Source organism: Caproicibacterium sp. XB2 (genome assembly GCF_044880635.1).
GTDB lineage: Bacteria > Bacillota > Clostridia > Oscillospirales > Acutalibacteraceae > Caproicibacterium > Caproicibacterium lactatifermentans.
The window spans coordinates 1,844,670-1,901,265 of sequence record NZ_CP173227.1 but is presented as its reverse complement, the minus strand read 5'-3'; the positions used below and the strand labels follow the sequence as shown (position 1 = coordinate 1,901,265).

At 49.6% G+C, this 56,596-nt stretch carries 57 protein-coding genes, 1 tRNA gene, 3 pseudogenes and 1 riboswitch (2 of these 62 only partly in view); of the genes and pseudogenes, 29 read left to right on the top strand and 32 right to left on the bottom strand.

Annotated elements, in window-relative coordinates:
- Nucleotides 1-454 carry the final stretch of a DUF4340 domain-containing protein gene (locus tag ACIHKT_RS09490; RefSeq protein WP_404352426.1) on the top strand. It extends 1,019 nt beyond the left edge of the window, so only the last 454 of its 1,473 coding nucleotides appear in the window; the start codon falls outside the window, past its left edge; its stop codon occupies nt 452-454.
- An 84-nt stretch (nt 455-538) separates the two neighbouring features.
- Here ACIHKT_RS09490 and ACIHKT_RS09485 read toward each other — a convergent pair whose 3' ends face one another.
- Nucleotides 539-2,551, bottom strand: a complete 2,013-nt coding sequence (locus ACIHKT_RS09485) for a fructose-specific PTS transporter subunit EIIC (protein ID WP_086036686.1) — start codon at nt 2,549-2,551, stop codon at nt 539-541.
- 212 nt (nt 2,552-2,763) lie between these two features.
- Between ACIHKT_RS09485 and argH the strand changes: the two genes are divergently transcribed.
- Nucleotides 2,764-4,143, top strand: a complete 1,380-nt coding sequence (gene argH, locus ACIHKT_RS09480) for an argininosuccinate lyase (RefSeq protein WP_086036685.1) — start codon at nt 2,764-2,766, stop codon at nt 4,141-4,143.
- 71 nt (nt 4,144-4,214) lie between these two features.
- On the opposite strand, the gene hydF is transcribed toward argH, so the two are convergent.
- The 3 genes from hydF to ACIHKT_RS09465 all read right to left on the bottom strand — a co-directional run bounded on the left by hydF (nt 4,215) and on the right by ACIHKT_RS09465 (nt 6,496).
- Nucleotides 4,215-5,453, bottom strand: a complete 1,239-nt coding sequence (gene hydF, locus ACIHKT_RS09475; RefSeq protein WP_086036684.1) for a [FeFe] hydrogenase H-cluster maturation GTPase HydF — start codon at nt 5,451-5,453, stop codon at nt 4,215-4,217.
- A 92-nt stretch (nt 5,454-5,545) separates the two neighbouring features.
- A tRNA-Thr gene (locus ACIHKT_RS09470) sits at nt 5,546-5,621 on the bottom strand.
- A gap of 104 nt (nt 5,622-5,725) precedes the next feature.
- Nucleotides 5,726-6,496 (bottom strand): M15 family metallopeptidase, encoded by a 771-nt coding sequence (locus ACIHKT_RS09465; protein WP_086036683.1) that lies wholly within the window; start codon nt 6,494-6,496, stop codon nt 5,726-5,728.
- Nucleotides 6,497-6,623: 127 nt separating this feature from the next.
- Here ACIHKT_RS09465 and ACIHKT_RS09460 point away from each other — a divergent pair, with 127 nt between their 5' ends.
- From ACIHKT_RS09460 to ACIHKT_RS09425, 8 genes are all read left to right on the top strand, one after another.
- Nucleotides 6,624-7,067, top strand: coding sequence for a DUF4830 domain-containing protein (locus ACIHKT_RS09460; RefSeq protein WP_174193566.1), 444 nt, complete (start codon nt 6,624-6,626; stop codon nt 7,065-7,067).
- A gap of 49 nt (nt 7,068-7,116) precedes the next feature.
- Complete coding sequence (locus ACIHKT_RS09455; RefSeq protein WP_086036681.1) at nt 7,117-7,857, top strand: pseudouridine synthase; 741 nt, start codon at nt 7,117-7,119, stop codon at nt 7,855-7,857.
- Nucleotides 7,858-8,046: 189 nt separating this feature from the next.
- On the top strand, nt 8,047-9,159 hold the full coding sequence (locus ACIHKT_RS09450) for an ABC transporter ATP-binding protein (protein ID WP_086036680.1): 1,113 nt from the start codon (nt 8,047-8,049) through the stop codon (nt 9,157-9,159).
- Nucleotides 9,160-9,430: 271 nt separating this feature from the next.
- Nucleotides 9,431-10,516 (top strand): CdaR family transcriptional regulator, encoded by a 1,086-nt coding sequence (locus ACIHKT_RS09445; RefSeq protein ID WP_174193565.1) that lies wholly within the window; start codon nt 9,431-9,433, stop codon nt 10,514-10,516.
- A 258-nt stretch (nt 10,517-10,774) separates the two neighbouring features.
- On the top strand, nt 10,775-11,458 hold the full coding sequence (ftsE, locus tag ACIHKT_RS09440; protein WP_086036678.1) for a cell division ATP-binding protein FtsE: 684 nt from the start codon (nt 10,775-10,777) through the stop codon (nt 11,456-11,458).
- On the top strand, nt 11,455-12,363 hold the full coding sequence (ftsX, locus tag ACIHKT_RS09435; protein WP_086036677.1) for a permease-like cell division protein FtsX: 909 nt from the start codon (nt 11,455-11,457) through the stop codon (nt 12,361-12,363). The genes ftsE and ftsX overlap by 4 nt, the downstream gene beginning before the upstream one ends.
- The gene (locus ACIHKT_RS09430) at nt 12,353-13,708 is read left to right on the top strand and encodes a murein hydrolase activator EnvC (protein ID WP_086036676.1); all 1,356 of its coding nucleotides are present in this window, start codon (nt 12,353-12,355) and stop codon (nt 13,706-13,708) included. The genes ftsX and ACIHKT_RS09430 overlap by 11 nt, the downstream gene beginning before the upstream one ends.
- Before the next feature lie 108 nt (nt 13,709-13,816).
- Complete coding sequence (locus ACIHKT_RS09425) at nt 13,817-14,578, top strand: arginase family protein (RefSeq protein WP_086036675.1); 762 nt, start codon at nt 13,817-13,819, stop codon at nt 14,576-14,578.
- A gap of 45 nt (nt 14,579-14,623) precedes the next feature.
- Here ACIHKT_RS09425 and ACIHKT_RS09420 read toward each other — a convergent pair whose 3' ends face one another.
- Both ACIHKT_RS09420 and ACIHKT_RS09415 read right to left on the bottom strand, forming a co-directional pair.
- Nucleotides 14,624-15,061: a divergent PAP2 family protein gene (locus ACIHKT_RS09420; RefSeq protein ID WP_086036674.1), complete on the bottom strand. Its 438-nt coding sequence runs from the start codon at nt 15,059-15,061 to the stop codon at nt 14,624-14,626.
- A 557-nt stretch (nt 15,062-15,618) separates the two neighbouring features.
- Nucleotides 15,619-16,392: an SDR family NAD(P)-dependent oxidoreductase gene (locus ACIHKT_RS09415; RefSeq protein ID WP_404352420.1), complete on the bottom strand. Its 774-nt coding sequence runs from the start codon at nt 16,390-16,392 to the stop codon at nt 15,619-15,621.
- A gap of 201 nt (nt 16,393-16,593) precedes the next feature.
- Here ACIHKT_RS09415 and rlmD point away from each other — a divergent pair, with 201 nt between their 5' ends.
- From rlmD to ACIHKT_RS09400, 3 genes and pseudogenes are all read left to right on the top strand, one after another.
- On the top strand, nt 16,594-17,742 hold the full coding sequence (gene rlmD, locus ACIHKT_RS09410; protein WP_404352418.1) for a 23S rRNA (uracil(1939)-C(5))-methyltransferase RlmD: 1,149 nt from the start codon (nt 16,594-16,596) through the stop codon (nt 17,740-17,742).
- A gap of 602 nt (nt 17,743-18,344) precedes the next feature.
- On the top strand, nt 18,345-18,893 hold the full coding sequence (locus ACIHKT_RS09405) for an HNH endonuclease (protein WP_404352416.1): 549 nt from the start codon (nt 18,345-18,347) through the stop codon (nt 18,891-18,893).
- 72 nt (nt 18,894-18,965) lie between these two features.
- Nucleotides 18,966-19,880 (top strand): annotated as a pseudogene (locus ACIHKT_RS09400) (IS6 family transposase); the annotation flags it as partial.
- Between the two features lie 400 nt (nt 19,881-20,280).
- Here ACIHKT_RS09400 and ACIHKT_RS09395 read toward each other — a convergent pair.
- From ACIHKT_RS09395 to ACIHKT_RS09325, 15 genes and pseudogenes are all read right to left on the bottom strand, one after another.
- Complete coding sequence (locus tag ACIHKT_RS09395) at nt 20,281-20,718, bottom strand: very short patch repair endonuclease (protein WP_404352414.1); 438 nt, start codon at nt 20,716-20,718, stop codon at nt 20,281-20,283.
- Nucleotides 20,711-21,676: a DUF6339 family protein gene (locus tag ACIHKT_RS09390; protein ID WP_404352412.1), complete on the bottom strand. Its 966-nt coding sequence runs from the start codon at nt 21,674-21,676 to the stop codon at nt 20,711-20,713. The genes ACIHKT_RS09395 and ACIHKT_RS09390 overlap by 8 nt, the downstream gene beginning before the upstream one ends.
- Before the next feature lie 15 nt (nt 21,677-21,691).
- Nucleotides 21,692-22,543: a hypothetical protein gene (locus tag ACIHKT_RS09385; protein WP_404352410.1), complete on the bottom strand. Its 852-nt coding sequence runs from the start codon at nt 22,541-22,543 to the stop codon at nt 21,692-21,694.
- Complete coding sequence (locus ACIHKT_RS09380) at nt 22,530-24,497, bottom strand: hypothetical protein (protein WP_404352408.1); 1,968 nt, start codon at nt 24,495-24,497, stop codon at nt 22,530-22,532. Before ACIHKT_RS09380 ends, ACIHKT_RS09385 begins: the two co-directional genes overlap by 14 nt.
- Nucleotides 24,498-24,512: 15 nt before the next feature.
- Complete coding sequence (locus ACIHKT_RS09375) at nt 24,513-24,746, bottom strand: hypothetical protein (protein ID WP_404352406.1); 234 nt, start codon at nt 24,744-24,746, stop codon at nt 24,513-24,515.
- 214 nt (nt 24,747-24,960) lie between these two features.
- Nucleotides 24,961-26,532: a DNA cytosine methyltransferase gene (locus ACIHKT_RS09370; protein WP_404352404.1), complete on the bottom strand. Its 1,572-nt coding sequence runs from the start codon at nt 26,530-26,532 to the stop codon at nt 24,961-24,963.
- Nucleotides 26,516-26,887, bottom strand: a complete 372-nt coding sequence (locus ACIHKT_RS09365) for a helix-turn-helix domain-containing protein (RefSeq protein WP_404352402.1) — start codon at nt 26,885-26,887, stop codon at nt 26,516-26,518. The genes ACIHKT_RS09370 and ACIHKT_RS09365 overlap by 17 nt, the downstream gene beginning before the upstream one ends.
- A 439-nt stretch (nt 26,888-27,326) precedes the next feature.
- A complete protein-coding gene (locus ACIHKT_RS09360; RefSeq protein WP_404352400.1) occupies nt 27,327-28,154 on the bottom strand; it encodes a recombinase zinc beta ribbon domain-containing protein in 828 nt (275 codons plus the stop codon).
- Nucleotides 28,155-28,323: 169 nt separating this feature from the next.
- Nucleotides 28,324-29,889, bottom strand: coding sequence for a recombinase family protein (locus tag ACIHKT_RS09355; RefSeq protein ID WP_086035062.1), 1,566 nt, complete (start codon nt 29,887-29,889; stop codon nt 28,324-28,326).
- Nucleotides 29,877-31,097, bottom strand: coding sequence for a recombinase family protein (locus tag ACIHKT_RS09350; RefSeq protein ID WP_404352397.1), 1,221 nt, complete (start codon nt 31,095-31,097; stop codon nt 29,877-29,879). Before ACIHKT_RS09350 ends, ACIHKT_RS09355 begins: the two co-directional genes overlap by 13 nt.
- A 36-nt stretch (nt 31,098-31,133) precedes the next feature.
- The gene (locus tag ACIHKT_RS09345) at nt 31,134-31,319 is read right to left on the bottom strand and encodes an SHOCT domain-containing protein (RefSeq protein WP_086035060.1); all 186 of its coding nucleotides are present in this window, start codon (nt 31,317-31,319) and stop codon (nt 31,134-31,136) included.
- Nucleotides 31,316-31,723 carry a helix-turn-helix domain-containing protein gene (locus ACIHKT_RS09340; protein WP_086035059.1) on the bottom strand — a complete coding sequence of 136 codons (408 nt, stop codon included), beginning with the start codon at nt 31,721-31,723 and terminating at the stop codon, nt 31,316-31,318. The genes ACIHKT_RS09345 and ACIHKT_RS09340 overlap by 4 nt, the downstream gene beginning before the upstream one ends.
- A 144-nt stretch (nt 31,724-31,867) precedes the next feature.
- Entirely contained in the window at nt 31,868-32,827 is a 960-nt protein-coding gene (locus ACIHKT_RS09335; RefSeq protein WP_086035058.1) for a GH25 family lysozyme, read from the bottom strand.
- Nucleotides 32,827-33,033, bottom strand: a pseudogene (locus tag ACIHKT_RS09330) (holin family protein); the annotation flags it as partial. The pseudogene ACIHKT_RS09330 and the gene ACIHKT_RS09335, both read right to left, overlap by 1 nt.
- A pseudogene (locus tag ACIHKT_RS09325) lies at nt 33,034-33,507 on the bottom strand (chloride channel protein); the annotation flags it as partial. It lies immediately after the preceding pseudogene.
- A gap of 422 nt (nt 33,508-33,929) precedes the next feature.
- On the opposite strand from ACIHKT_RS09325, the gene ACIHKT_RS09320 reads away from it, so the two are divergent.
- Together ACIHKT_RS09320 and ACIHKT_RS09315 are read left to right on the top strand one after the other, a co-directional pair.
- Nucleotides 33,930-34,133, top strand: a complete 204-nt coding sequence (locus ACIHKT_RS09320) for a hypothetical protein (RefSeq protein WP_404352394.1) — start codon at nt 33,930-33,932, stop codon at nt 34,131-34,133.
- Nucleotides 34,130-34,429: a sigma factor-like helix-turn-helix DNA-binding protein gene (locus tag ACIHKT_RS09315; RefSeq protein ID WP_404352392.1), complete on the top strand. Its 300-nt coding sequence runs from the start codon at nt 34,130-34,132 to the stop codon at nt 34,427-34,429. Before ACIHKT_RS09320 ends, ACIHKT_RS09315 begins: the two co-directional genes overlap by 4 nt.
- Nucleotides 34,430-34,573: 144 nt before the next feature.
- Here the strand turns inward: ACIHKT_RS09315 and mnmA are convergent, their stop codons facing one another.
- Both mnmA and ACIHKT_RS09305 read right to left on the bottom strand, forming a co-directional pair.
- Complete coding sequence (mnmA, locus tag ACIHKT_RS09310; RefSeq protein WP_404352390.1) at nt 34,574-35,656, bottom strand: tRNA 2-thiouridine(34) synthase MnmA; 1,083 nt, start codon at nt 35,654-35,656, stop codon at nt 34,574-34,576.
- Entirely contained in the window at nt 35,538-36,173 is a 636-nt protein-coding gene (locus ACIHKT_RS09305; protein ID WP_404352388.1) for a hypothetical protein, read from the bottom strand. The genes mnmA and ACIHKT_RS09305 overlap by 119 nt, the downstream gene beginning before the upstream one ends.
- A gap of 232 nt (nt 36,174-36,405) precedes the next feature.
- Here ACIHKT_RS09305 and ACIHKT_RS09300 point away from each other — a divergent pair, with 232 nt between their 5' ends.
- The 11 genes from ACIHKT_RS09300 to pflB all read left to right on the top strand — a co-directional run bounded on the left by ACIHKT_RS09300 (nt 36,406) and on the right by pflB (nt 48,478).
- Complete coding sequence (locus ACIHKT_RS09300; RefSeq protein ID WP_174193389.1) at nt 36,406-37,059, top strand: CpXC domain-containing protein; 654 nt, start codon at nt 36,406-36,408, stop codon at nt 37,057-37,059.
- A gap of 414 nt (nt 37,060-37,473) precedes the next feature.
- On the top strand, nt 37,474-38,964 hold the full coding sequence (gene trpE / locus ACIHKT_RS09295; protein ID WP_404352386.1) for an anthranilate synthase component I: 1,491 nt from the start codon (nt 37,474-37,476) through the stop codon (nt 38,962-38,964).
- Nucleotides 38,948-39,529, top strand: a complete 582-nt coding sequence (locus ACIHKT_RS09290) for an anthranilate synthase component II (protein ID WP_404352384.1) — start codon at nt 38,948-38,950, stop codon at nt 39,527-39,529. Before trpE ends, ACIHKT_RS09290 begins: the two co-directional genes overlap by 17 nt.
- Nucleotides 39,530-39,586: 57 nt before the next feature.
- Nucleotides 39,587-40,603: an anthranilate phosphoribosyltransferase gene (trpD, locus tag ACIHKT_RS09285; protein ID WP_174193383.1), complete on the top strand. Its 1,017-nt coding sequence runs from the start codon at nt 39,587-39,589 to the stop codon at nt 40,601-40,603.
- Nucleotides 40,600-41,403: an indole-3-glycerol phosphate synthase TrpC gene (gene trpC / locus ACIHKT_RS09280; protein ID WP_174193381.1), complete on the top strand. Its 804-nt coding sequence runs from the start codon at nt 40,600-40,602 to the stop codon at nt 41,401-41,403. The genes trpD and trpC overlap by 4 nt, the downstream gene beginning before the upstream one ends.
- Nucleotides 41,390-41,983, top strand: coding sequence for a phosphoribosylanthranilate isomerase (locus tag ACIHKT_RS09275; protein WP_404352382.1), 594 nt, complete (start codon nt 41,390-41,392; stop codon nt 41,981-41,983). Before trpC ends, ACIHKT_RS09275 begins: the two co-directional genes overlap by 14 nt.
- Complete coding sequence (gene trpB / locus ACIHKT_RS09270; protein ID WP_174193377.1) at nt 41,976-43,160, top strand: tryptophan synthase subunit beta; 1,185 nt, start codon at nt 41,976-41,978, stop codon at nt 43,158-43,160. Before ACIHKT_RS09275 ends, trpB begins: the two co-directional genes overlap by 8 nt.
- Entirely contained in the window at nt 43,157-43,933 is a 777-nt protein-coding gene (trpA, locus tag ACIHKT_RS09265) for a tryptophan synthase subunit alpha (protein WP_404352379.1), read from the top strand. The genes trpB and trpA overlap by 4 nt, the downstream gene beginning before the upstream one ends.
- A gap of 142 nt (nt 43,934-44,075) precedes the next feature.
- Nucleotides 44,076-45,245 (top strand): aminotransferase class I/II-fold pyridoxal phosphate-dependent enzyme, encoded by a 1,170-nt coding sequence (locus tag ACIHKT_RS09260; RefSeq protein WP_404352377.1) that lies wholly within the window; start codon nt 44,076-44,078, stop codon nt 45,243-45,245.
- 64 nt (nt 45,246-45,309) lie between these two features.
- Nucleotides 45,310-45,388, top strand: a riboswitch (ZMP/ZTP riboswitch).
- A gap of 56 nt (nt 45,389-45,444) precedes the next feature.
- Complete coding sequence (gene pflA / locus ACIHKT_RS09255) at nt 45,445-46,158, top strand: pyruvate formate-lyase-activating protein (RefSeq protein ID WP_404352375.1); 714 nt, start codon at nt 45,445-45,447, stop codon at nt 46,156-46,158.
- Nucleotides 46,159-46,246: 88 nt separating this feature from the next.
- Nucleotides 46,247-48,478, top strand: a complete 2,232-nt coding sequence (pflB, locus tag ACIHKT_RS09250; protein WP_404352373.1) for a formate C-acetyltransferase — start codon at nt 46,247-46,249, stop codon at nt 48,476-48,478.
- A gap of 158 nt (nt 48,479-48,636) precedes the next feature.
- On the opposite strand, the gene ACIHKT_RS09245 is transcribed toward pflB, so the two are convergent.
- The 9 genes from ACIHKT_RS09245 to ACIHKT_RS09205 all read right to left on the bottom strand — a co-directional run bounded on the left by ACIHKT_RS09245 (nt 48,637) and on the right by ACIHKT_RS09205 (nt 55,650).
- Complete coding sequence (locus ACIHKT_RS09245; RefSeq protein WP_086035035.1) at nt 48,637-49,188, bottom strand: P27 family phage terminase small subunit; 552 nt, start codon at nt 49,186-49,188, stop codon at nt 48,637-48,639.
- Nucleotides 49,189-49,324: 136 nt separating this feature from the next.
- Nucleotides 49,325-49,678, bottom strand: coding sequence for an HNH endonuclease (locus tag ACIHKT_RS09240; protein WP_086035034.1), 354 nt, complete (start codon nt 49,676-49,678; stop codon nt 49,325-49,327).
- Nucleotides 49,679-49,845: 167 nt separating this feature from the next.
- On the bottom strand, nt 49,846-50,274 hold the full coding sequence (locus tag ACIHKT_RS09235) for a sigma factor-like helix-turn-helix DNA-binding protein (protein WP_086035033.1): 429 nt from the start codon (nt 50,272-50,274) through the stop codon (nt 49,846-49,848).
- Nucleotides 50,271-50,495: a hypothetical protein gene (locus ACIHKT_RS09230; protein ID WP_086035032.1), complete on the bottom strand. Its 225-nt coding sequence runs from the start codon at nt 50,493-50,495 to the stop codon at nt 50,271-50,273. The genes ACIHKT_RS09235 and ACIHKT_RS09230 overlap by 4 nt, the downstream gene beginning before the upstream one ends.
- Complete coding sequence (locus ACIHKT_RS09225; protein WP_404352370.1) at nt 50,495-51,853, bottom strand: SNF2-related protein; 1,359 nt, start codon at nt 51,851-51,853, stop codon at nt 50,495-50,497. Before ACIHKT_RS09225 ends, ACIHKT_RS09230 begins: the two co-directional genes overlap by 1 nt.
- Complete coding sequence (locus ACIHKT_RS09220) at nt 51,834-52,115, bottom strand: VRR-NUC domain-containing protein (RefSeq protein WP_086035030.1); 282 nt, start codon at nt 52,113-52,115, stop codon at nt 51,834-51,836. The genes ACIHKT_RS09225 and ACIHKT_RS09220 overlap by 20 nt, the downstream gene beginning before the upstream one ends.
- A 133-nt stretch (nt 52,116-52,248) precedes the next feature.
- Nucleotides 52,249-54,540 (bottom strand): phage/plasmid primase, P4 family, encoded by a 2,292-nt coding sequence (locus ACIHKT_RS09215; protein ID WP_086035029.1) that lies wholly within the window; start codon nt 54,538-54,540, stop codon nt 52,249-52,251.
- Between the two features lie 4 nt (nt 54,541-54,544).
- Nucleotides 54,545-55,303: a hypothetical protein gene (locus ACIHKT_RS09210; RefSeq protein ID WP_086035028.1), complete on the bottom strand. Its 759-nt coding sequence runs from the start codon at nt 55,301-55,303 to the stop codon at nt 54,545-54,547.
- Entirely contained in the window at nt 55,300-55,650 is a 351-nt protein-coding gene (locus ACIHKT_RS09205) for a DUF4406 domain-containing protein (protein ID WP_086035027.1), read from the bottom strand. Before ACIHKT_RS09205 ends, ACIHKT_RS09210 begins: the two co-directional genes overlap by 4 nt.
- A 234-nt stretch (nt 55,651-55,884) precedes the next feature.
- Between ACIHKT_RS09205 and ACIHKT_RS09200 the strand changes: the two genes are divergently transcribed.
- The 3 genes in view from ACIHKT_RS09200 to ACIHKT_RS09190 are tightly spaced (each overlapping or abutting the next) and all read left to right on the top strand, a layout consistent with a single transcriptional unit that may run on beyond the window.
- A complete protein-coding gene (locus ACIHKT_RS09200; protein WP_157658882.1) occupies nt 55,885-56,049 on the top strand; it encodes a hypothetical protein in 165 nt (54 codons plus the stop codon).
- On the top strand, nt 56,015-56,377 hold the full coding sequence (locus ACIHKT_RS09195; RefSeq protein ID WP_157658881.1) for a hypothetical protein: 363 nt from the start codon (nt 56,015-56,017) through the stop codon (nt 56,375-56,377). Before ACIHKT_RS09200 ends, ACIHKT_RS09195 begins: the two co-directional genes overlap by 35 nt.
- Nucleotides 56,374-56,596: the beginning of a DUF2800 domain-containing protein gene (locus ACIHKT_RS09190; protein ID WP_086035025.1), read on the top strand. The gene runs 893 nt beyond the window's last position; the window shows 223 of its 1,116 coding nt (coding positions 1-223); it begins with the start codon at nt 56,374-56,376; its stop codon lies beyond the right edge, outside the window. Before ACIHKT_RS09195 ends, ACIHKT_RS09190 begins: the two co-directional genes overlap by 4 nt.

Sequence of the window (56,596 nt, the reverse complement as noted above, 5' to 3'; positions counted from 1 at the left end):
GTGGCTGACACAAAAGGCTTTTGACCTGCAGCGTACTACGGTTTTGGAAAACGAGCGGAACGATTTGGCCGGCGTTACGCTGAAAGGCGGCAGCGCGGTTTACAGTATGGTTATTTCCCGCACGAAGAACGAAAGCTCCTCCACGGAGGACGTTCCTTCCTATACCTATTCTACCGTGTGCAACGGCAAAAAGGTGAAAACGGAAAGCACTTACAGCAGCTTCTTTGATAAAGCGGCCGCGCTGAAAGTGCTGGAGGCCAGCAGTGCGAAGCCTTCCGGTACACCGGCGTGGATGCTGACGGTCAGCGGCTTTGACACGAAGGTACACCATACCTATGCGTTCTACGCTTCCGGCAGCCGGCGGTATCTGGTTACAGCGGATGGTGTGACGCTGGGACTGGCAAACAGCACGGATGTAGATGCGGTGGTTACGGCCGCAAAGGCAGTCCAGTAAAATATCCAAACAAAAAAAATACCGCGGAACCTTTTCCAGTGAGGAAAGGCTCTGCGGTATTTTCGTATAGGGACAAAAATGTATTTAAGATTTTGCTTCCGCAGAAGAACAGGAAACGGCGAGTGCTGCATCCTTTCGTTTTGCGAAGTGAGCACTTTTGAGAAAAGCCAGCAAGAACATACCGGCAGCGCTGCCAATGCCCAGCGCCAGCAAGAACTGTGGTGCCCCCTGCATCAGTGGCACCACAAAGATGCCGCCGTATGGCGCAGAAAGGCGGCAGCGGAACAGCATACACAGTGCGCCTGCCAGTGCCGAGCCCGCCATACAAGAGGGCAGTACCCGCAGCGGGTCCGCCGCCGCGAAGGGAATAGCCCCTTCTGTAAGGAAACAGGCACCGGTCAAATAGGAAGAAAGGCGTAGCTGCTGCTCTTTTTTCGTAAAGAGACGGGGGAAGAAAGTGGTGCACAGCCCCATCATCAGCGGCGGTACCATGCCGCCGGCCATAACGGCTGCCATAATACTGCTGGGGGCGGCACTTCCGTTGGAGATAAGTGCCGCCGTGCCAAATAAATAAGCGGCTTTGTTGATAGGACCGCCTAAGTCTGCCGCCATCATGCAGGCCAGCAGAGCGCCTACCCATATATCCACCGAGGGGTTTGTGCTGAGGTTCAGTTCTGCTAAAAATCCACTGGCCCACAGATTCAGCTGCGAACACATCGGGTCCAGTACCAGCAGACAAACAAGCCCAATCCCCAGCGTACCGAGCAGCGGGTAAAGAAGCATCGGCCATACGACCGTACTGACGGTATCGGAAAGATGAGAACTTAGTTTTTTTAGCCCCAGTACCATCAGCCCGCCGACGAACCCGGCGGCGATGACACCGACAAATCCAGAACTGGTAATGGCAAGGCCGCTGGTTTGGCTGCTGACCAGCCGGCCGTCCTGCCAGCAGTATCCGAAGGCGGCCAGATACCCGCCAACCAGCCCCGGCATCAGCCCCGGCCGGTCGGCAATGCCGATTGCGGTAAAGGCCGAAAGGACGGGCAGCATCAGGGAAAGCGAAATCTGTCCCAAAAGCCGGAACAGGGGACCTACGGCGGAATGGCTGCCAATGCCGCTGTATCCGGCGGCGCCGGGTGTAAAAACGCTGTCCAGCAGGAAAGAGAGTGCCATTAAAACACCGCCGCAGAAAACAAAGGGCAGCATATGCGACACACCGCTCATCAGGGCACTATAAAGCCAGTGCCCAATGTGATGGTGGGGCGAGGGCAGTGAAGCGGATGCGGCATCGTCCGGGTGGTAAACCGGAGCCTTGCCTTTGGAGGCCAGTGCCAACAGCTGTTTTGGCCGGTGAATACCATCCGAAACCGGAACCCGCAGCAGAGGCTTTCCAGCGAAGCGGGTGAGATTTAGGGCGCGGTCGGCGGCAACAATGACACCGCGGCAGCCGGCGATTTCCGCTTCCGTCAGTTTACTTTCCACACCGCACGCACCGTGCGTTTCCACTTTTAGGGAAATACCCATCTTATCCGCAGTGGCACAAAGTTTGCGCTTGGCCATATAGGTATGGGCTACGCCCAGTGGACAGGCGGTTACAGCGACAACCGTATAACTGCCGCTATGCTTTGTTTCGGCGGACCGCTGCTCATCGGCCGTTTCCGCAAGGTCCAGTGTATGGCAGAATGCGGCATAGTCCGGTGCGGCCAGCAGGCTCTGTACAAGGGACTTGTCCATCAAAAGCTGCGCCAAACGGCTTAAAAGCTGCATATGCGCACTGCCGTCCGGTGCGGCAATCAGGAAAAAAAGGTATACGGGTTTTTGGTCCAGTGCATCAAAAGGACAGCCTTCTTTTACACGCATGACCGCCAGAGCGGGATGCAGAACTGCCGCACAGCGGCCGTGCGGAATGGCCAGCCCCTCACAGCCGGTGGAAACCGAAGATTCCCGCTCCAATACATTTTCACGAAAAGCTTTTTCATCAGCAATGCAGCCGGTATGCTCCATCAGCCGCAGCAGGTGTTCCAGCGCAGCCCGCTTTGTGCTTACATGGGCTTCCAGGTCACAGGCAGCCGGGCTCAGCAGGTCTTGTATGCGCATGGTATAACTCCTCCTTTTTCTGCTGTTTCTTTAGCAGAATAGAATTAAATTCAGCATAACATGATTTTTCATGAAGGTCAAATTTTTGCGAAATTGCATTTTTAATGAGAACATGGTAAACTCAAAGCATAAATATACAAAATGGGAAGAGTCGATTTCCAGCCGATAAGGGGAAACTGTTTCTTTCCTGAAAAAAGCAGGGGGCAGGCAGTATGGCACAGTTATGGGGCGGCAGATTTACCCGCCAAACAGACAAGCTCGCTTATGCGTTCAACGCATCTTTTTCTTTTGACCGGCGGCTGCTGCCGCAGGACATTCAAGGAAGCTGCGCACACGCCAAAATGCTGGAGAAGCAGGGCATCCTGACACAGCAGGAGTGCACCGACATCCTGCGGGGACTGCAAAGCATTCTGGCCGATGCGGAAAACAGCACGCTACCTATGACCGACGAGTATGAGGACGTGCACAGCTTTGTGGAGGCGAACCTCATTGCGCGTATCGGTGACACCGGCAAAAAACTGCACACCGGCCGCAGCCGCAACGACCAGGTTGCACTGGATATGAAGCTGTATGTGCGCGACGAAATCGGCAATATTGACAGCGAACTAAAAGAATTGCTGGAAACGCTTTTAAAGCTGATGAAAGAAAATGCCGATACCTTTATGCCTGGCTTTACGCATCTGCAAAAGGCACAGCCGACCACGCTGGCCCACCACATGGGCGCCTACTTCGAGATGTTCCGCCGCGACCGCGGCCGTCTGTCGGATGTGAAAAAGCGGCTGAACCTGTGCCCGCTGGGTGCCGGTGCGCTGGCAGGGACTACCTACCCGCTGGACCGTGCCTACACGGCCGAACTGCTGGCCTTTGACGGCCCAACCCGCAACAGCATGGATTCCGTTTCAGACCGGGATTATCTGCTGGAATTTCTTTCGGCGCTGTCCATGGTCATGATGCACCTGAGCCGCTTTTGCGAGGAAGTCATTTTGTGGAACTCCAACGAGTACCGCTTCGTCGAGATTGACGACCGTTACAGTACCGGCAGCAGCATCATGCCGCAGAAGAAAAATCCGGATATTGCGGAACTGGTACGAGGCAAGACAGGGCGGGTGTACGGGGCCTTATCCGCACTGATGACGACCATGAAGGGCATTCCGCTGGCATACGACAAAGATATGCAGGAAGACAAGGAACTGACGTTTGACGCGGCTGATACCGTAAAGGGATGCGTGCGTCTGTTTGCGGATATGCTGCGCACCATGCATTTTAACAAGGAACGCATGGCGGACAGCGCCCGTCACGGCTTTACCAACGCAACCGACGCGGCGGACTATCTGGTCAAGCATGGTGTGCCGTTTCGTGACGCGCACAGCATGGTGGGCAAACTGGTCCTATACGGCATTCAGCACCAAAAGGCGCTGGACGACTTTACACTAGAGGAGTTTCAAGCCGTCAGCCCCGTTTTTCAGGATGACATTTACGATGCAATCAGCCTGACAACCTGTGTGGAGAAACGCAACACCGCAGGTGCCCCCGGGCAGAAAGCAATGGCAGAAGAAATCGCCGAAGCGGAAAGCTACCTACAGGCAAATTGATTTTCTATATTGTATTTACGGATAAAAGAAACCGCTGGCCCATGTGAAATGCGTGGGCGGCGGCTTTTTGTCTATGAAAGCGATTCAATACTTTTGGGGGATTCGGCCGTATCCAGAAGAGTTAGAATATCCGGAAACAGACCGAGGCTGCGCCGCAGGATTCCATTCATGTAGGCAATGGCAACGCCGTAATTTGTAATAGGAACGCCTTGGTCAGCGGCGCATTTCATACGGTATCTTACTTCCCGCGCATTCAGCATACAGCCGCCGCAGTGCAGCACCAACGCGTAGGGGGAAAGGTCCTCCGGAAAAGTGGTGCCGGAACTGGTAACAATTTTTATCTCTTTGCCAGTGAATTTTTCCAACCAGCGCGGCAGCTTCACCGTGCCGATATCATTGCACTGACGGTGATGTGTGCAGCCCTCTGAGATAAGCACGGTATCGCCGTCCTGCAGGCGGCTGATGGCGGAAGCACCCTGTACGGCAATTTTCAAGAAGCCTTTGTACCGTGCCATTAGAATGGAAAAAGAGGTCAGCGGAATGTCCTGCGGCACAGCCGCTGCGACCGCGTGGAAAGCCTGGCTGTCCGTGATGACCACAGCCGGTTTTTGGGAAAGCGACTGCAGTGCCTGTGACAGGGAATTCTCTTTAACGACAACATTGATGGCGTCCGATTCCAGCACATCACGAATCATCTGCTGCTGGGGCAGAATCATGCGGCCTTTGGGTGCGGCAGAGTCAATGGGCGTTACCAGCACCGCAATATCGCCGGGGTGCAGCAGGTCGCCGATCAGCCGGTGCGTCAGGTCTTCGGTATGTGTCAGGTGACCGATGCGCTCTTTTAGGCTGTAAATGCCCTCTTTGGTTACGGCGCTGACATACATGGCGTTCGCTGAAAGCGACGGGCGGTGTGTCAGCAGGTCACATTTATTGTAAGCAATGATATACGGAATTTCTTTTTTACGGAAAATCTGAATCAGCTGTTTTTCGCAGTCCGCCATGCCCGCCGCAGCATCTGTTACCAGTACGGCAACGTCCGATTTGTTCAGTACCTGCTTGGTTTTGCGCACACGCTGTTTCCCCAGCAGGCCTTCATCGTCAAAACCGGGGGTGTCAATAATCATAACTGGACCGAGCGGCAGCAGTTCCATGGATTTGTAAACCGGGTCCGTTGTCGTGCCTTTTGTGTCCGAAACGACCGCGAGGTCCTGGTCCGTCACCGCGTTTACCAGACTGGATTTTCCGGCGTTGCGCCGTCCGAAAAAGCCGATATGTACGCGTTCCCCGGACGGGGTGCCATTCAGCCCCATAACTGTCACTCCTTATTTTTGCAAAATAAAACTGTACACAAAAATACCCGCAGGCAAAACCAAAAGGCAGCTTTGCCAAGCGGGTCCTTGTTTGGAGCTACTGGGCGGACTCGAACCGCCGACCTGCTGATTACGAATCAGCTGCTCTACCAACTGAGCCACAGTAGCGGATAAAATCCTGTTCCGAACTTTCTTATTATATCGTAGAAATAAAGTTTCGTCAAGCATTTCCCGTATGTGCAGCGCTGTGCTTTTTTCGTGCGGATGGGTGCTTAAGCGAGATATTCTTCCAAACAGAGATTTTTCCGCTGTATTTCTTCCGCGGTGGGAACACCCACATAGCGGTAGTGCCACGGTTCAAAGATAATACCTGTTATCTGTTCCTTTCCTTTGGGGTAGCGCAGAATAAAGCCGTATGATGCAGCATTCTTTACGAGCCAGCGGCTTTCCGGTGTGCCGGCGAATGTTTCATCCAGCAGCTGATTGGAAATGCTGCCGAGGTCCACCGCCAGCCCGAGGTTGTGTTCACTGGTGCCGGGAGGTGCCACCACCGCTGCCGCGGCGGCAACAGCGGCACCGCTCTGCAGGCCGTTGCTCTGTTTGCTGCGGATTTCGTCATGATACAGCGTTGTCTGTAGGCTGATGCTGCGCCAGCCGGAACAGGCCATCAGGTGATTTCCCTCGGTGTTGCAGGCGGAAATCATTTTTTGCAGTGCACCGGACGCGCGTGCGTCAAAACGGACATTTCCCACAGCGGATGTTTTCACGGAGAAATTTGCCGGCAAGGGGTGCGAAGCATTGACCAGCCGCAGCTGCCACGACTGCCGGTCAACTGTGGGTGCGGATGACGCGGCCGAGGAGACCGGCGCGGGCGAAACGGGTGACACCGCCGCTGCGGCAGCGGAAACCGAAGAGGAAGCTGCCTGCAGGCGGGGGTGCGTGATTCCCCAGGTACATAGGGCGGCCGCGCACAGGACTGCGACACTAATCAAAAAAACAGCCTCCCGACGGCCTTTGTGCGGTGTGGGTGCATAACGATACATATCCTTCCTCCTTAATATGCCTGTCCATATTTTTGGGCGAATCTTTATTTCTGCGGCAAAGTTCTATCTTTCTCACTGCTGTCATACCGTATAATAAATGATTATGAACGGACGGGAGGGCATGACAGTGACTATTTCATTTCACGGGAAAAAGCGAAAACTGATGTTCCTGGCGGCTGTCGTGCTGGCAGCGGTCGTCGTCTTTTTTGTCTGCACAGCGCACGCGTCTGGCGGCATTCCCGGTGCGGAGAACGAGGACCGCATTCGTTTTCTGCATCAGTGCGGCTGGCAGGTGGAGGAGGAACCGTTGTCGGTACGGGAAGTCACGATTCCGAAGACCTTTTCCAAGGTATATCAACAGTACAATGCACTGAACCAGCAGGCGGGCTTTGACCTGACAAAGTCAGCAGGAAAGGTCTGCCAACAGTATGTGTATCATGTGACCAATTATGCAGGAAATCCAGATGTGCGGGCAACGCTGCTGGTCTGCCAGAAAAGAATTATCGGGGGGGACCTGTCTACCGCCGCACTGGATGGTTTTATGAAGCCGCTGCGCAAAACGGGCAGTTGAGTTCTGCAGTGATTTTCGGTATAATGCAGGGTAGGAGGGGAAATATCCAATGGCACAAATGCGTTTGGACAAACTGCTGTCCCTGCAGCTGAAAATCAGCCGAAAACAGGCCGCTGCGCTGGTACGCGGCGGCACTGTGCGGGCAGGAGAACGGATTCTGCGGGACCCGGCGGAGCATATGGAGCCGGCAGAAGTTACGGTCAGCGGCAGGGCGCTGAGGTATCAGCCGTTTTATTACCTGCTGATGAATAAGCCGACCGGTGTGCTGACCGCTGCGCGGGACCGCCGGCAGCCCGTAGTAATGGACTTGGTGCCGAAGGACCTATACCGGCGCGGCCTGCAGCCGGTCGGCCGGCTGGACAAGGACACCAGCGGTTTGCTGCTGCTGACCGATGACGGCGCACTGGCACACCGGCTGCTGTCCCCGCAGCATCATGTTTGGAAGACCTATCAGGCACGGCTCAGCTGTCCACCGCGTTCCGGCGCAGCAGAGCGTTTTGCCGAAGGGGTGGTCCTGCCGGAATTCACCTGTCTGCCGGCGGAACTTCGCCTGCTGGAAGGCGGCAGCTGCCCGCTGTATGAGGTCCGCGTACGGGAAGGAAAGTTCCACCAGGTACGGCGAATGTTTGCGGCACAGGGCAGTACTGTGACGGCGCTGTGCCGGACAGGCTTCGGCCCGCTTGTGCTGCCGGACGAGCTGCGGCCGAGTGACTGCCGCGCACTGACACCGGCGGAGGAAACTGCCCTGCGACAGGATAAGATGGACAATTTGCCCAAAAATGATGGCTAGAATTTGATAAACAGCATTGACAATATGGATGAAATTAAGGCCTCATTTTTGGCTTTTAGAAGAATTCCATAAACTGAGCAGAAGAACTTTGGATAAAACAGGGCTGTACACATTTTGCGTTATTTGCTATGATTAAAACAACCGATTTGTGCAAAAGAAAATTGAACCAAATTACAGGAGGCACATAATATGGCAAGCGTATCCCTGAAACATGTTTACAAAATTTATGACGGCGGCGTACAGGCCGTCAGCGACTTCAACCTTGAAATCGCGGATAAAGAATTTATTATTCTGGTCGGTCCTTCCGGCTGCGGCAAATCCACCACACTGCGGATGATTGCCGGTTTGGAAGACATTTCAAAGGGTGAGCTGTATATCGGCGATACCCTGGCAAACGATGTTGCGCCGAAAGACCGCGATATCGCCATGGTGTTCCAGAACTACGCCCTGTATCCGCATATGACCGTGTTTGATAATATGGCATTTGGCCTGAAGCTGCGCAAGGTCCCGAAGGACGAAATTAAGGCCCGCGTGGAAGAGGCCGCCCGTATTTTGGACATTGCCCATCTGCTGGACCGCAAGCCAAAGGCGCTGTCCGGCGGCCAGCGCCAGCGTGTTGCGCTGGGACGTGCCATTGTGCGTAACCCGAAGGTCTTCCTGCTGGACGAACCGCTGTCCAACTTGGACGCAAAGCTGCGTGCACAGATGCGTACAGAAATTAGCAAGCTGCACAAGCGCTTGGGTACAACCTTCATTTATGTTACGCATGACCAGACCGAAGCTATGACCATGGGCGACCGCATTGTTGTTATGAAGGACGGCATCATTCAGCAGGTAGATACCCCGCAGAACCTGTATGACTTCCCGGTCAATGGATTTGTGGCAGGCTTCATGGGCAGTCCGCAGATGAACTTTATCGATGCAAAAGTCAGCAAGGGTGCAAAGGGCTATGCGGTCAATTTTGGGCAGTACACACTGGCGCTGCCGGCGGACAAGGCAAAGCCGGAAATGATGGACCCTTATGTCGGCAAGGATATTGTTTTTGGTATTCGCCCCGAGCATATGCATGATGAACCGGAGTTCCTGCAGGAACACCCGCAGTACATTGCGGATGCACAGGTGGAAGTAACCGAAATGATGGGCGCAGAAACTTACCTGTACCTTGTCTGTGACGGCAACGACATGACCGCCCGTGTAGAGCCAACCTCTACGGCACAGTCCGGCGACCATATCAAGATTGCCTTTGATATGACGAAGTGCCACCTGTTTGATAAGGATTCTGAGATTACGATTCTGAACTAAAAACGCAGTGATACAGCGTAAAAAGGAACCACACTGTGTGCGGTTCCTTTTTTCTTTGCCAATTATCTGTAGGAAATAAATAAAAGTTGTGAACTTTTTTATGAAATAGTTGAAAAGCATTTAAAAAGTATGTAAAATAAATAAAGGCGCTTTTATATGAAGAGCCAGCTTTTGTGAAATCATCTATTGCATTTTTTCAGCAGCTTGTTCTTTTGCTGAACAGTGCGCTTATATATTGCTTATATATTTAGAAAAAGCGAGGGGTTCTTTTATGTCAAACAGATTATTTCAGGGCGTTATTCATCAGATGAGAGATGCGATAGACCGCACGATTGGCGTGATAGACGAAACATCGGTCATTATTGCTTGCAGTGAACTGGGACGCATCGGGGAAGTGAACGAAAGCGTTACACCGGAACTGATGATGTCACAGGAACCTTTTGTAGTCAACGGGTATACCTATAAATCTTTCGGCTGCCTGCCGCGTCCGGAGTACGCCGTGTTTGTGCTGGGCACAGACCCGGAAGCCGCCCGCTATGCTTCCCTGCTGGCGGTTTCACTTTCCAGCATTAAACAGTTTTATGATGAAAAGTATGACCGCAGCAACTTTGTGAAAAATGTCATTTTGGACAATATTCTGCCCGGTGATATTTACCTGAAGGCACGGGAACTGCACTTCGACAATGATGTCAGCCGGGTATGTATGCTGATTAAGGTTACCAATAAGACCGATATTGCTGCCTACGATGTCATTCAGAACTTGTTCCCAGACAAAAATAAGGACTTTGTTATCAATATCAATGAAACCGATATTGCACTGGTCAAGGAAATTAAGCCGGGCATCGACAGCAAGGACCTTGAAAAGCTGGCGAGCTCCATTGTGGATACCCTTTCCAGTGAATTCTACACGCACTGTGTTGTGGGCATCGGCACACCGGTGGAGGGTATTAAGGACTTGGCACGCTCCTTTAAGGAAGCACAGGTTGCACTGGAAGTCGGCAAGGTCTTTGATACCGAACGCAGCATTGTCCGGTATGACAATTTGGGAATAGCCCGTTTGATTTATCAGCTGCCGACCACACTGTGCGAAATGTTCCTGAAAGAAGTGTTCAAAAAAGGCAGCATCGACAGCCTGGACCACGAAACACTGTTTACAATCCAGCGCTTCTTTGAAAACAACCTGAATGTTTCCGAAACCAGCCGCAAGCTCTTTGTGCACCGCAACACGTTGGTGTACCGTCTGGAAAAGATTAAGAAAATCACAGGACTGGACCTGCGCCAGTTTGAGGACGCCATTGTCTTTAAGGTAGCACTCATGGTGAAAAAGTATCTGGATTCCAACCCTGTAAAGTTCTGAAAGTGAAAAATAAAAACAGGCAGCGGTTCCTGCACAGGCGGGGCGGTTGCCTGTTTTTGTCTGATTGCCTGTATCCTTTTTCCAGGTGAGGAAGGCAGGAAAGAGTGAAGCGTTTTTCCTGTACATCTGTTTACAATTTGATTACAGTATTTTTCCGTATAGGAATTATAAGAGTAAGAAGTGTGTTAGTATGATTACATACGCGGTAAATAAAAACTGTGCGTATAAATCAAATGTTTTATGATTGGAGCGATCTGCTTGATCGAGTTGAGTCATGTCAATAAGACCTACCCGAACGGCACCCGCGCCCTGTATGACGTGAGCCTGAACGTGGACAAAGGCGAGTTCGTCTTTATCGTGGGGGCCTCCGGTGCGGGGAAAAGTACGTTGCTCAAACTGATTACCTGTGAAGAAAGGCCAGACTGCGGCAATCTTACTGTAAACGGCCATGACCTGATGCATATAAAGCGCAAAGAGGTTCCTTATCTGCGGCGCACACTGGGAATGGTGTTTCAGGACTTCCGTCTGATTTCTAAGATGACAGTTTTTGAGAACGTGGCGTTTGCCATGCATATTGTCGGCGCCAGCCGGCGGGAAATAAAAAAACGTGTACCGTACATATTGGGCCTAGTGGATCTGCAGGGGAAGGCAAAATGCTATCCGGCGGAGCTATCCGGCGGTGAACAGCAGCGTGTTGGTTTGGCGCGTGCACTGGTCAATAATCCAGATATGATTATTGCGGACGAACCTACCGGCAATATTGACCCTGCTCTGTCGTTTGAGATTGTGGATCTTTTAAGTGAGATTAACCTGCGCGGGACCACTGTGCTGATGGTTACACATGAGCACAGCCTAGTGAAACAGTTTCACAGGCGCATTGTCGAGATTCAGGAAGGCCGCATAGTGGCAGATAGCAAAGAACTGGAGGCCGCTGCGCAATGAAAAATTTTAGGTATCTTTTTAAAGAGGGCATTAAAAATATCTGGACTAACCGCACCATGTCACTGGCAAGTATCGCTGTGCTGATGAGTTGCCTTTTGATGACTGGTGCAGCTGTCCTTTTCAGCTGGAACATCAAAAGTGCCATGGGTATGGTGGAAGGAAACAATTCCATTAAAGTATACATCAAACAGGAGGTCCCTTCGCTGAAGGCACTGCAGATAGGTGACCAAATTCGCAAGATGGACAACATTTCCTCCTGTGACTTCATCTCCAAAGATGACGGCATGAAAGATATGCGCAAAATGGTTGGTGAGCAGAACGCTGGTCTGTTGGATGGCCTGGAGGGTGACAACAACTGGCTGCCGAACTCCTTCCGTATTTCTATGAAGGACCTTTCTAAATATAAGGACACGGCGGCAAAAATAACAGCAATCGACGGTGTTGACAAGATTTACGATTATCAGCAGTTGGCGGATAAACTGACACACATTGACCGAATTGTTGCCAATGTCGGTGCGATTATTGTCATTGCACTTAGTTTGGTTTCGCTGTTCATCATTGCCAATACCATTCATGTAGCCATGTATTCCCACAGGCTGGAAATCAGCATTATGAAATCGGTGGGTGCCACCAACGGGTTTATCCGAGTGCCATACCTAGTGGAAGGCATGGTCACTGGTTTGGCGGCGGGCGCCATTGCTGCCGGTCTGCTGAACCTTTTGTACTATAAAATCATCAGTTCCATTGGTATCCGCGCCGTTTTCAATGTTATCAATCTGAACAGTGTTATGGTGCCGGTACTGATTGTGTTTATGCTGGCGGGCGCTGTATTCGGCGCGGCCGGCGGCATTATTTCCATAGAGCGCTATCTCAAGAAAGAAGGAGGTTCTATCGTTGGCTGGTAAGAATAAGAGAACGAAAAGAATCCTGGGCGGCATTGTTTCCCTATGCTTGTCCGCTGCACTGGTGCTTTCTCCGGCAGTGGTAACCGTGTATGCTGCGGATGATATCGATACTCTGAAGCAGAAACAGGCGGCATACGCACAACAGAAGCAGGCTAATGATACTAAGCTGAGTCAGCTGCGTCAGGATAAGAGCAAAAAAGAAGAGTACAAACAGACGCTGCAGGTCCAGATAACAACACTGCAGAACCAAATTGATACATATAATACACAAATTTCCGAACTGGATAACAATATTCTGCAGGCACAGAATGAAATTGCAGACAAGCAAACCAGCATTACAGCAGACACCAAAAAGCTGAAAAATCGGCTGTGTGCCCTGTATATGTCCGGCGGCGCGAGCAACCTGGAGATTCTGCTTTCTGCCAGCAGTGTCGCGGACCTTTCCGATAAGGCAGAGGCCCTGCAGATGGTCACGTCGCATGATACGGCACTCATTGATACGCTGAAGTCCGAAATGGCCGCAGTGAGCAAGCAGAAGAAACAGATTGAAAAGAACCGTGAGGAAGTTGCCAATGCCAAGACAGCCCTTGATGAAAAACAGAGCGAACTTTCCAGTTTGGTAAGTGAGGCACAGAGCGTTATTAACGGGATGTCTTCACAGGAAAGCAGCCTGCAGGCCGCCAGTGATGCACTGGCCAAAGAAGAGGGCGCTGCCAGTGCGGCGGTGGATCAGTGGTATGCGGCTTATCAGGCAAGCCAGAAGAAAAAGCAGATAGAAGCAGCACAGGAAAAAGCTGCTCAGCAGAAGGCCGTGGTCCAGAAGTCCAGCGAAAGCAATGCTTCTTCCACAAAGAAGAGCCGTTCTGAAAAGAGCAGCGATAATAGCAGTGATGACACAAATTCCTATTCTTCACATTCACAGGACAGTGGCGCCAGCGCTTCCGGCAGTGGCTCCATGACATGGCCAGTGCCTAGCTGCACATCGATTACGTCTCCGTTCGGTCACCGCAGCAGCCCGGGTGGTATCGGCAGCACCTACCACAAAGGCGTAGACATCAGCGGCGGCGGCATTTACGGCGCACCGATTGTTGCGGCCGACAGCGGCACGATTGTACAGGCAGGCGACAACGGCTGGGGCTATGGCAATTTGGTTATCATTGACCATGGCAACGGCATTATGACCTACTATGGCCATATGAGCAGCGTAGCTGTCGGTTCCGGTCAGACAGTGGCTAAAGGGCAGGTTATCGGCTATGTTGGCAGCACCGGCCACAGCACCGGACCGCACTGTCACTTTGAGGTGCGTGTAAACGGCACAGCTGTTGACCCGATGGGATATGTGTAAATAGAAAAAGGGCTGAAAAAGTCCGTACAGAAGCAGTCAGTCAGCGGAAAAATCCGCGGCTGGCTGCTTTTTGAATGACCGGAAAACAAGAGGAAGGAAGAACAACAGATGCAGCCGAAGATTGTCATTCTCAATTTTACCGATATTTACAGGCAGGAAACATTTTACAAAGATGTCCGTTTTGCGTTAGTGGATTGTCACGACATTCCGGGTACCAACTGTTACTGTACCCCACAGGCTGCCGATGAGATTCGCCGAAGGATACGGGATTTTCCCGCCGCAGGCATTCATTTTTTGGATTCCGGAGACTACCATTATGTTACGGGCTTCTGGCTGGAAAAAATCCAGCAGCCTTTTCATTTGCTGCTGTTCGACTACCACAGCGATATGCAGCCGCCGAAATTTCCCGGTCTGCTTTCCTGTGGCGGTTGGGTACGGGACGTGATGGACCGCAGTCCCTTTCTGCAGAAGATTTGCATTGTGGGTCCGGACCAGTCCGCTTTCGCGTCTGTTGAGGAACCGTACCGCAGCCGCTTGCTGGCAGTAAGCCTGCAGGCACTGCAGGAAAAAGAAACATGGGCGCAGCTGGAACAGCTAAAGGGTGGTATACCAATCTATATTTCCATTGATAAAGATGTACTGAATACCTATTTTGCCTGCACAGACTGGAGTCAGGGGAAGATGTCCTTGGCAGTGCTGGAACGTCTGCTGCGGCTGTTTGAGCGCGGCAGTCCAGTGCTGGGAATCGACATCTGCGGGGAATGCAAAAAGGATATGCTACCCTTCCTGCTGCAGCAGGGGGAACAGGTTAACAGCCGCACCAATTTAGAACTGCTGCGCTTTTTGCTGCGCGGCAGTCAGAGAAAATAAAAAGGGTCTCTGCAAAACAAATGCTTTGCAGAGACCTTCGTTTGTTTAATTAGGAAGCGGCAGGAATACTTTGAATATCAATAGAGAAATCAAAATACCTAAAAGACCGCCGCACGTTACTTCCAGTGGGCGGTGGCCCAGCCGTGTTTCCAGCGGCGGAGTGTTTTTTTCCGGTTCCACTCTGGCTTCCAATCGGTTCAGTGTGGCTGCGTGCAGCCCGGACTGCCAGCGGATACCCAGTGCATCGTAAATAACAACAGCGGCTAGTGCTACGCCCAGCGCAAACGCAACAGAGTCAAAGCCACAGACCATGCCACAGCCAAAGGCAGTGGAACAGACAAAGGCGGAGTGGGAGCTGGGCATACCGCCTGTTCCAATCCAGTCGTGCAGGGTTAGTTCCTGGTGGCGAACCAGACAGACTGCCACCTTAATCAGCTGCGCTGCCAGCCATGCCAGCACTGCAGATACAATAATCCAGTTCATAAATCCTCCTGATAAAGCAGCTGCCTTTTCGGAATGCCGCGGCAAGCGCTGCCTTGTGGGTAAACATACCTCTCTTTTTACATTTCCAACAGGTGTAACTCTTTTATTATACCTTTCTGTACCAGCAAAGTAAAGAATAGAAGTTCATAAAAACGGCCAGTTTTGGTCAGCTGTTTTTGCCGCCGCGCAGCGGAGCAGAAAAGGATAAAAATGAAACAATCATTTACACGTGTTTCATAAATTGTCTATATTACAGGAAATAACGCGAAAAATGTACAAAAAAGAAATTCTATAAAAAAATATTTCAAAAGGGCTTGATTTTTTAAAAAGGGGTGTTAAGATATAGCCAACAAAGAAAGACAGGGGTGAGTCCAATGGCACAGGAAAGCGCAGAAGCGCAGAATCCAGTTTGCGAAAGGACCGATGCCTATTTGAGTGGTTTGTTTTCTTCCGATTTTGAATAGATGATTTTCATTTTTCTGTTTTAACGGAATATATTTCTCCTGTTAAAAGCGTCTGCGGGCCTTATGGTCTGCGGACGCTTTTGTGTTCTGCGTCTAGATACGGCGAAGCAGTTCCCAAATGGCAATCATGACACAATGCGGAATGAATTTTGCGGTAAGGCGGTGAACAAAGCTGACTGGGCTTGGGGTAGATACTGCAAGGTCCAGCTGACTGTCCCACAGGGCCAGCTTCACCACACTGTGGGCATGACTTGCCAGCGGAAAATGACGCACGGCCTTTGCGTCTTTGGTTTTCCGGGCAGTGGGAATGAATTCAGTATCCTTTACCCAGTACGGACATACCGCAGTTGTATGAATGCCGCGGGGAAACAGCTCCCAGCGCAGGGCGCGACTGTAGCGCAGAAGAAAAGCTTTGCTGGCCGCATAAACACCCAGCCCGGGCAGCGGCTGAAAACCGGCGGTCGAGCAGATTTCCAGAATGCGTGCTCCCTTCCGCATATAGGGAAGGGCAAGCATGGTCATGTCTACTGCCGCACGGCAGTTCAAGTCAATCATGCCGTCACAGTCACAGCGGGAAATGTCCGCATAACTGCCCATTTTTCCGAACCCAGCTGCATTGACCAGAATGCGGATGTCCGGTTTTTCCCGTTGTAAAAGCGCTTGCAGCTGCTGAAGGCTTTTCTGATGGGTAAGGTCCAGTGCGACGGGCCGCACCTGTACAGATGAAATTTCCGCTGCCAACTGCTGCAGGCGGGTTTCCCGGCGGGCAATCACCCAGATTTCATCTAATGGTTCAGTTTCGCTGATTTGGCGGACAAATTCGCGCCCCAGACCGCTGGAGGCACCGGTCACAATGGCAATCTGCATAGGACCTCCTTGCTGGCAAAGCTGTACCGCCCTGCCGTTTTGTATTTTTTTCCTGTTTATAGTATAACGCATTCCATAGTCCCGAAACAAGGGAATTATAAAACTGCTGTTGAGGCAGGCTTGTTTCTATTTGTTTTTTGTTTTACAATGGATTCATCCTTACGAAAATAATAAAGAATGTTAAGAATCAGGTGTATCAAATTGGAAAATAAACAGTGCCCACTGTACCGTAAATGCGGCGGCTGTCAGCTGCAGAACATGGACTATGCCCGGCAGCTGGAATGGAAACAGAACCGTACACGGAAACTGCTGGGAAAGTTCGGGAAGATTGAGCCTATTTTAGGCATGAAAAATCCCTACTACTACCGGAATAAAGTGCAGGCGGCTTTTGCACAGGACCGCCGCGGCAATATCGTTTCCGGCGTGTATCAATCCAGTACGCATCGGGTGGTGCCGGTGAAGTCCTGCCTGACAGAGGATCAAACCGCGGATAAGATTATGGCAACGGTTCGTCAGCTGTTGAAAAGCTTTAAGCTGCACCCCTATGATGAGCGTACGGAACGCGGTTTTCTGCGCCATGTATTGGTTAAGCGCGGTTTTCAAAGCGGACAGGTTATGGTTGTATTGGTTGCCAGCAATTCCATTTTTCCGGCCAAAAAGTTTACGGCGGCGCTCTGCCAAAAGCACCCGGAAATTACAACAGTTCTGCTGAATATCAATCGTCACCATACCAGCATGGTGTTGGGGGAACAGGAAAAGGTCCTGTATGGACCGGGGTATATTGAAGATACGCTGTGTGGCTGCCGATTTCGCATTTCTGCAAAGAGTTTTTACCAGATTAACCCTGTCCAGTGTGAAGTTCTGTACAGCAAGGCCATGGAGTATGCGCAACTGACGGGAAAAGAAAGCGTTATCGATGCCTATTGTGGGATTGGCACCATCGGCATGGTAGCTGCGAAAAAGGCCGGCCAGGTACTGGGCATTGAGCTGAACCGCGATGCCGTGCGGGATGCGGCGGCAAATGCCCGGCAGAATGGACTGCACAACATTCACTTTGTGTGTGCGGACGCAACGGATTATCTGACCGAGATGACAGAGGAGGGCATTCGCCCCGATGTTGTCTTTATGGATCCGCCCCGTGCCGGCAGTACCGAGCGTTTTTTGCTTTCTCTTTCGGAGCTGGCGCCGCAGCGAGTGGTTTATATTTCCTGTAATCCGGAAACGCAGGCGCGTGACCTGCAGTATCTTTGTGAACTCGGTTATGCGGTACAAAAAATACAGCCGGTCGATATGTTCCCGCATACCAATCATGTGGAGTGCGTAGCATTGATGTCAAGGGTAAAAAAGTAGCGGCTGAAAAGCCTTGAAATAGCGCCTTTTTTCGGCATGGATGAATTTTTTTGAGAAATGGTAAATAGACTGCGGAAACATATCCAAAGGCGGAATTTTGGGAAATGTTCAAGGGTTGGGTTGTCGCGATAGATGCCGTGTTTTCAGTGTTTGGGATAGATGTCAGGGTGTCAGAAGTGTTCAGGATAGATGTCAAAATTGTGTCAAGTTGGACAGTATGATATTTTGTTGTCTGGTTAATGTGTCAGCATGGTAGGAAAGAAATTTGTTATAAGCAGAAAGAAGTTGCGAAAATGATTGATATTTACCGTAATTCAGCCGATTGAATGGAAAGAAATTCTTCAATTACCGCAGATTATAAACGACCCAAATATATTGTTGGCCTTAGAAAAGTGGTACTTTGCTCCATACTATACAGCATCATGTAAGTCTTTGGGAAAACAGTACGGACAAGACTTTAGATTTTTCAGTGTTCAAAATATGCGTCTTGGCAAAATTGCAGTAAATCATATCAAACGGTTTCGTCTTATTGGAGAAAATGGAAAGGAGACATATTGGCCTGTTGCATGGATTGAAATGGCAAAAAAAATGGAGCATATATCATGCAATTGCGTCCCGAACTTGTTGAAGCGATAAGAGCACTAAACTTGTTTGAAACGGACGTTGATGCTGTCATCAATAAACACCTGCAAAACCTTGATATGGAACATGAAACTTTTGATTTCTCTTATGAGAAACATGAAAAGCCGACACTTTCAGTAAGGACTCTTAAAACTTTTTCCCGCAGTGTGAAAGCAGCCAAGAACGCATTATGCCATGCAGAATGGAAATGCGAATTTAATGCTTCCCATCAAACCTTTCCAAGACGAATTGATGAATTTCCCTATTTGGAAACACATCATCTTATCCCTCTAAAATATGCAAATAAATTTAATGTATCCATTGATGTACCTGAAAATATCGTATGTCTTTGCAGTACATGCCATAATCGCATTCACTATGGACAAAATAACAAGGAAATCATCGAGTGTTTGTGGAACTTACGGAAAGACAATTTTAATAAACTGAGAATTAATATTGGACTATCTCAGCTTTTAATTTTTTTACGCTATATAATAAAAAACCGTATTGTAAAGTTAAATGAAAGTTGAGGACTCGTCAGCCCTTCTGGTACAATGGTTTTGTCACAAAACACTGTACCTCCCGAAAGGAGACGAGTCCTCATGGCAAAATCATACCAGATTTGCTGTCCGAAATGCAACAACCATCAAAACTTTTATCGTTATGGCAAAGATAAATACGGAAACCAGAAATATCTTTACCGTGTATGCGGGCATCAATTTGCACCGGATGCCCGTGCTGACAAACCCGGTAAGCCGCGCGTGCGTCCTTATCCGACTTGCCCTGTCTGCGGGAAAGCCATGTTTCTTCATCATGACCACAAATATTACTCAAACTACCAATGCTGCGACAAGAAATGCGGCCATTCCATTTTTGTCCCAAAGCCGGCTGCCGTTACGGCACCTTCCATGTCGAAGCTGTCCGGGAAAACCGATTTCAAGCGGATGCGCTATCCTGTGCATGTCATCCTGACGGCATTGTCAATGTTTTATTTGGGTAAGAATTCTTTCCGTAATATTGCTCTGATTCTGCGAGCCGTTATGAATATTCAGGTTTCTCACACTACCATCAGCAACTGGTGCACAAAATTCGCGCCTTTGTTTCAAAACATCGCACTTGAACTGATGCCAACGTTAAATTTCAACTCCGACGAGTGGCACGCGGACGAAACAGTTGTGAAAATTCATGGTATCAAGTACTACCTCTGGCTTATTGTTGACAGTGAAACCCGCTTTGTCCTCGGTTTCCATCTTTCCAGGCACAGAGACAGCCCTCAGGCTTTTTCCTTACTGAATTCCGTTAAACATCTCGGCAAACCAGCAGCTATTGTCACCGACCGCTACAGCGCCTACAAAGTTCCTGTAAAAGCAGTACTGGGAGTCAGGCATATCCGCGTCCAGAGCTTCCGCGACGACATCACCAACAACCTGATCGAATGCTTTAACAAACAGTTCAAGGCATGGTACAAAACCAAACAGGGATTTTCTTTCTTCCTTATCCTTTCATGTTTACTTTACACAGTCAAAAGAACAATATAAATAGATAAATAGAAATTTTGGCGAGTTTAAGCGGATCTAAATATGGGCTGGAGCAGTGTCTAAGGTTATAATGGTAATCCTGCTCATGGACACAAGGCACTCGATCTTACAATGATATCAGAGCTTATCTGCATTTCCGGCAGATTGTGACACCAGACATACTCGGCCTTTATGTTATCATCTCCGGTACATCAGCTCTGTCCACCTGGCGGTTCTTGGTATCCAGCTCATCTGTGTGAGCAGCCACATAGTCTTCTGCTGCCTCAAACAGCTGATTGTAAAAGGTATTCTGTAAATGAGCGGATATTTGACATAAACTCTCCTTAACAGCAAAACGTAATAACATCGTCTATAAGCCATAATATTCTTCCAAGAAAAATTATGCATCTATAAGTAGCATCTGATCAAAGACCGCTTCATTTACTACTTTTATACATTCATCCAGATGTTTCTCTATGTCCTTTCCCCAGAACCGGAGCACTGTCCACCCTTTCCCATAAAGAGTGCGGTTTACTTCAGAATCCCGTTCCATGTTCCGAGTGATTTTGCCATACCAGTATTCGCTGTTACTGCCCCGAAGAATTCTCTTCTCGAGTTCCGGCCAGTCTTTTCCATGAAAAAATTCGCTGTCGCAGAAGATGGCAATTTTATATTTCATCAGGACTATATCCGGCTTTCCGGGAAGTTCCTTATAATTCTTCCTGTAGCGATATCCCTTATGCCATAATGCTTTCCGCAACTTTACCTCTATGCCTGTATCCTTGGATCGAATATGCTGCATATTTTTACGGCGTTGTTCGGGAGTTAAATCATCCATTATCGACTGAGACCACCTTTACTCTGCTCTTCCTGTAAGAAAAGCGGCTGCCAGGCTTTAGACCTATGATGCTTTTGGGAGACGTCCTAAGAAGCGACTTTCCAAGATAAGTACCATGTTCGTCAACAGTCATAGGAATATTCTGGCCAGAATCAATCATCTTTACTTTTATTTTTGATCCGGCCTTTATGGCAGGAAGAGACATAACATAGTCAAGGCATCTCTTGCACAGATCATAGGCATTATATGATGATAGGGCATCCAGCACTTCTATACCACAAGCCCTATTTACTTCTGCAAAATATGCTCTGGTATCAGCTCTACTTATGTCTCCATATTCTTTTAGAACCCTGAGTGCCGCCAGAAGAAAAGTTTTATTTCTTGCCAAGGTACGTTCTGTTGCTGCCACAAAGCAATCCTGCTTACTCAGAAAGTATCTAGTCATTTCGTAAGGGTCTGAATTATCCGCATCATAAGTAAGCACTGCACTCCAATACAGTCTTGCTATTCCCTGTCTGACAAAGGCTTTCCCATTGGATGCTCCAAAAAAGTATCTGGTATTTATCCGGCTATACTGCTTTCCTGCACTGGAAGCGCTCTCCTTGGTTTCATCTGTCTGGTCTGGAATCTCAATTGGCCATCTCTTAACCATATAAGTATAAAAGTCTTTATGTGTAAGATATGCCCAAAGCCTTAGGTCAGCCGCCAGTCTGGGGTTAAGAGTATCTTTTAATGCATCATATAGCGTTGCGGCATTTTCAGCGTCTGTTTCTGGTCCTCCTGGTTTCAATTCAACATCGGGAACTGCCAGACCGGTTGATCTATAATAATTCAACTCAGATTTATCCGAAAAATACTTATCAATCCATACTTTCTCGTCGGCATATTTTTTCATATTCTGAGAGATATCAGATTTCAGCTGTTCAAGAGCATTTTTCTTTAAAATATTTAACTGCATAACAACTTTTCCCCCTCAGACGACCGTAACTGACCAGGATTCCAAATCCAATATTGCCTTATCCATTCCACCCGTTAATTTTTGAGCAGTCTGAAAAGGAGACTTCAGAAGCCGTTCATATTCTTCCTGATCGCCACCGGCAATCTGAAAAACAGACTGTTTAATTGTTTTTGCCCACGCATAGGAGATATACGTATCCTCATCTTCATCCAAAAGACGAATGCTCTCAGTAACTGCAGGCAGATAAACAAGCATGCTTAAAACAGAATATTTTTCTTTAGTAACCTGCATATTTAAATAAGCATTTTTTGTTTTTTCCGGAACATAAACCATAATAGATTGGTTTTCAAAAGAAAAAGTCATGTCCTTCTGTCCAGGTTCCGTCGCTACACTTATTATAGGATCACCTTTTTTTAAAATATCATCCGCATAATCTGCATCAAAATACTTTGCCTCACCAATAGCAAGCGGGTCGCCAGGGTGAATGACAATTTTCAGGCCATCGTACTCCTCAGTGAAATCTGAAGACCTGAAATCATCTATCTTTTTATCTGCTGTAATGACTGGGCAGAAATATACTCTGTTATGTACCTCCGCAGTGCTTAAAGAAAATTTATCCTCACCTACTTGAACGGGTTGTATTTTTCTCAGCCAGGTTGACTCACACTGTATGTTTATCCCAAGCTGTGCTGTTCCGTCCTCTACCAATGCATTGACATCATTATTTTTAATATCGATATTTGTGTGGAACACATATCTGTCCTTGTCAGGCGTAACGGAAATGACCGCATCAAAAGTAGATAGTTTATAATCTACCGGCTCAGGCTTAAGTACAGGAAACGGGTAATCTGTATTACAGTTCACCATATGCACTCACCTCCAGCCTTTCCCGTCTGTTCCCACGAAGTCTTATTTCAACAATATTTTTATCTCCAGCTTTAACAGAAGGAACAACTACGCAATCTTCCTTAATGTCCAGAACACTGTTATTCATCTCAGCATCAGTAACATCTGCTGTTTCACTACTGCCGTCATCTCCGATTACATTAAGTGACAGGCGAAGATTTGAGACATCTTTATCAGATACAAATATAATCTTGAAAACTCCCTTTTCTTCATTAAATGGTGTCTTTATAGACCGAAGTGTAATTGAAGATATCGATTTCTTTTTATGACCACTCTTATTATTTCGATTATTTCGATGCTCGTCTTGTCTTTCCTTCCGCACTTTCTTTTTCCTTGTTTTCTTTCCCCTTCCATTTGAAGGGCGGCTCAGATCTCTTGACTTCTGTACATTCGATTTGGAAGTAAACAGTTCTATCGGCTCAGGTGAAGCTGTCATAAATGCATCTTCTTTATCTTCCTCAGAAGAGCCTTCTCCCTGGCTTACAAGGAGGTCATTGACACCATATGCCTTTATTTCATTTTCGTCACTCTGAGGCATTTTTGATTTAACGAAATCCAATATCAGCTTATGGATACTACTGATTATTGACTTAGCTTTAGCTTTCTCTTCTGAATAATTTGAGGGTGACCAGGCATCATGTGATGGATTTTCGCATTTTCTAAGGAAACTCGAGATATTGTCTTCCGGCTTAAGAGAAGCAGCACCATTACCAGTAGCAATAAATACACCTAAGAATGATGGCTGTATTCTGAATTTAGTGTCCTCCCTGATTTTCATGCCGGCTTTACGCATTTCCAGAATACGCCTGTCCTTTACATCTGGCCCCATCAACAGGTAAAGTTCATAGTCTCCCATACTCTTACTCATACTCTTACTCCGATAAGAAAAAGTATCAGTAATATGGCAATGATTTTCGGAGTTATCCGTGACTGCTTTCCAATAAAGCGGTGCTGTGTATTGAAAATTTTCATCATCTACATATTCACTGTTTTTATAATACTCATCGTATTCTGATATTTGTTCTCCAATGTTGTCTTTCCCAATATGGATCTTATTTGAGCCGTCCTCCAACTCCACTTCAAGCGTTCCTTTATAAATGGCATAAAAGAAATATTCCATTACACTCATTGCCATCTGCTGGAGCCAGTCATTATCCTTCTCAAATCCAACTATATAAATATCTGTACCGATCTCCGTCCTTTGAAAAACTGCTGGAATGTCTTGGCCATCTGTTATTGGGAGAACATCTTCACGCTTTGGCTCCCCAAACCGTGCTCTATTAACCCGTTTATTCCCGTCAGCATCACGGAATGTAATAAGGATTGTTTTCCCCTGAAATCCATTATGCCCATCCTCGGTTTTGGTAGAATAAAGGACAGTTCTCAATCTTGTAAAGGTATATGCCGCAAATTTTCCAACTCCCTGAGATCCGCTGGAACCGTCTGACTTATTTGTGGAACTAGATGACTTTACAAGTCCATACCAGCATTTCTCCTGGTTATTTGGATCATCTACTCCCACAAGGCCCGTAGTATTGTAATCGCTTATCTTAAGTACAGGAATCTTTCCAGACTTCTTTAAATGTTCATCAGAATAACCTTTCACCTGGAGCATTTTTTCATGATTATCACCCGTCTTATAGTAATCACAGCATGCATCTATGGTTTCCGCAAGCTGATCAGCTCCAGGGATATCATTCTTGTCAATCTCCATTAAAGTGAACTTCACCTCTACCGGCTGATCTTCTGGTATATAGTTTCCCCGCGCATCCAGGACATTCTGAATGATTTCCTTTGCCAGGCTTGGATAGGGTTGGCTTTTAAACATTCCAATTCCTGTTTCATTAAAGCCGACGTCATCGCCGCTTCCAGCCAAAGGAAAATCCCATCTGTATTTTGTGTTCCATCCGCCCATGCTGACCGCCTTCCTTTATTCCAACGTAAACTTCTCGCTGCTCCCAGACCCCTTTTGAGTAAATCTCTTCTTAGTATCATTCATCTGTGCCTGAATAGCATTGAAGATTTTGTCCACATCCTTCTGCGTGTACTCGTAAGCTCCTGTATTGCTACAGTTGCCCAGCAGATCGAGTGTAGAAAGGATCCTGTTTGTCCTGTTCTCTGCAAGTCTCACAAACTTCTCTCTTTTCGTTTCCTCTGATGTCATTTTCGCACCTCCTAGATGATATATTTTCAACATTCTTAAAATATCTTCGTTTTGCGCCTCTATAGTTTTAGAATATCACTCTCAGAAATATTTGTAAAGCTGTTCTCTAAATATTTTAAAAATATTGATAGTATTCTTAACATATTTTTTATTCCTGGGTCAGAATTGAAAAATACATAAAAATGCCGCCTGCATATTTTGCAGACGGCGCAGATTATTTATCAAGATTTTTCAAAAGGCATTCGGCTATGCCTTTTGCCATAAGAGGTGGAACCGCATTTCCAACCTGTTGATATTGGGAATCCTTTGTACCTTTAAAGATGAACCTGTCGGGAAAAGACTGAAGCCTGGCTGCCTCTCTCACGCTTATCGCCCTGTTGAGGGAAGGATGGATCCACATAGATTTTCTTACATTGGTCACTGTCCCACTAGGCTTGTCAGGGTCAAGTCTCTGATAAATACTGTTCTGCGTTCTTTTGGGATCGGTATAGTTTACTTTTAGTTCAGACTTCAACTTATGGAAATTTTCGCCCACATTAAGTGCTGCGAACCTCTCCTTTGCAAGCTCCCGGGTTTTCGGCCCCAGGTGATTACTGACTCCTTCAGATCCTTCACGCATCATCTTTTCGTAATCAGTAAGTTCATCATCTTCATAAGGGATCATTTTCAGATCTTCAAGTCCGTCTGCAGTATCATAAGCCTCAAGGTCAGAAATTGCTTCTCCGACAGTCACATGCCGGACATTGCTATAATCCTCAGCCACTGGGAAATGAATAGTTTTTTCAGATCCATCAGATTTGATTCCCATCATGATAAACCTTTTTCTCTCCTGAGGGACTCCAAACCAAAGAGAATTCACAACACCTGATTCTGTCACATAAAGGCTGCCAAGGATTTTTTTGACGTAATCAATGACGGCATATGATTTTACTTTCGCTATAATCTTCCCAGACTTCTGATCCTGATGCAGGGTATAGTTGATCTCGTTTTCATTCAATTCATCCATCAGACGGAAGCTTTTCTGGAACCTTATAAATGAGCCAAGCTCATTCATGTGCCCACTGATGCGTTCATTGTCGCTGAGATCGGCTGATATGGTCCCAAGTATTTCAAAATCATCTCCACCGTTTTCCAGGTATCTGTCTATGATTGAAGACAAGTGCCTGCCATTCTTTTTTATAAACTTTGCCAGGCGCCCTTTGTTATTTCGATCCTTAAAAAGCACATTCAAAAGCTGCAGGATCTCATCATCAATCCTGTAGTATGTATTGTCCTCGGCATTTAATATCTCAAAGCAGTCGAGTCCGTCGTAATTTTCGTTAGCGATTACAAGTTTGTCTTCACGCATAGGAATATCAAGCGCCGCTACCTCTTCATAGTCTTTTCGGGAGTCGTAAAACCGATGTGTTTCTGATGAAAGCATACTGACATTTTCCATAACGAATGCTTCAGGTTCGAGCTCACGAATAGCACGGAAATACTCCTTTACAAGAGAATTGTTCTGGCTGATTATATGATTTTTCTGACGGTTTGCATTGGAAAATCCCTGACATGGAGGGCCTCCGATGACCACATCAACTCCTCCTATCCGTTCTGCAAGCCCCTTAAAATCGTAACCACGGACATCTTTTATGATCTGCAGGTTATCACTCCTATGATTAGCCAAATAGGTTGCCCTGGCATTCGGGTTGTTTTCGGCCGCGGCAACTATATCGAACCTGCCAGTCATTTCAAAGCCCAGGCTGAGTCCACCTGCACCGGCAAATAAATCAATCGTTTTTAACATTAAGAATTTCCTCCACATACTTAATAATTCTATCCAAAGAACCGTCATGTATCTGCCGGTCAGCCATATTTCCAATCATCATCAGTAAATCTTCATGTTTAAATAAATACTTCACAATATCCGAAGGAAGTGTGTCGCGTGCCTTTGCTGCCTCGATACGCAGTTTAAGCCCTTCATCCTCTGTCAGGGCTAATGCCGGGACGATTTTATCTATATCCTCATCTGAGAAAGATGCATTGCGGCCAGTCTCGACTCCGCTGATAAGCATTTTAGTTTTACCAATGGCATCCGCCAATTCCTCCTGAGTCTTGTCTTTTGATTTTCTTAATTCTTTAAAGTATTTGCCAAAGCTCATTTCAGTTCACCTTTATATATATGTAAATTTACTTATATATATTTTAGCAAAAATAAAGTATTTTATCAAGCTTTGGAACTGAGATTCTAAGGAACATCTGATTTAATCCGCCCTACCTGTGTAAGAAAGCTTCTGATAGAGTAATAGTATCAAGATGCGGATGGTATGGAGAAATGAAAAAGCAGCAAACTTTTCTTCATGAGTTGGCACATTTGTCTTGATAATTCGTCAAAGCATTCTACGCTGGCTTTTGCAGAGTGCCTTACTCGTATTGATCCTTATTCAGAGAATAAAGAATAAAGGCTTGTCATAAAAATCCTCTTACGTGTTTTTTTGGCTTGTTCTAGTCATTGGTTTTTAACGACAAATGGGACAAAAGATCATATCAAAAGAGAGCAGGCACCATGCAGGAGAAAATTCCCGCAGGGCAGCCTGCTCTTTACGCATTAATGTCAACAGTTACACCGGACTTGAATTCCACCGTAAACTTGTCCGCGTAGACGGTGATTTTCTGAATCAGCCGCTTGACCAGAGTCTCGTCAAATTCAGTGAGTTCGGTCGGCTGAGCGGCGATGAATTTCTGCAACTCGCGGATGCGGCTTAAGGTTTCATCCTGCAGCGTGTTTTCAGATTCGGATTGCTGTTTCTGTGCGCGGAGCCGAAAAATCTCATCTGTGATGGCCTTGTAATCGTCCTGATTGTTTGCTTTTTTGATGAGCTCTATTTGCAGTTCTTCCAGCCGTTTCTGAATCCCCTCTGGCGAAAGGGTATCTGTTTGCCGTACGGCAGCGGCGATATTCTGCTGCAGGGCGTTTGTGAAGTGGTCTTTATCTTCAAGGACCCGATTGATTGCTTTCACGGAAACATTCTGCAATACGGTTTCATTCACCGTGCGGTTGCGGCAGGGCTCTTTTGCCGAAGTGGACTCCAACCGGCTGATGCACCGCCAGACAATGGATTTTTTACCCCGGTTGTACCAGTGAATCCGGCGGTAAAGCTCTCCACATTCCCCACAGTAGACCATCTGCGCGAATGGGTGGCTGCAGGAGAAATTCCTTTTTCTGCCGGAAGGGCTGACATACACCACACGGCGGCGGACCAGTTCTTCCTGCACCTGCATGAAGATGTCCTTCGGGATGATGGCTTCATGGTCGGCTTCCACGTAGTATTGCGGAACCGTGCCGTTATTCTTGATTCGCTTCTTGGTAAGAAAGTCGACCGTATAAGTCTTTTGAAGCAGGGCATCGCCCATGTACTTTTCGTTCATAAGACTGTCAGTTTTGATACAATGTAACGATGAAACTTTCGAGGTCAAAAAAAGTTTCATCGTGTGATTGTGGTTTCATCGTTTACGAGTGCTGTAATTTCGGTCTTTTTCGGGCATAAAATGAGCCGGGGTTTCATTTTTCCCCGGCTTAATTCATCCCGTTCAGTTTTCAGACAGTAATCTCCGTCCCGCCTTTGAAGGTAAAGATGACCTTCTTGTCTTTCATCACGGTGACGTGATCGACCAGGCTGCTCCAGAGGTTCTCGTCAAATTCGGAGACCACGCCGTCAAGGTTCTGCAGCTCTTGGATAAATTCCTCCATCTGCTTGTCGTTTGCCTTGACGGCGGCTATTCGGTCTGACAGCTCGTCATGCAGTTTCTTCTGCTCATCGTAGCGGCTGACGAGGCCGTTGTACTTCTCGGCGTAGGCATTCTGGTCCTGCGCCTTGTGCGCGTTCTCGGAAACCGCCTCCTGCACCATTTCGGCAAGCAGTGCCATCTCCGTTTCAGCTTCCGTCAGCTGCGTCTCAAGCTCCGAAGTATCGGACACCGCTTCCCGCAAAATCGTCAGGTTTTCGATGACCTCGTCCTTGTCGGAAAGCAGTTCACCCAGCGCCTTGACGAACAGCTCTTTAATCTCGTCCTCGGTCAGATGCGGCGTTTCGCACTTCTTTCCTTTGTACTTGTGGTTGCAGCGCCAGATGACCCGGCGGTACTTGTCCGTGCTGTGCCACACCTTTGAGCCGTAGTACCCGCCGCATTCTCCGCAGATAATCTTCGAGGAGAAAATGCTCACGCCGCTGTAGTGCTTGCCCTTGCGGCGCTGCACCTCGGCCTGCACCAGCTCCCATGTCCGCTTGTCGATTATTCCATCGTGGTCATCTTCAACCAGATACTGCGGAATCTCGCCGTTATTTTTAATCTGCTTTTTCGTCAGGAACGACTCGGTGTATTTCTTTTGAAGAAGGGCATTCCCGCACATTTTCTCATTTTGCAGGATGTACATGATGTTGTAGGTGTTCCACATGTCCTTGCCCATCGGGCTTTTGACGCCTTTGTCGTACAGGGTATTCGCAATGGCCTGAGCGGAATAGCCCTCAAGGAAGAGCTTGTAGATGAGCCTTATGACCTCCGCCTGCTCCGGATTGATGACCGGCTTTCCGTCCTCGCCCTTGTCGTAGCCGTAGAAGCTTTTCCAAGGCAGGCTGTAGTTGCCGTCCGCAAACGCCTTGCGTCTGCCCCAGGTGGTGTTCTCGGAAATGCTCCGGGATTCTTCCTGCGCGAGGCTCGACATGATGGTGATAAGCAATTCGCCGCGGGCGTCAAAGGTCCAGATGTTCTCCTTTTCGAAGAAAACCTCCGTGCCGTTTTCCTTCAGTTTTCGGATTGCCGTAAGTGAATCGACCGTATTCCGGGCAAATCTTGAGATGCTCTTCGTGATGATGAGGTCAATCTTTCCGGCCAGCGCATCGTCAATCATGGCGTTGAATCCGGCGCGGTGCTTGGTGGACGTTGCTGAGATGCCTTCGTCCGAGTACATCTTCACGAACTCCCAGTCGTCACGCGAGGCGATGTACTTGCTGTAGTAATCCATCTGCGCCTCGTAACTCGTCTGCTGTTCCTCGTTGTCCGTTGAAACTCGGGCATAGCCAGCGACCCGGCGCTTCTTCACAGAGCCAAGCGGCTCCGCCGTCACCCGGCTGATGGTAGCCGGGATTTTCTTTACTTTTGCCATTTAATCTTCCTCCCGTCCTTAAACTCGAATTCAAGATGATCCTTGTAAATCCGGAGTTCCTTTATTTCAGCCGTAAACTTGTCTTCGTAATTCTCCTGCCCGAGTACTTCTGCGCAGGCAGCGTCCAGTTTGCTCTTGGCGTACCACGGATTGTCGCAGGCATCCTTGCCGTTGGCGTGACGGTTGTTGCAGACGAATGTATACCGCTTTCTTCGGTTGCCCCTGTTGTAAGCTGTGTGCGGTGCCATCCTGTATCCGCACTCGCCGCAGACGACCTTTCCCAAGAAGCAGGCGCATTCCTCGCTGCGCTGTGTGTTTTTTTTCTTCCGCTCCGCTCTGAGCTTCTGCACCAGCTCGAATGTCTCAGATGAGATAATCGGCTCGTGATGATTTTCAATCCGGTACATTGCCTTTTCGCCGTGATTGTATTTTTCCTTCTTCGGCGCGTAGGTATACTGCTTGTGGAAAAGCATGGAACCGGTGTATTCCTCATTTGTCAGCACCCGTATGATTCCGGGAGTAGAGACTGGCTTGCCGCGAAGTCCGATGAAACCTTCTGCTGCAAGCTCCCTCTGAATGCAGCCGACCGTCTTGCCGTCAATGTAGTCGCTGTAGATCCGGCGGACAACTTCTGCTTCATCCTCTTTGATGATGAGGTCGTCACCCCTCCAGCGGTAGCCGAGCATGTTCTGGTGCGTATGAACGATGCCGTTCTCGTATTTCTTCTTGATCACCCACTTGATGTTCCGCGACAGGCTGCTGCTTTCAGCTTCGGCGAATGACGCGAGGATTGTAAGCATCAGCTCTCTGTCGCCCGACATGGTATTGATGTTCTCGCGTTCGAAGCGCACCTCAACGCCGATTTCTTTCAGATGCCGAACCGTATCCAGAAGGTCGACGGTATTCCGGGCAAACCGGCTGATGCTCTTGGTCAGCACAATGTCGATTTTCCCAGCGTCGCAGTCAGCGACCATTCTCTGGAATTCCTTTCTTGCGTCGACGCTCGTGCCCGTGATTCCGGCGTCCGCGTAAACGCCTGCGTATTCCCATTCCGGATTGCTCTGAATGAGATTGCTGTAGTAGCTTATCTGAGCCGAAAGGGAATGCATGAGCTGATCTGTCGCTTTAGAGACGCGAGCGTAAGCTGCGACCTTTTTCCTCGGTCTGACGGCCTGCTCCGACGCCTCAATTTTCTTGATTTTTGGCATGTTTCAGCCCTCCTTTCAGCTACCATACATCACTCTTTAGCCCCTGTAAGTCAAGCGAATGTCGGAGAATAATGTGCCGAAAACAGGCTGGTATTTCTCCTGCATTTTTGTATCAAATATGCCATACTGCTCCTCGGTGATAAGACCTTCCGAGAGCATCTTTCTGGCGTGGCTCATCGTGACTTCGTAGAGCTTTTCCCTTTTCATTTCTTCCTCCGTCAACGGTACTCACCTCCGAACCGATCCTCGATGTAGCACTCGTGGCAGCAGTATTTCCGACCGGCGCTCTCATATGCCTTGAATGGCTTATGGCAGTAGGCGCATTCATACGTCCGCATGGATTTGCGGTTCACCTCGGCGAGATGTTTGTTCCAGTATTTGCTCCGGCAGGTGTCCGAGCAGAACTTCTTCTCCTTGCGTCCGGGATTCTGTATGACCTCTTTTCCGCAGAACAGGCAGTGACGGATATCCTGCTTCTCCGCATTGGTTCGCTTTCTCATCAGTCCATTACGGCGGCAGTACGACTTCACCGTTCCTTCCGATACTCCGATTTCATTCGCAATATCAACGTAGCTGTATCCGTCGTCACGCATGGCCGCTATTTTCATTTTCTGTTCATTCGTCATCGTTTGACCTCCTAACCGTCTGAGGGTTCTCCCCTTCACCGGCTATGTAGCCAAACCGCCTGTTTTTCCGGTCGCAGAGCAAAAAAATAGGCCCACCGACAATCCCGATAAGGGAATGCCAGTGGGCTATAAGATGTGATGAGGTTATTTCACGCGAATCCGCCATCCAACCTGGATGAGATTCACGTTCTTGATAAGCGAGCTGTTCAGCTTCTGGATCGCGGACACAGACGTGCCGTATTTCTTCGCGATGCCGGAGAGCGTGTCACCTCGCTGAACCGTGTAGTAGGTTGCCGTCGTCTTCTTGGCAGCAGATCCGAGCTTCTCGTTGACCTTCGCCTGCACGGCGCTGTAGTCGTATCCGGCTGCGGTCAGGCGGTTCTTACGGTCGGAGCCGTTGCCCCATTTCCCGGCGATAACCTCTGAAGCAATCTCATCAACGGACTTCTTCGCGGTTGTGGTCGTCGTGCTGGTGGACGCGGTTCCTTTGCCGTAGCCGTTGAATCCGCCGCTCCTGATCGTCGCCGGAAAGTCGATGTAGGAGTAGTCCATATCGACGTTCCCGCCGATACCGCTGACCTTGCCTTTGGACGAATACTGCCAGATTCCGTAAGCGCCGGAGTAGCTGCACTTGCCAGACCACTGCGCCACCCAGACGGTGAAACGCTTCTTCACGGCGTCCGATACCACGGAGTTCAGGCTGGAAAGCGAGGTGTAGAAACCAGCGTAAAAACCGCGGCTCTCAAGCTCCATGCAGAATGCCGTGATGAGGCTTGAGCAGAAATCCCGTCCCTTGGAAAGCTGCGACTTCTCCTCGATGTCGAAATAGACCGGATAATCGAGCTGCTTGCCGGAGAGAACCTTGGCGCAAGCCTGCGCTTCCTGCTTCGCTCCGGCGGCGGACGTGGCGTAGCTGTACCAGTACGCTCCGACGTGAAGCCCTACGGCCTTCGCCTTGCTGTAGTTGCTGTCGAAATACTTGTCCTTGTTTCCGTTTCCGTATCCGGCGCGGATGATCACGAAATCAATGCCGGATGATTTGACCTTGGCAAAGTCGATATTGTTTCCCTGCCAGACGGATACGTCGATTCCTTTGTATGCCATTACTGTTCCTCCTTGTCGTTTCTGTCGTGAAGCTGTTCCAGCACATCTTTGAGCTTGCCGGGTATCGGCAGCCCGAGATGCGCCGCGTTCTCGGTCAGGGACAAGCCCTCATTACTGATATAGAAAAAGATGATTGCTGTTCTCAGCACGCCCTCGTGGCCGAGTACGTGGATGTCGAGAATATTGGCGATGCCGACCAGTGTAAAATGTACTGGCTGTGCACCAAACCAGTTTGAGACACCGGCGGCCAGTAAGCAGGAAATAGCAACTGGAACCAGTGCAGAATAGTACATTTCCCCAACGCTGACAACTTCCAGTGCAAAAACAGCAGCGACAACCGGCATGCCGAATAATGCCGAAAATACAGAGCCCATGCCGCACAGTGTCATGACGTGGAGGGACTTTTCATCCAATTTGAAAAGTTTCCCGGCTCCGTAACCAAGGCTTCCGCCAATCTGCAGAGCTGCTCCTTCGCGCCCGGCAGACCCGCCGAACAGGTGCGTAATTGTGGTGGAAATAAAAATCAGCGGTGCCATGTACGTTGGAAGTGGTTGAGAGGAACGAATGGCCAGAAGCACAAGGTTTGTGCCGCGGCTTTTTTTCACACCGCAGAACTGATACAGCCATGCTATCAGTAAGCCGCCAACGGGCAACAGGAAAAGCAGCCATGAATGTGCCATTCGCGTTTGGGTACTCCACTTCATTGCATAGTAAAATAAAGTTCCCACGCCGCCTCCAATTACAATGCCGATGATTATACTAAAAAGAATCCATTTTAAAAAGCTTAGTAATCGTGTTTGCCAATGCTGCGCTTTTTTTCTAATTTTCTCTTTCTTCAAAACAGAATCCTCCCCTTGCTGCATTTGTGTTTGTTCTGCAACAGTACTACATGGGATGGACCGCTGCAAAAAAAGTCGATATTTGCTTTTATTTTTATTTTAGCATGCCCTAAACAGGGTTGCAAGGGGAGCAGTGTCCCAATATTGGGACACTGCTCAAAATAAAAGAACATATATTCGGAAATGCCTTGATGATTTGCCTTGAATTTTGTATGATGGAAATTAGAGGAATTCCGCTGCACAGAGAAAGTGAGTGGTAAAACATGGATTATCAAAAATGGGGACAGGATTATCTTAAAGAAGCAAAAATGATTCAGGAACATCTGCAGCCGGTCAGACAACGTCTCAAACAACGCGGACTGAGTGTGGAGGAGAGCCGCAATCTTGCGGCACGGGAAAGCATGCTCTATCAGATGTATTTGGAATGCCGCAGTACGGGACTTTATTTACAGAGGTCCTTTCGATGAGGCACCGTATTCTTAGTTATGACTTGCTTCCGCAGGAATTAGGGACACCTCAGCCAGACCAGACAGATTACCGATATGCTGCCATGTGCCGTGCTCTTCACCTTGCCATACAGCAGGAACTGACACAGCGGCAGAGAATTTGCATTGAAAAACGTCTTGCAGGGGAAAAGGTCAAGGATATTGCAGCCGATTTGGGAGTGGCATCCCCAACCGTTACCCAGCATGTAAAGCGGGGTGTGCGACGCTTAAAACATGCGCTGCAGTACAGCTGCTTTTATCCGGAAGAACCGTTATGAACGGATCCCTAATACCACAATGGCCTCATGGCAGTGAAAAGGTACTTTTTGGAGTTATTCAGTAAAGAAACCGCGAGTTCATACATTTAGAAAGTAAAAGCAGACATCATGTCTTTTCAAAAAACATGATGCCTGTTTTTATTTTTATTCTTTTATTCCTTTTACAATCGTACCGCCGCCCAAAAGCAAATCACCATCGTACAAAACGACTGCCTGACCGGGAGCAACAGCACGCTGTGGTTCCGCAAAGTGCAGAAGCAGTGTACCATCAGGCTGGATCGATGCCAGTGCAGATGCCGGCTTTGCCTGATAGCGGATTTTTGCCTGTACCTGTAGCGGTGTTTCCGGTGCGGGAATAGATACCCAGTTCAGGTCATCTGCCAACAGGCTGCGGCTGTACTGGCTGCCTTCCGGGCCGAGGACAACCTGATTTTGCGCGGTATCCAAACGGGTGACATACATAGGCTGGCCAAAGGCGATACCAAGCCCTTTTCGCTGGCCGACCGTATAATGTGTCAACCCGCGGTGCCGGCCGAGTACATGACCCTTTGCATCTACAAAGTCGCCGGGGGTACTGTCATGTCCGTTATGGCGGCAGAGAAAACCGGCATAATCCTTGTCTGGGACAAAGCAAATTTCCTGACTGTCTGGTTTCTGGGCAACTGGCAGGCCGGCTTCCTGAGCGATGCTGCGGACTTTTGGTTTGGGCAGAGCGGCAAGCGGAAGAAGAGTGTGGGCAAGCTGTTTTTGTGTCAAACTGTAAAGAACATAGCTCTGGTCTTTGCCGTAAGGGGAGGCATATAACTGCCAGCGGCCGTCCGGTCCCTGCTGCACTTTCGCATAATGACCTGTGGCAATGGCATCACAGCCCAGTTCTTCTGCACGGCGAAGCATTGCACCGAATTTAAGCCAGCGATTACAGCGGATGCAGGGATTTGGTGTGCGGCCGACGGCATATTCGGAGACAAAATTGTCAATTACTTTTTGCTCAAAGAGTTCTGTAAAATTAAAGACAAAATGGTCAATGCCAAGCGCATAACAAACACGGCGTGCATCCTGCACATCCTGAAAGGAACAGCATCCGCCTTCCCGCGGCGGGAAAGACGGGTCATCCAAGTGCAGGCGCAGCGTGCAGCCAACAACTTCCCAGCCGCTTTTCTGCAGCAAAAGAGCGGCGACGCTGCTGTCCACGCCGCCGCTCATGCCGACTAAAACTTTTCCCTTCAAGTTTCCGGCTCCTCTGGCGCAGCTTCTTCATCAGCCGGGTTACGGCTGGCGCTGGCTGTGCGGAAGAAGCGGGTTTCTGCTGCGGCTGCTCAGTAGAAGGCTCCTGAACTGGCGGAGCAGATTTTTTATCCTTATCGGAGGATTCCGCATCCTGCTCGTCATCGTTATCCTCATAGAATTTGCAGGTACCGCAGTCATCTTTACAGTCGGTGCATTCTGTTTCATCAACAGAAGCAAAATTGGATTCGCGGATTTCATCCATGTGATCAAAGGCACGTTTCATACGGCGGTCGCTGTCATCGATGCAGGCGCAGAGCGCGTCCGTCTCAGCATTACCCTGATCGCGGAGGTGTTCATAAAAATATTTTCCGAGTGCAACATAAGCACGGGCACTGTTTTCGCGCTCATTTTGAATGACAATATGCAGGCGGTTAATCACAGCGGAGCGGTGGTTCTTTTCCCGCAGGCTGTTAAATGTGCTGGCCATCTGGCTTCCAAGAGAATCAAGTAATCCCATTTTGTTCCCTCCGTACCGCGACCGGAAACACTGCCGGTGCGGAAAAATTAAGACCTGCTTTTATTATAACGCATCTATCAGCTATTTAACAGCATAATTTATGGAGAAGAAAAATTTTTCTGAATATCCATGAAAAATTTCCAGAAAGAACGCTTTTGGGTAGGAAAGCTGGGTCACATGTGATATAATACAATTATTATTTTGAGAAGAAACACGGAGGTGTTTTTGCTTTATGTCTACTCAGGTAAGCAAGGATGTCTGCTGCCCGCAGTGTGGAAAGCCGGTACGCACAAAATTATGGACAGGCATCAGCGCAAATACAGAGCCGGTTTTGCGGCAGAAAGTTCTGGATGAAACGCTTTTTGACTGGCAGTGTCCGCACTGTGGCTATCAGGCAGAATTGGTCTATCCCTGTCTGTACCACGATAAAGAGAAAAAATTTATGGTGTATCTGGTGCCGGAGGGCAGTAAACAGGCTTTGCGGAAAGTTGAAGTAGACACGCGCTTCCCACAGCTTGCCGGGGTGCGGAAACGCGCGGTGACGTCCCCAATGGAGCTTAAGGAAAAAGTCCTGATTTTTGAGGCTGGGCTGGATGACGTTGGGGTGGAACTTGTCAAAGCCGGTCTTGCTGCAATTGTAGAGGAAAAACAGAATAAAACAGTGGAAATCGGCTGCTTCTGTTTTGCAAATCAGGAAAAGGACCGTATCGGGTTCCTGTTCTTTCTAGAGGGAGAAGAGAATCCCCTAAAAAAGGCAACCCGTTTTGCCACTTATCAGGAAGCGATGGAGATCAGCAAACAGTGCGGCGGCGAACTAGGCGACGACTTTGTTCGCGTGGACAGTCAGTTGGCGGCCCGTCTGCTGGAAAAATACCGGAGGCTATAACAGAGTTTGTCCTCTTAAAAATTTTTTAAAAACTATTGACAGATTTTTGAAGATGTGTATAATATAAAATAAAATTAATAATTTTCTTGCTAAACCGATGAAATGGAGATAAAAACGGCACAAGCGCGTACAGAGAGTCCGGGCAGATGAGAGCCGGACCGTGAGCGGGCTGTTAAATGGACCATTGAGGGCACAGCGAAAGGTGCTTCGCACTGAGTATCCTGTGACGCAGGGCCTGCGTAATGGGCTAGGGGTATGTTGGTACTCCGCAAAGGGTGCGGTTTTCATAACCGCAAAGCAAGGTGGCACCGCGAGCCGGATTTTTCAGGCCCGTCCTTGACAGACAGTATTCTGTTTGTCCTGGGCGGGCCTTTTTGTATGCCCCCCGGGAAAATCTATCGGGAGGGATCATCTATGATAAAACCAACCTTGGAAGAAGTCAAACGTTTTGCAGCACAGGGACAGTACCGGATTTTGCCGGTCAGCCGGGAAATTTATGCAGACATTAAAACACCGATCGAGGTACTGCGTATTCTGCAGGCGGAAAGCCACCACTGTTTCCTGTTGGAAAGTGCAGAGAGCAAACGGCATTGGGGCCGCTATACATTCCTCGGTTTTGACCCCAAACAGGAGATTACCTGTGCAGACGGAGAAATGTGTGTGCGGGGGGAAACAGAAGAGCACTTTCACACACAGGACCCGGGCGCTGTGCTGAAAAAGATTCTTGCAGCTAATAAAAGCCCGCGGCTTTCGGAGCTGCCTCCCTTTACCGGTGGCTTGGTCGGTTATTTCTCTTATGACTATGTGAAATACAGCGAGCCGGAACTGAAGCTGGATGCCGAAGATCAGGAAAATTTTAATGATGTGGACCTGATGCTCTTTGACCGTGTAATTGCATTTGACCATTTCCGCCAGAAAATCGTGCTGATTGCGAATATCCGCTTAGACGGGAATGTGGAAGCTGCCTATGCAGATGCACAGAAAGAATTAAAATACTTAGCCAACCTGATTCGGAACGGAACACCTGCGCAGCGGAAACCGGGCCGTATGACCTCTCCGGTGCGTCACCTTTTCACGAAAGAGGCATATTGCCAGATGGTGGAACGTGCAAAGCAGTATATTCGGGAAGGCGATATTTTTCAGGCTGTACTCAGCAACCGGCTGGATGCTGACTTTGAGGGCAGCCTGCTCAATACCTACCGGGTGCTGCGCACGTTGAACCCGTCTCCATACATGTTCTATTTCTCCAGTGATGACATTGAAATTGCGGGTGCTTCCCCAGAAACATTAGTAAAACTTGATAACGGCGTGCTGCAGACTTTTCCACTGGCGGGTTCCCGGCCCCGCGGAGAAACAGAGGAACAGGACCGCCAGCTGGAACAGGATTTACTGACGGACCCCAAAGAACTTGCCGAACACAACATGTTGGTGGACCTCGGCCGCAACGACTTGGGCCGTATCAGCGAATTCGGTTCCGTAAAAGTAGAAAGGCATCTGCAGGTACTGCGGTTTTCCCACATCATGCACCTTGGTTCCACAGTCACCGGAACCATCAAGGACGGATTTACGGCACCGGATGTCATTGGCTCCGTCCTGCCGGCCGGGACCCTTTCCGGTGCGCCGAAGTTTCGTGCCTGTCAGATTATCAATGAACTGGAAAATAACCGGCGCGGGATTTACGGCGGCGCAATTGGTTATTTGGATTTTACCGGAAACTTGGATACCTGCATCGCCATCCGCATCGCGTTTAAAAAGAACGGAAAGGTCTTTGTCCGTTCCGGCGCAGGCATTGTGGCAGACAGCATTCCGGAGCAGGAATATCAAGAATGCATCAACAAAGCAAAGGCGGTTGTGGCTGCCCTGCAGGAAGCACAGGAGGAGATTGACGATGATTTTGCTGATTGATAATTATGACAGCTTTTCCTATAACCTTTACCAGATGGTCGGTGCCATGGAGCCGAATATCCGGGTTGTGCGCAACAGCGAATTTCCAGTCAAGCAGCTGGCAGAGATGCAGCCGGATGCAGTGATTTTAAGTCCCGGCCCCGGTCGGCCGGAAAATGCAGGGGTGTGTGAAGAAGCGGTGCGCTTTTTCACCGGAAAAGTGCCGCTGCTGGGCGTGTGTCTTGGACACCAAGCAATCTGTCAGGCATTCGGAGGAAAAATTGGCTATGCGAAACAACTGATGCATGGCAAGCAGTCACAGGTGAAACTCAGCCAAGATTGTCCGCTGTTCTGCGGGCTGCCGGAAGTGATCGGTGCGGCGCGGTATCATTCCCTGTCCGTTCAGGAAGCAAACCTGCCGCCGGAACTGAAAGTTGCGGCACGCAGTTTGGATGACGGCGAAATCATGGCAGTGCAGCACCAGACCCAACCGGTATTCGGCCTGCAGTTTCACCCGGAGTCCATCCTGACACCGCAGGGGGAAAAAATCCTGCAGAACTTTTTAAAGCTTTGTCCCCAAAAATAAATTTTCATCTATCTAATCGAATCCGTGCTGAATGATTTTTTATAGGAGGCTGCCGAAATGATTAAAGAAGCGATTGCACAGCTTGTTGAAAAAAAAGATCTTGACTACAAAACCGCCAATGAAGTCATGAACGAAATTATGAGCGGAAAAACAACACAGGCACAAATGGGGGCCTATCTGACTGCTCTGCGCATAAAAGGGGAGACGATTGAGGAGATTACCGCTTCTGCCGCGGGGATGCGTGCCCACTGCGTCAAATTGCTGCATGATATGGATGTGTTGGAAATTGTGGGAACCGGCGGTGACAACGCCAATTCTTTCAACATTTCGACTACATCCGCAATTGTGGCATCGGCGGCCGGTGTACCGGTAGCAAAACACGGCAATCGTGCCGCTTCCAGTAAATGCGGTGCTGCGGATGTGCTGGAAGCACTGGGCGTCAATATTACCCTGCCGCCGGAAAAAAGCACGGAATTGCTCAAAAAGATTAATTTGTGTTTCCTGTTTGCGCAGAATTATCATATTGCCATGAAATATGTTGCACCCGTCCGGAAAGAACTTGGAATCCGCACCGTGTTTAACATTCTCGGCCCACTTTCCAATCCGGCAGGCGCCAATATGGAGCTGATGGGTGTTTATGAGGAAGCGCTGGTGGAACCGCTGGCACGTGTGCTGACAAACCTCGGGGTTAAAAGCGGCATGGTCGTGTATGGGCAGGATCGGTTGGATGAAATTTCACTTTCTGCTCCCACTACCGTTTGTGAGCTGCAGGGGGGTCAGTATTGCTCCTATGTGATTCAGCCGGAAGATTTTGGCTTGACGCGCTGTCAGAAAGAAGACCTGGTCGGTGGTACACCGGAGCAGAATGCTGCTATTACCCGTGCAGTTCTGTCTGGTGAAAAAGGGCCAAAGCGAGATGCTGTGCTGCTGAATACCGCTGCTGCGCTGAAAATTGCGGGAAAAGTTTCCAGTATTGGCGGAGGTGTGCAGCTTGCTGCACAGACAATCGACAGCGGAGCGGCAAAAGCACAGTTGGAACAGTTTATCCGGCTTTCTAACGGAGAAAACGTATGATTTTGGATGATCTTGCCGCCGCCGCAAGAGAACGGGTGGCACAGCGGAAAACAAAGAAATCGTATGAATCTTTATTGGCAGAAGCGGAAGCGCTGCCGGCGGACCGGACATTCCCATTTGAGCGTGCACTGAAACAGCCGGGACTTTCTTTTATCTGTGAAGTGAAAAAAGCTTCCCCCAGCAAAGGGCTGATTATGCCGGATTTTCCGTATCTGCAGATTGCAAAAGATTATGAGGAAGCGGGTGCGGCTGCCATTTCTGTGCTGACAGAACCAAAGTGGTTTCTGGGAAGCGACCGGTATCTGCAGGAAATTGCACAAACGGTACAAATTCCTGTACTGCGCAAGGATTTTACGGTGGACCCGTACATGATCTGCGAAGCAAAGCTGCTGGGCGCATCGGCTGTGCTGCTGATTTGTGCCATCCTAACAGACCGGGAACTGCGGGACTATCGGGAGTTGGCACAGCGACTGGGCCTTTCCGCTTTAGTAGAAGCCCATACGGAAGAAGAAGTGCAGCGGGCACTGGCATCTGGTGCAAGGATTGTCGGTGTCAACAATCGGAATTTGAAAAATTTTACCATTGACCTTTCTGCAGGAGAACGGCTGCGCAGGCTGGTGCCGTCGGATGTGGCTTTTGTTTCAGAAAGCGGCGTGAAAGGGTCAAAAGAAATTGCCGACGTTTGCCGGATGCAGGCGGATGCTGTCTTAGTTGGGGAAGCGCTCATGCGTGCCCCGAACCGGAAACAGCGTCTGCGGGAACTGCGTGGGAAGGGGGGAGCCGAATGTGACGAAAATTAAAGTATGCGGTCTGACACGGATGCAGGATATTCAAACTGTGAATGAGGCAGAACCGGATTACGTTGGGTTTGTATTTGCAGAAAGCCGCCGGAGAGTAACACCGCAGCAGGCGGCAGAACTCCGTGCCGCGCTTGCACCGGAAATTCTGCCGGTTGGTGTCTTTGTCAATTCTGCAGTGGCAGAAATTCTGGCACTGCTGCAAAGCGGCACAATCACCATTGCCCAGCTGCATGGGCAGGAACCGGCAGAAAGTGTTCGGCAGATTCAGCAGGCCGGATTTCCGGTGATTCAGGCATTCCGTGTACAAAGCACGGCGGATATTGCCCGTGCGGAAGCCAGCCCGGCGGATTTTTTGCTGCTGGACAGCGGCGGCGGAACCGGAACGGCATTTGACTGGAGTTTGGTACCGCCGATTGACCGCCCGTGGTTTCTTGCAGGCGGGTTGACACCGGAAAATGTACAGGAAGCGGTGCGGAAGCTGCATCCTTGGGGGATGGATGTTTCCAGCGGTGTCGAAACTGACGGAAAGAAAGACAGAAATAAGATCTTTACGATAATCAGGAGGATACGAAATGGCTAAAGGAAGATATGGCGAATTCGGCGGGCAGTATGTTCCGGAAACGCTGATGCATGAGCTGCACCGGCTGGAAGACGCCTACGAATATTATAAAAAAGACCCGCAGTTCAGGAAAGAACTGCATGACCTTTTCTGTAATTATGCAAACCGTCCGTCCCTGCTTTATTATGCAGAGAAAATGACAAAAGACCTCGGCGGTGCGAAAATTTACCTTAAGCGCGAGGATCTGAACCATACGGGCTCCCATAAAATCAATAACGTGCTTGGGCAGACACTGCTTGCAAAAAAAATGGGAAAAACACGCATTATTGCAGAGACTGGCGCGGGCCAGCACGGCGTTGCGGCTGCAACCGGAGCGGCATTGCTTGACATGGAATGCGAAGTCTTTATGGGCGTGAAAGATACCGAACGGCAGGCGCTGAATGTTTACCGCATGGAGCTGCTGGGTGCAAAGGTACATCCGGTCACGACAGGAACAGGCACACTGAAGGATGCGGTTAATGAAGCCATGCGGAACTGGACCACCCGTGTGGACGACACCGCCTATGTAATAGGTTCGGTTATGGGACCGCACCCTTATCCCATGATGGTGCGCGACTTTCAAAGTATCATCAGCAAAGAAGCAAGGGAACAGATTCTGAAGACAGAGGGCAAGCTGCCGGATGCGGTGCTTGCCTGTGTCGGCGGCGGAAGCAATGCGATGGGGATGTTTTACAATTTTATACCTGATAAAGAAGTTAAACTCATTGGCTGCGAAGCGGCCGGACGCGGTGTGAATACCGCGCAGACGGCAGCAACGATTGCCACCGGAAAATACGGCGTTTTTCATGGCATGAAGTCCTATTTCTGCCAGAACAAATATGGCCAGATTGCGCCGGTCTATTCGATTTCCGCCGGCTTGGATTATCCGGGAATCGGGCCGGAACATGCCTATCTTTACGAAACCGGCCGTGCGCAGTATGTGCCCATCACCGATGATGAAGCAGTGGACGCCTTTGAGTACCTTGCCCGTACAGAAGGAATTATCTGTGCAATTGAGAGTGCACATGCAGTGGCCTATGCGAGAAAACTGGCCCCAACCATGCGGAAAGACCAAAGCATGATTATCTGCCTTTCCGGACGGGGCGATAAAGACGTGGCGGCAATGGCACGTTACAGGGGGAGGAACGTTACAGAATGAACAGAATAGGAAAGGCATTTGAACATGGGAAAGCATTTATTGGGTTCCTCACAGCGGGGGATCCTTCCCTGGAAAAAACAGAAGAGTTTGCGCTGGAAATGGCCCGGGCCGGCTGTGACCTGATTGAAATCGGCATCCCGTTTTCCGACCCGATTGCAGAGGGACCGGTCATTCAGGAGGCAGATCTGCGCTCGCTTTCCGCCGGCACCACAACTGACGGGGTTTTTAGGATGGCTGCGGATCTGCGCCGTAAAACAGACGTTCCGCTGGTATTTATGACTTACTATAATCCGGTTTTCAGCTATGGCAACGAGAAATTTTTTGCCAACTGTCGGGAAAGCGGTATTGACGGTATTATTGTGCCGGATCTGCCCTTTGAAGAGAAAGGCGAAATTACAGAAGTTGCTGCAAAAAACGGCATTCAGGTCATTTCTATGATTGCGCCGACTTCTCAGGAACGCATCCGCATGATTGCCAAAGAATCGGAAGGGTTTCTGTATGTGGTGTCCTCTCTCGGTGTAACAGGTGTGCGGACAAAAATTGAGACAGACCTTAGTGCAATTCTGAAAATTGTGCGGGAAAGTACCGATACTCCTGCGGCGGTCGGTTTTGGTATCAGTACGCCGGAACAGGCGGAAAAAATCGGCAGGACTGCAGACGGCGTCATTGTGGGCAGCGCCATTGTGAAGCTGATTGCCAAATATGGGACGGATGCCGGAAAGTACGTTTATGATTATGTCAAGTCCATGAAAGATGCCCTGAAACGTATTTAGGCCTGTAAAAAGCCGCATTCCTTGGAGTGCGGCTTTTTTTACACAACTTTCCGGAATAAGTTGACGAATTCCTACGTGCAGCGTACAATTTAACAAAGAATTCAAAAATGATACTTTGGAGCGCAGAATAGGAGTCGTTAACATGCAGTTTGCAAAGAGAATGGAACAGTTCCGGGAAGGCATATTTTCGGAATTGCTGACACTAAAAAAGGAAAAAGAAGAGCAGGGCACCACCGTTATTGACTTGAGTGTGGGAACGCCGAATATTCCGCCGGAAAACCGGATTCGACATGCGCTGGCTGCAGCGGCAGAGGACCCAAAGCAGTATATTTATGCCATCAACGACACGGCAAAACTGCAGCAGGCGGTTGCCCAGTGGTATCAGCGCCGGTATGGTGTTCAGTTAAATCCGGAAACGCAGATCAAATCTCTGCTGGGGTCTCAGGAAGGCTTGACACACATTGCCCTTTCAATTGTCGACCCAGGTGATACTGTGCTGGTTCCAGACCCCTGCTATCCGGCTTTCAGCTGCGGACCGATGCTTGCCGGTGCGCGTCTTTGCTGGATGCCAATGAAAAAAGAGAATCATTATCTCATCGACTTTGATGCTATTCCAGAAGAAGAGGCAAAAGCCGCCAAACTCATGATTGTTTCTTATCCGAACAATCCTACCACGGCGGTCGCACCGGATTGGTTTTATGAAAAACTGATTGCCTTTGCCCAAAAGTATGACATTATTGTGCTGCATGACAATGCATACAGCGAGCTGGTTTTTGACGGTAAAACCTGCGGCAGCTTCCTGCGTTTCCCGGGTGCTATGGATGTCGGTGTGGAGTTCAATTCTTTGAGCAAAACCTACGGTATGGCCGGTGCGCGGGTCGGCTTTTGTGTAGGAAATCAACAGGTTGTTTCCATGCTTAAAAAGCTGAAATCCAATTTGGATTACGGCATGTTCCTGCCGATTCAGAGGGCCGCTGTGGAAGCAATTACAGGGGAACAATCTTGTGTGCAGCGGACCTGTGCGGCCTATGAGAAACGCCGGGATTTTTTGTGGGAACAGTTTGAAAAGCTCGGCTGGCATTTTGAAAAACCGGCTGCCACAATGTTTGTCTGGGCACCGATTCCCGAAAAATATGGAATGGACGATAAACGCTTTACACTGGACCTGATTCAGCAGGCTGGCGTTCTAGTCACGCCCGGCAGAGCATTTGGGCCAAGTGGGAAGGGCCATGTCCGAATGGCACTGGTGCAGGAGAAGGCAGCTTTGCAGGAAGCTGCAGAACGGATGAGCAAGACCAATATTTTCAACTGAATTACAGGAAACGGTTGAAAACTTTTGCTTGATAAGTTCCCTTTTATCCGTTATTCTAAGCCTATAGCAGCCATACAACTGACGGAAGTGGAGAATACCACATGAAGTATGGTGAAGAAATGCCGACCGTCTGGGCGAAAACCCGGATGGTGCGGCATTTTTTTGTACGTACCTCCGGAACAGAAAAGGAGGCAATAATTTGGTATTCGGAAAAATTCATTCGGTAGAAACCATGGGAATGGTGGATGGGCCCGGCATCCGGGTGGTCGTTTTTCTGCAGGGGTGTGCCCTGCGGTGCCTGTTTTGTCACAATCCGGACACATGGGAAACGAACAGCCCGTCTGCAGAGGAAGTTTCCCCGAAAGATCTGGTCAAAAAGATTGTGCGGTATAAGCCATACTTTGCAAATGACGGCGGCGTCACGTTTTCCGGTGGGGAGCCGCTGCTGCAGCCGGAATTTCTGTTGGAAACACTGAGGCGCTGCCGGGAAGCGGGCATCCATACCTGTCTGGACACGGCCGGATGCGGAAAAGGCAGCTATGAGAAAATCCTGCAGTACACCGATCTGATTCTGTATGATGTGAAGCAGATTACCGAGGAAAATTACCGAAAAATGACCGGACGCGGTTGGGAAGAAACCAAAAGATTTCTGCAGGCCGTGCAGAAAGCCGGTACGCCGGTCTGGGTGCGGCAGGTTGTGGTGCCGGGTTTGACAGACGGGGAAGCTTATATGGAAGCGCTGCAGACATTTATCCGCACCTATGTGCCGAATGTGCAGAAAGTGGAACTTCTGCCGTATCATCTGCTGGGTGTGCATAAGTATGAAGTGATGGGGCTCCCTTACCGGCTGAAGGGGGTGCCGGCAATGGATACGAAAAAGACACGGATGTGGCAGGAAAAATATTTTTCATAAAAGAGTTTTGCCTCACGATTCTTTTCCTTCTCAAACAACAGGAATACTAAATGAAAAGCTGAAATAAAACCCAATTTGGAGGTATACAATGACAAGTGCATGGAACGGATTTACAGAAGGACGCTGGCAGAGAGAAATTGATGTACGCAGCTTTATTCAGAAAAATTATACGCTTTATGAGGGCGATGAGAGTTTTCTGGCCGGACCAAGCGAAAAAACAATGAAAGTTTGGAATAAATGCAAAGATCTGCTGCCGCAGGAACTGAAAAAAGGCGGTGTACTGGATGTGGAGACACACCGCATTTCCGGTATTAACAATTTTGAGCCGGGCTATATCGACCGTGAAAATGAAGTGATTGTCGGGCTGCAGACCGATGCACCGCTCAAGCGTATGGTGAACCTTTACGGCGGCATGCGCATGGCAAAACAAAGTCTGGAACAGTATGGCTATCAGCTGGATCCGGAAATTGACCGGCATTTCAGCGCATACCGCAAAACACACAATCAGGGCGTTTTTGACGCTTATCCGAAACGTGTGCGCACGGCACGGCACGTAGGCCTGCTCACCGGCCTGCCGGACGCTTACGGCCGCGGACGGATTATCGGTGATTATCGGCGGATTGCCCTTTATGGGACAGATTATTTAATTGAACAGAAGAAAAAAGACTTTGGTGAACTGGATGGCCCGATGGATGAAGAGCGCATCCGTTTGAGCGAAGAGGTCAGCGAGCAGATTCGTGCCCTGAAAGAGATTGCAGAGATGGCTGCTTCCTATGAGGTGGACATTACCAAACCGGCAGAAACCGCACAGGAAGCTGTGCAGGCGGTCTATATGGGTTATCTTGCTGGTGTCAAGGAAAACAACGGTGCCGCAACCAGTCTGGGACGCACCTCCACTTTTCTGGATATCTATATTCAGCGCGATTTGGAAAACGGGACGCTGACCGAACAGGGCGCACAGGAGCTCATCGATCAGTTTATTATTAAACTGCGGCTGGTGCGCCACCTGCGCACGCCGGAATACGATGAGTTGTTCGGCGGCGATCCGACATGGGTTACGGAATCCATTGGCGGCGTCGGGGTCAACGGCCGTCCCATGGTTACGAAAAACTCTTTCCGGTACCTGCATACCCTGATCAATCTGGGCACTGCGCCGGAACCGAACTTGACGGTACTGTGGAGCGAACATTTGCCGGAGGCATTCAAACGTTACTGTGCTAAAATCTCCATCGCAACGGATTCGATCCAATATGAAAATGATGATATTATGCGGCCGATTTACGGTGACGATTATGCAATTGCCTGCTGCGTTTCCGCCATGAAGGTCGGGAAGCAGATGCAGTTCTTCGGTGCGCGGTGCAATCTGGCAAAAAGCCTGCTGCTGGCTATAAACGGCGGCGTAGATGAACGCATGGGTATGCAGGTGGTTCCGGGTATTGAACCGATGACAGATGAAGTGCTGGATTATGAAAAAGTCTGGGACAATTACCGGAAAGTGATGCAATATGTCGCACAACTGTATACGGATGCCAACAATATTATCCATTATATGCATGATAAGTATGCCTATGAAGCAAGCCAGATGGCCCTGCATGATACTCGTGTGGAGCGCCTGATGGCCTTTGGGATAGCCGGACTTTCCGCTGCTGCCGATTCGCTTTCTGCCATTCGATATGCAAAAGTGTATCCGGTCCGCAATGAAAAAGGGATAGCGGTTGATTTCCGGACGGAAGGAAAATTCCCGCAGTATGGCAATGATGATGACCGTGCGGATGATCTTGCTGTCGATATTGTGGAGTACTTTATCAGTGAACTGAAGAAACATCCGCTTTACCGCGGAGCAAAGCATACGCTTTCTGCGCTGACGATTACAAGCAATGTCATGTATGGGAAAAAGACCGGCACTACACCGGACGGCCGCAAGAAAGGGCAGCCGCTGGCACCCGGTGCAAATCCGATGCACGGACGTGACCACTCTGGTGCGCTGGCTTCCCTCAACAGTGTGGCAAAAATCCCTTACCGGGATGTCTGCCAAGATGGTATTTCCAATACCTTTTCCATTGTTCCGGCAGCGCTCGGTCCGGATGCAGACCAACGGGTCACCAACTTGGTTTCTCTGCTGAACGGCTATTTCAGTCAGGGAGCACATCATCTGAATGTCAATGTGATGAACCGTGAAACGTTAGTAGACGCTATGGACCATCCGGAGAAATACCCGACGCTGACGATTCGGGTTTCCGGCTATGCGGTCAACTTTATCCGGCTGTCCCGCGAACAGCAGGAAGAGGTCGTTGCCCGCACATTCCATGAGAGTATCTGACTAAAAGAGACAGGTGATTCGAAATGGATCCGATGGATCCGGAAATTACAGAACTTTTGCCGGAGGTAGTGGGAATCAGGCAGCACCTTCACATGTATCCGGAAGTGAGCGGAAAAGAGTATCAAACGGCACACTATCTTCAGTCTTTGCGTGTTCATTTACATTCCCTTTCTCGCTCTCAGCAGGCGTTCCATCACGTCGTCCTGCGGATTCGTGCCGCCGTACTCTGCGGAGCAGTTTTCTTTCACGATCTGGAAGATCTCGTCCCACAGGCGGTTTGCCTGATTCATGTAGTTGATTCCGATGTTGATGAACGGCGACGGGATAGGCTTCCCGGTTGTCGGATGCTTGGAGAGGTATCCGAGCTTGGTCGTCATTTCTTCGCACTGAATCCATCTCGCCGAGCACATCGCGTAGCGCTCCAGCAGCTGAGGCGACACGGCCTTGGCTACGCCGAGCTTGTCAAGCCATTCCCAGGTCTCGCGGTAGATGTCGGCGGCCTCCAGAGTGGAGCCGTCATGCTGCCGGGCCGATAAGAACTCGTGCGGCTCCGGCATGTCCTCGCCCTCGGTGTCCGGGATGTCGAGCACCTCGAGCTTTCGTCCGCCCGGATTCCCGTTCTCGTACTTCTCCTTGACGGCGGTTTTCTTCCGGCCAGCGCCGGGACGTCTGCCGCCGCGACCGCCAGTGTTATTCGATTTTGTGGGCATTTCGTCACCGCCTTTCTCTCATGTACGCGCGTAATAGATAAGGAGCCGGGTTATTACCCGTTTGATTTCGCTTTTTTCGCACAGAAGACCCCGCGCCGTTTTCCGCAGCGCCGCCTCGTAGAGATTTTGACCGCCCCTACCGGTCGCCGCGTTTCTTGTGGATTTTCTCGTGGCAGGAGCGGCACAGGCTCATGAGGTTCGACTCATCGTTCGTGCCGCCTTCCGACAAGGGAACGATGTGGTGGACTTCCTCGACCGCAACGTAGCGGCCTTGCTTCAAGCACATCTCGCAGAGCGGATGCTTGTGGACGTAGCGTGTGCGGATGCGCTGCCAAGAGCGTCCGTATCGTTTGCCGGTCGAGTAGCCGCGCGTGAACTTCTCGTAGTGCTTCTCCATCAAAGCCTTGTGCTTCGGGCAGTACTGTTCACCGTCCTCGCACAGGTTCGGGCAGCCCTGGTAGCGGCAGGGCCGCTTCGGTTTCATTGGCATAGCTTGCCGCCTCCCTTCGGGCATTAGAAAAGCCCTGCGGGCGTGGTGCTCGCAAGGCTTGTGTTCAGCCGTCCATGCGGCTGTTCTTTATTCTGTTTCGCTGATTATATACTAACATAAATGCAGAGTGGGCATGTTAGGACAAAGCAGGACATTTCGGGCGCATTTCATATAATGATTGGATTTTCCGGCACTCGCACATGCTGCAGAGCGTTGCCGTGCCATCTGCGGATTGTCCTCGCGTCAGCGTTCAGCTCGCATCCTATCTGCTCCCACGTCATGTTATGAATGTAACGGTACTTCAGAACCATCCGCTCATCCATGTCCTCGACAGTTCCAATAACATCACGGATCTGTTCCTTCAGTGAAGACAGCATTTCGAGTTCCTTGGATATCTTATTCTCAAGCTCCCACAGCTTTTCCAGTGACTTCATGAATGGCGCATCCGTATTGCGAGTTCCCTGAACACGCTCACGGTCATAACGAATAGATGAAACACTGCCCGCCATCTCGCGCAGATACTTTGCTTCTTCAATGTCGGAGGCGATTCTCTGGTCAAGCCTGTAGGACTGCCGTAAATATTCCTTCGCGTTCATTTATTCTTCACCTCCTCACGAAGACGGTCGATAAGGTAGTCGCCGTCGACCGATGTTAAGCACTGATACCACTGCGAATGGAAGAACCGCTCAAGAGCCAGCGCGTCCTGCATTGCTGACTTGCTGCGCGGATTTTTCTTGAGTTTCCGGAGTGCCGCCAAATAATCTCTCGAGGCAGATTTGATAATAGCTATGGCCAGGTTCTCATACGGATCTCCCATCACACCACCGCCTTTACGGCATCGATCAGTGCGGACTGGGTATCGTTCTTTTCAGAAAGAGCTTTTAATATCTGCCCGTCAATCGTGCCTTTTGTAACGATGTGCTGAATCACCACCGTATCCGCCTGCTGCCCCTGCCGCCAGAGTCTTGCGTTTGTCTGCTGATAAAGCTCCAACGACCATGTCAGTCCGAACCATACAATCGTGCTGCCGCCGTCCTGAAGATTCAGGCCATGACCGGCGCTTGCCGGATGGATCAGACCGACTGGTATTTCCTTTCGGTTCCACCTGCGAATGCTGTCGTCAGAATCAAGCTTTTCAAACGGGATCTTTCGCTCATGCAGCCGTTCCGCGATTCTCTCGAAATCATGCCGGAACCAGTACGCCACCAGCAGCGGTTTGCCGTTTGCCGCTTCGATAATGTCCTCCAGTACGTCGAGCTTCCTGTCATGGATGCGGGTAATCTTTCCGTCATCGGAATAGACCGCACCATTTGCCATCTGGCAGAGCTTCCCGGAAAGCGATGCGGCGTTTGCGGCTGTAATCTCTTCACCGTCCAGCTGCAGCACCAGTTCCTTCTTCATCTTTTCGTATCTCGCCGTTTCGGCATCCGACATCACGGCTTCTGCCTGCGTGATTATCTTCTTCGGCATCTTCAGATGATCGGTACATTTCATGGAAATCGTGATGTCGGATATTTTCCGGTAAATCTCGTCCTCCGCTCGGGGAAGAAGCGCATAGGAATAAACAATCGGACCATTCATCCTGTCCGGCGTAAAGTAGGTGTCACGGTACTGCCCGATAAATCTGCCCAGCCGTTTTCCCATGTCGAGAACCTTGAACTCGGCGAATAAATCCATAAGACCGTTACTGCTCGGCGTGCCTGTCAGCCCGACGATTCGTTTTACCTTTGGCCTTGCCTTCATCAGCGACCTGAACCGCTTCGCTTTGTGGTTCTTGAAGGATGAAAGCTCATCAATCACGACCATATCCCAGCTCCACGGCACTCCGCTCTCGTCAATCAGCCATGAAACATTCTCACGGTTAATGATCGTAATATCCGCTTCTGCTTTCAGCGCCGCCATCCTCTCAGCAGGCGTCCCGACCGCGACGGAATAGGTCAGTCCTTTCAGATGATCCCACTTTTCGATTTCCGCAGGCCATGTGTTCTTCGCAACCCGAAGCGGCGCGATTATAAGCACCTTCTGCACCTCGAACAGCTCATACATCAGTTCATAAATAGCCGTCAGCGTGATTACGCTCTTGCCCATGCCCATGTCAAGCAGAATGGCGGAGATGGGATTCTTCACGATAAAATCGGCGGCATATTTCTGATAATCATGTGGAGAGTATTTCATCAATAACACCTCCGATCTGCTCTGTGCTGTCGATAACGTAAACCCGATACCCAAGCCGCCGAAGCAGCTCATGCCTTGAAACCTGCAGCGGTCTCGGCTTCTTGCCCGGCGCTTTTATCTCGGCAAAGGCCATCCTCCCATCAGGGAAAAGAACCAGCCTGTCCGGCATTCCGTCAAATCCGGGCGAGACGAACTTCGGCGCGATGCCGCCGCAGCTTTTCACCTCGGATACAAATTTTGCTTCTATGTATTTTTCCCTCACTGCAAACCTCCGTCATAAATCTGAGGGTGACGGTCGGTGAGGGTCTTCCCTTAAAACCCCTATATAGATAATTATTTTTTATCCCTTATAGGACTTTTATATAGAGAGGTACACCGACTGTCACCCTTAGCCATTATTCAAGAAAATCCTGTGCTTCCTTCAGCTTCAGGCCGTAGACAAAATGTCCTTTTTTCGTCTTCCTGCGCTGGAATCCGGCCTTCTCCAGATTGCCATAGAAGTCAGAAGTGCTTCTGGTAAACTCTCCCGTCTGCATGCAGACGCTGCGGTACTGCTGATACAGATCACCTGACTTCTCTGTGTATGACGGATCAACATCGCAGTGCTCCTCAATGAACTTTCCCAGCCAGTCATTGTCCTCGCGGTACTTCTCAACAGCGTCACGGACGGCCTTCGGCTCCGGAATTTTGAACCCCTTCCTGATTGCGATGCCCGCGCCCTCGATGATCCATTTCATGATGGCAGGCCCGGCGTTCTCAAAAAGGTAATCAGAGTAGTTCTTGATATCGCTCTTGCCGCTGATCTTGGCGTTAAACGGAATGACAATCAGCCTTCTCCACGTACCGTCGTCATTGGCGGACACCTTCGGCAGATAGTTGGTATACAGGACAAGCGTGTGCGAAGGATCAAAATGAAACGGGTCCTTGTACTTCTTTTCTGCTTCGATGGGATCAATGCTGCAGAGCTGCTTTACCATGCCGGTGTTGAGCCGCTGGCCCTCTTCAAGCTCCGATGCAATAATCAGACGCTTGCCTTTGAGTTCTGCCATTTCCGGTTTCACATTCCGCTTGCAGTTCATGGTCAGAGCCTCTGCTGATATTTTCCCAGAGTAATTTCCGAGAACTCTCGCGATGGTGTTCCAGAAGGTAGACTTGCCGTTCGCACCGCCGCCATAGGCGATGATCATCTGTTCTGCATAGACTCGTCCGACTGCTGCCATTCCGACAATCTGCTGCACATAGCTGATAAGCTCCTGATCCTTGCAGAAGAACAAGTCAAGATTCTCCAGCCAAAGCTTCATGCCCTTGTCACCCGGAGAGCAGGCAGTAATCTTCGTAATAAGATCATCCGGATCGTGCGGGTGGCTGCCGTTCAGGCCCTTGGTCAGGTCGTAGGTGGCATCCGGCGTGTTGAGAAGCTCCGGATCATAATCAAGCTCCGACACGTCCAGCGCGAGCATTGGCTTTGCCGCATTCTGAGCGTTTACGATGTAGCGGTAATTGCGGTATTTCATGACGAACTTCTTATAGGTATCCGCGCCGATCAGTGCGTACAGCAGGCTCAGCTTTTTCTCCGGCACCTGGTTCATGAGCTTCTTGCTCCTCGCCTTTACATCCGCTTCCGGGATTCCGATGGCGATAAGGTTCTCCTCCGCAATGCGGATAGCTTCCTCTGCATCCGTCAGCTGGTCATCCATGAAATTCTCGACAATGCCGAGTGACTTCTGCTTGTCCTCGTACCAGCGGTCGCCACCGAAAGCGATAAAGTCTGTGGCACTTGTGAACCGCAGCTTGTCTTCGCAATGTGACGCGATGACCTTGGCTTCGCCGATATCAGAATAGTCGTCTGGCTTCAGGAAGCTGCTGCCAAAAGAATCCTCATATTCATCAGGCGGCACATATCCTTCGCTGGTCTCGATCTTGCTTTTGAAGAATTTCAGTGCACTTCGCCAGATGGTGCGGAGTTCCTTGTCCGGCAGTGGCGGATCGCATTTCGCCGCGCGTTCCAGAAATGCTTCATGCGCCTTATCTGTATCGCCGAACCGCTTCAGGACGCGGCTTGCAAAGTGAGACATCGTATTGTTGCGGCTGCCCTCCGGGATAGAGCCTCCGGTGTACATTGGCGGAGCGATTGACGAGGTATCATCGTCAAAATCCGAAACCTCCAGAATTTCATCGATCTGACAGGTGCCTTCGTTCCAGATAACATCCTCCGGCCTTACATCGGAGCCGAAAAAGAAACGAGCTGCATTGAGCGCCTTTCTGTCCAGGAACGGATACTTGTTCTGGATAGCCGTTTTAACGCTGTTATACGTTTCAGCGTCGGTGTACTTTCTCACCGGGAACAGAATATGGAGTCTCGGCCTTGGAGACTTCCTGCCTTTCCATTTCATGTTGTTGCGGCTCGGCAAAATCACATGGTCTACATCTTTCAATTCCTCATGCAGCTTCTCCGCCGTCATCCATTCATCCGGATTCTCGGAATGGTCATTATCGCAGTCCTGCGGAATGCAAAATGACTCTTCAAAGTTCTCGACCAGCCGGTAATCATTCTTGTATTTGGCAAACACCTGATCAAACCTTGCCGCTTCGGCAATACCTACGGCATCTGTTATGACCTGCTTATGCGGATAAATGCAGTTATTCGCGTCCTCCCGGACATCTGCGGTGTATAAAATCACTTCCATATAGTTAATCCTCCCTGAACAGGACGTACTCCCGTCCCTGATATTCTTCTTTCAGCTTTCCTTTGATATATGGCTTCACATATGAAATGCGGCCATCTCTGTAATGGCGGTAATGACCTCGAACGCCCCATGCCGGACAATGCCACTCGGTAAAATTTCTGTGGCTGACCTGAACCTTAGAAATATCGCCTTTGAAGTGTGAGACACGGACCTTTCCCGGTTTCGTGAACGGGGCGGCAAGCGGCAGATTACTTTTGATGCCTTTTCTGTATTCCTTTCGCTCATTCAGCTCTATCGGTCTAAAGTGAAGCAGATACTGAATCGCAAAGAACGAAAGATAAACGCAGTCTTCATGCTCAGAGAGCTCTTTATCTCCGTGTGCCGCAAGATACTCCGGCATGACTGCTCTTGCGCCTTCCACCATGCCGCTGGCTCCAACCCATTCATAGGTTTCCATGAAAAACAACGCTCTTCTGCCGAGCGTCGTGAAGCAGATGCCTGCAAAGGCACGGGAAGAATAAACCTTTCTTCCGTTCAGCGCGGGTTCAGGAACCTTCTCCGGATCGATGCATTCCTCAAAAATCAGCTCACAATGGCCCTTGTCATCTCTGCACTCCAGCAAGAATTTCTCCAACGCCGGATTATCGAGAAGCCTCTGCCGCTCAGAATCCTTGAGCTGCAATCCCAGGTCTGCCAAAGATTGAAGTTGCGATTCTGTAACAGCAATCCAGTTTGTGCGGATTTTCTCGCCGCTTTCTGTCATGCCTGCACCTCCTCGCACTCTTCTGTGAAATAACGGATTGTCATCCGGCGCAGCTTGGCTCTGTCGATTTCCGTTTTCATGCCGGAGGATACCCGGCTGCCGAACACCCACAGCTCATCGCACTTCCCGAGGAAGATCAGATCCATAAAGAGCGCGAGCTCGCGTTCGCTGTCCTCCTTCATGTACTGCGGCAGCATCAGGTGCGGCGTGAGCGGGATTGTTCCCCTGTCTACTGCGAAGCGGCTGTACCTTCTCGCATCCTGAGTGTTCTTATCTGTATCGCCGGAATACGGCGAGCAAACATAAACGAGCGGACGGTACTGCTTCTTCTGATTTGTGTTAGCCATCGTCACTAACTCCTTTCGTGTATTTGTGAAGGGCTTTTCCATCCCTCCCGATGGCTATGTAGCCAAACCGGTCATTTTTCCGGTCGTGGTGGAGAAAAATTTCAGAACACGCAAAAAGACCTGCATCGCTTCCTATGAATTAAGGAAGAAATGCAGGTCTTAAAAATTTTTTTGGATTTGACCGGAAAATCCGGGCATTTGGCTACATAGCCGGTGAAAGGAGGACAGACAGCCATGCAGGAAACAAAAGAAATGAAATCACCGGCCGAAAAGCGTGAGCTGATCGATACGCTGATCGCCATCAGCGTTGTGTCAAGACGGCTGGCGAGAAAACTCGAAATGCAGATGTTAAAGGAGGACAAGCATGGGCAAAATGAGCGAGCTGTCGATGACGCTTGACGCGCTGATCGACGCAGGACAGAAGTTAACAGAATGCGGTGAAGAGCTGATTAAGACAGCAAATGAAATCAGAGCTGCCTTCTCAGAAACCGCACCAGTACCAGAACAGGCCGCTCCGGCACAGGCAGAAGCTGCCGCCACGCCGGAGAAAGAGCCTGAGAAAACCTATACCAAAGAGGAAGTGAGAAAGCTCCTTGCGGAGAAGTCAGTGGCAGGCTTCCGGGAACAGGCAAAAGCTCTGGTGAAGAAATACGGCGGAGGAAGTCTGACAGACGTTGATCCGGCAAAGTACCCCGACCTCGTAAAAGAAGCGGAGGCGCTGAAATGAGCAAGCATGCACTTCTCTCCGCGTCATCGTGCCACCGATGGCTACAGTGTCCGCCGAGCGCCAAGAGATGCGCCAGCGTTCCTGACCAGTCAAGCGAGTACGCAAGACAGGGAACCGCCGCGCATGAGCTCTGCCAGTACAAGGTTGAACACACTCTCGGGAGAAATGTCAGAGATCCGACTGAAGATCTTGATTATTCCGATGAGGAGATGGACAGGT

Excerpts from the sequence above, each read along its gene's own strand:
- ACIHKT_RS09320 (WP_404352394.1), top strand. The coding sequence starts at position 33,930 with ATGGATTATCAAAAATGGGGACAGGATTATCTTAAAGAAGCAAAAATG.
- ACIHKT_RS09210 (WP_086035028.1), bottom strand. The coding sequence starts at position 55,303 with ATGACAGAAAGCGGCGAGAAAATCCGCACAAACTGGATTGCTGTTACA.
- ACIHKT_RS09205 (WP_086035027.1), bottom strand. The coding sequence starts at position 55,650 with ATGGCTAACACAAATCAGAAGAAGCAGTACCGTCCGCTCGTTTATGTT.
- ftsX (WP_086036677.1), top strand. The coding sequence starts at position 11,455 with ATGAAAAATTTTAGGTATCTTTTTAAAGAGGGCATTAAAAATATCTGG.
- ACIHKT_RS09230 (WP_086035032.1), bottom strand. The coding sequence starts at position 50,495 with ATGGGAGATCCGTATGAGAACCTGGCCATAGCTATTATCAAATCTGCC.
- ACIHKT_RS09390 (WP_404352412.1), bottom strand. The coding sequence starts at position 21,676 with ATGCAGTTAAATATTTTAAAGAAAAATGCTCTTGAACAGCTGAAATCT.
- ACIHKT_RS09350 (WP_404352397.1), bottom strand. The coding sequence starts at position 31,097 with ATGCCAAAAATCAAGAAAATTGAGGCGTCGGAGCAGGCCGTCAGACCG.
- ACIHKT_RS09485 (WP_086036686.1), bottom strand. The coding sequence starts at position 2,551 with ATGCGCATACAAGACCTGCTGAGCCCGGCTGCCTGTGACCTGGAAGCC.
- ACIHKT_RS09340 (WP_086035059.1), bottom strand. The coding sequence starts at position 31,723 with ATGACGAATGAACAGAAAATGAAAATAGCGGCCATGCGTGACGACGGA.
- trpC (WP_174193381.1), top strand. The coding sequence starts at position 40,600 with ATGATTTTGGATGATCTTGCCGCCGCCGCAAGAGAACGGGTGGCACAG.
- ACIHKT_RS09235 (WP_086035033.1), bottom strand. The coding sequence starts at position 50,274 with ATGAACGCGAAGGAATATTTACGGCAGTCCTACAGGCTTGACCAGAGA.
- ACIHKT_RS09305 (WP_404352388.1), bottom strand. The coding sequence starts at position 36,173 with ATGGGATTACTTGATTCTCTTGGAAGCCAGATGGCCAGCACATTTAAC.
- hydF (WP_086036684.1), bottom strand. The coding sequence starts at position 5,453 with ATGGGGCTGAATGGCACCCCGTCCGGGGAACGCGTACATATCGGCTTT.
- ACIHKT_RS09370 (WP_404352404.1), bottom strand. The coding sequence starts at position 26,532 with ATGTTAAAAACGATTGATTTATTTGCCGGTGCAGGTGGACTCAGCCTG.
- ACIHKT_RS09425 (WP_086036675.1), top strand. The coding sequence starts at position 13,817 with ATGCAGCCGAAGATTGTCATTCTCAATTTTACCGATATTTACAGGCAG.
- ACIHKT_RS09360 (WP_404352400.1), bottom strand. The coding sequence starts at position 28,154 with ATGAACGAAAAGTACATGGGCGATGCCCTGCTTCAAAAGACTTATACG.
- ACIHKT_RS09215 (WP_086035029.1), bottom strand. The coding sequence starts at position 54,540 with ATGGAAGTGATTTTATACACCGCAGATGTCCGGGAGGACGCGAATAAC.
- pflB (WP_404352373.1), top strand. The coding sequence starts at position 46,247 with ATGACAAGTGCATGGAACGGATTTACAGAAGGACGCTGGCAGAGAGAA.
- ACIHKT_RS09245 (WP_086035035.1), bottom strand. The coding sequence starts at position 49,188 with ATGCCCACAAAATCGAATAACACTGGCGGTCGCGGCGGCAGACGTCCC.
- ACIHKT_RS09355 (WP_086035062.1), bottom strand. The coding sequence starts at position 29,889 with ATGGCAAAAGTAAAGAAAATCCCGGCTACCATCAGCCGGGTGACGGCG.
- trpB (WP_174193377.1), top strand. The coding sequence starts at position 41,976 with ATGGCTAAAGGAAGATATGGCGAATTCGGCGGGCAGTATGTTCCGGAA.
- ACIHKT_RS09240 (WP_086035034.1), bottom strand. The coding sequence starts at position 49,678 with ATGCCAATGAAACCGAAGCGGCCCTGCCGCTACCAGGGCTGCCCGAAC.
- trpE (WP_404352386.1), top strand. The coding sequence starts at position 37,474 with ATGATAAAACCAACCTTGGAAGAAGTCAAACGTTTTGCAGCACAGGGA.
- ACIHKT_RS09315 (WP_404352392.1), top strand. The coding sequence starts at position 34,130 with ATGAGGCACCGTATTCTTAGTTATGACTTGCTTCCGCAGGAATTAGGG.
- trpA (WP_404352379.1), top strand. The coding sequence starts at position 43,157 with ATGAACAGAATAGGAAAGGCATTTGAACATGGGAAAGCATTTATTGGG.
- ACIHKT_RS09395 (WP_404352414.1), bottom strand. The coding sequence starts at position 20,718 with ATGGATGATTTAACTCCCGAACAACGCCGTAAAAATATGCAGCATATT.
- ACIHKT_RS09450 (WP_086036680.1), top strand. The coding sequence starts at position 8,047 with ATGGCAAGCGTATCCCTGAAACATGTTTACAAAATTTATGACGGCGGC.
- ACIHKT_RS09365 (WP_404352402.1), bottom strand. The coding sequence starts at position 26,887 with ATGAGCTTTGGCAAATACTTTAAAGAATTAAGAAAATCAAAAGACAAG.
- ACIHKT_RS09195 (WP_157658881.1), top strand. The coding sequence starts at position 56,015 with ATGGGCAAAATGAGCGAGCTGTCGATGACGCTTGACGCGCTGATCGAC.
- ACIHKT_RS09260 (WP_404352377.1), top strand. The coding sequence starts at position 44,076 with ATGCAGTTTGCAAAGAGAATGGAACAGTTCCGGGAAGGCATATTTTCG.
- ACIHKT_RS09380 (WP_404352408.1), bottom strand. The coding sequence starts at position 24,497 with ATGGGCGGATGGAACACAAAATACAGATGGGATTTTCCTTTGGCTGGA.
- ACIHKT_RS09420 (WP_086036674.1), bottom strand. The coding sequence starts at position 15,061 with ATGAACTGGATTATTGTATCTGCAGTGCTGGCATGGCTGGCAGCGCAG.
- ACIHKT_RS09225 (WP_404352370.1), bottom strand. The coding sequence starts at position 51,853 with ATGAAATACTCTCCACATGATTATCAGAAATATGCCGCCGATTTTATC.
- ACIHKT_RS09335 (WP_086035058.1), bottom strand. The coding sequence starts at position 32,827 with ATGGCATACAAAGGAATCGACGTATCCGTCTGGCAGGGAAACAATATC.
- ACIHKT_RS09445 (WP_174193565.1), top strand. The coding sequence starts at position 9,431 with ATGTCAAACAGATTATTTCAGGGCGTTATTCATCAGATGAGAGATGCG.
- argH (WP_086036685.1), top strand. The coding sequence starts at position 2,764 with ATGGCACAGTTATGGGGCGGCAGATTTACCCGCCAAACAGACAAGCTC.
- ACIHKT_RS09290 (WP_404352384.1), top strand. The coding sequence starts at position 38,948 with ATGATTTTGCTGATTGATAATTATGACAGCTTTTCCTATAACCTTTAC.
- ACIHKT_RS09455 (WP_086036681.1), top strand. The coding sequence starts at position 7,117 with ATGGCACAAATGCGTTTGGACAAACTGCTGTCCCTGCAGCTGAAAATC.
- ACIHKT_RS09385 (WP_404352410.1), bottom strand. The coding sequence starts at position 22,543 with ATGGTGAACTGTAATACAGATTACCCGTTTCCTGTACTTAAGCCTGAG.
- trpD (WP_174193383.1), top strand. The coding sequence starts at position 39,587 with ATGATTAAAGAAGCGATTGCACAGCTTGTTGAAAAAAAAGATCTTGAC.
- ACIHKT_RS09405 (WP_404352416.1), top strand. The coding sequence starts at position 18,345 with ATGCAATTGCGTCCCGAACTTGTTGAAGCGATAAGAGCACTAAACTTG.
- ACIHKT_RS09200 (WP_157658882.1), top strand. The coding sequence starts at position 55,885 with ATGCAGGAAACAAAAGAAATGAAATCACCGGCCGAAAAGCGTGAGCTG.
- ACIHKT_RS09415 (WP_404352420.1), bottom strand. The coding sequence starts at position 16,392 with ATGCAGATTGCCATTGTGACCGGTGCCTCCAGCGGTCTGGGGCGCGAA.
- ACIHKT_RS09375 (WP_404352406.1), bottom strand. The coding sequence starts at position 24,746 with ATGACATCAGAGGAAACGAAAAGAGAGAAGTTTGTGAGACTTGCAGAG.
- ACIHKT_RS09300 (WP_174193389.1), top strand. The coding sequence starts at position 36,406 with ATGTCTACTCAGGTAAGCAAGGATGTCTGCTGCCCGCAGTGTGGAAAG.
- ACIHKT_RS09465 (WP_086036683.1), bottom strand. The coding sequence starts at position 6,496 with ATGTATCGTTATGCACCCACACCGCACAAAGGCCGTCGGGAGGCTGTT.